At 63.1% G+C, this 50,125-nt stretch carries 49 protein-coding genes; 20 read left to right on the top strand and 29 right to left on the bottom strand.

Features of this window, described 5'->3' with window-relative positions; translation table 11 throughout:
- Window positions 1–152: 152 nt before the first annotated feature.
- From ACK4FZ_RS15995 to ACK4FZ_RS15970, 6 genes are all read right to left on the bottom strand, one after another.
- Complete coding sequence (locus tag ACK4FZ_RS15995; RefSeq protein ID WP_409822551.1) at window positions 153–1,010, bottom strand: pirin family protein; 858 nt, start codon at window positions 1,008–1,010, stop codon at window positions 153–155.
- Window positions 1,011–1,019: 9 nt separating this feature from the next.
- Complete coding sequence (locus ACK4FZ_RS15990) at window positions 1,020–1,871, bottom strand: pirin family protein (protein ID WP_409822549.1); 852 nt, start codon at window positions 1,869–1,871, stop codon at window positions 1,020–1,022.
- 157 nt (window positions 1,872–2,028) lie between these two features.
- Entirely contained in the window at window positions 2,029–3,432 is a 1,404-nt protein-coding gene (locus ACK4FZ_RS15985) for an EAL and HDOD domain-containing protein (protein WP_144373949.1), read from the bottom strand.
- Window positions 3,433–3,470: 38 nt separating this feature from the next.
- A complete protein-coding gene (gene aroC / locus ACK4FZ_RS15980) occupies window positions 3,471–4,571 on the bottom strand; it encodes a chorismate synthase (protein WP_409822545.1) in 1,101 nt (366 codons plus the stop codon).
- Window positions 4,572–4,744: 173 nt separating this feature from the next.
- On the bottom strand, window positions 4,745–5,770 hold the full coding sequence (gene tdh / locus ACK4FZ_RS15975; RefSeq protein ID WP_409822543.1) for an L-threonine 3-dehydrogenase: 1,026 nt from the start codon (window positions 5,768–5,770) through the stop codon (window positions 4,745–4,747).
- A 180-nt stretch (window positions 5,771–5,950) separates the two neighbouring features.
- Entirely contained in the window at window positions 5,951–7,150 is a 1,200-nt protein-coding gene (locus ACK4FZ_RS15970) for a glycine C-acetyltransferase (RefSeq protein WP_409822541.1), read from the bottom strand.
- 172 nt (window positions 7,151–7,322) lie between these two features.
- Between ACK4FZ_RS15970 and ACK4FZ_RS15965 the strand changes: the two genes are divergently transcribed.
- Complete coding sequence (locus ACK4FZ_RS15965) at window positions 7,323–7,511, top strand: hypothetical protein (RefSeq protein WP_409822538.1); 189 nt, start codon at window positions 7,323–7,325, stop codon at window positions 7,509–7,511.
- A gap of 339 nt (window positions 7,512–7,850) precedes the next feature.
- Here the strand turns inward: ACK4FZ_RS15965 and hemB are convergent, their stop codons facing one another.
- From hemB to grpE, 6 genes are all read right to left on the bottom strand, one after another.
- Window positions 7,851–8,852 (bottom strand): porphobilinogen synthase, encoded by a 1,002-nt coding sequence (gene hemB / locus ACK4FZ_RS15960; protein ID WP_144373954.1) that lies wholly within the window; start codon window positions 8,850–8,852, stop codon window positions 7,851–7,853.
- A gap of 112 nt (window positions 8,853–8,964) precedes the next feature.
- Window positions 8,965–9,189 (bottom strand): hypothetical protein, encoded by a 225-nt coding sequence (locus tag ACK4FZ_RS15955; protein WP_144373955.1) that lies wholly within the window; start codon window positions 9,187–9,189, stop codon window positions 8,965–8,967.
- A 67-nt stretch (window positions 9,190–9,256) separates the two neighbouring features.
- Window positions 9,257–10,747 carry an alanine/glycine:cation symporter family protein gene (locus ACK4FZ_RS15950; protein WP_409822534.1) on the bottom strand — a complete coding sequence of 497 codons (1,491 nt, stop codon included), beginning with the start codon at window positions 10,745–10,747 and terminating at the stop codon, window positions 9,257–9,259.
- 262 nt (window positions 10,748–11,009) lie between these two features.
- Window positions 11,010–12,131, bottom strand: coding sequence for a molecular chaperone DnaJ (dnaJ, locus tag ACK4FZ_RS15945; protein ID WP_409822532.1), 1,122 nt, complete (start codon window positions 12,129–12,131; stop codon window positions 11,010–11,012).
- Between the two features lie 96 nt (window positions 12,132–12,227).
- Window positions 12,228–14,138 carry a molecular chaperone DnaK gene (dnaK, locus tag ACK4FZ_RS15940; RefSeq protein ID WP_409822529.1) on the bottom strand — a complete coding sequence of 637 codons (1,911 nt, stop codon included), beginning with the start codon at window positions 14,136–14,138 and terminating at the stop codon, window positions 12,228–12,230.
- 127 nt (window positions 14,139–14,265) lie between these two features.
- Window positions 14,266–14,796, bottom strand: a complete 531-nt coding sequence (gene grpE, locus ACK4FZ_RS15935; RefSeq protein ID WP_144373959.1) for a nucleotide exchange factor GrpE — start codon at window positions 14,794–14,796, stop codon at window positions 14,266–14,268.
- Between the two features lie 418 nt (window positions 14,797–15,214).
- Here grpE and aceA point away from each other — a divergent pair, with 418 nt between their 5' ends.
- The 10 genes from aceA (at window position 15,215) to ACK4FZ_RS15885 (ending at window position 24,995) form a co-directional block, all read left to right on the top strand.
- A complete protein-coding gene (gene aceA / locus ACK4FZ_RS15930; protein WP_409822526.1) occupies window positions 15,215–16,525 on the top strand; it encodes an isocitrate lyase in 1,311 nt (436 codons plus the stop codon).
- Window positions 16,526–16,855: 330 nt separating this feature from the next.
- Window positions 16,856–18,451: a malate synthase A gene (gene aceB, locus ACK4FZ_RS15925; protein WP_409822523.1), complete on the top strand. Its 1,596-nt coding sequence runs from the start codon at window positions 16,856–16,858 to the stop codon at window positions 18,449–18,451.
- Between the two features lie 352 nt (window positions 18,452–18,803).
- Window positions 18,804–19,772 carry an ABC transporter substrate-binding protein gene (locus ACK4FZ_RS15920; protein ID WP_409822520.1) on the top strand — a complete coding sequence of 323 codons (969 nt, stop codon included), beginning with the start codon at window positions 18,804–18,806 and terminating at the stop codon, window positions 19,770–19,772.
- 89 nt (window positions 19,773–19,861) lie between these two features.
- Complete coding sequence (locus ACK4FZ_RS15915; RefSeq protein WP_409822517.1) at window positions 19,862–20,761, top strand: ABC transporter permease; 900 nt, start codon at window positions 19,862–19,864, stop codon at window positions 20,759–20,761.
- Window positions 20,761–21,555, top strand: coding sequence for an ABC transporter ATP-binding protein (locus tag ACK4FZ_RS15910; RefSeq protein WP_409822515.1), 795 nt, complete (start codon window positions 20,761–20,763; stop codon window positions 21,553–21,555). The genes ACK4FZ_RS15915 and ACK4FZ_RS15910 overlap by 1 nt, the downstream gene beginning before the upstream one ends.
- 176 nt (window positions 21,556–21,731) lie before the next feature.
- On the top strand, window positions 21,732–22,424 hold the full coding sequence (locus tag ACK4FZ_RS15905; RefSeq protein WP_409822512.1) for an SIMPL domain-containing protein: 693 nt from the start codon (window positions 21,732–21,734) through the stop codon (window positions 22,422–22,424).
- Between the two features lie 95 nt (window positions 22,425–22,519).
- Window positions 22,520–23,131 (top strand): glutathione S-transferase, encoded by a 612-nt coding sequence (locus tag ACK4FZ_RS15900; RefSeq protein ID WP_409822509.1) that lies wholly within the window; start codon window positions 22,520–22,522, stop codon window positions 23,129–23,131.
- A gap of 303 nt (window positions 23,132–23,434) precedes the next feature.
- Window positions 23,435–24,460, top strand: a complete 1,026-nt coding sequence (trpS, locus tag ACK4FZ_RS15895) for a tryptophan--tRNA ligase (RefSeq protein WP_144373968.1) — start codon at window positions 23,435–23,437, stop codon at window positions 24,458–24,460.
- A 68-nt stretch (window positions 24,461–24,528) separates the two neighbouring features.
- On the top strand, window positions 24,529–24,846 hold the full coding sequence (locus ACK4FZ_RS15890) for a chorismate mutase (protein WP_409822506.1): 318 nt from the start codon (window positions 24,529–24,531) through the stop codon (window positions 24,844–24,846).
- On the top strand, window positions 24,843–24,995 hold the full coding sequence (locus ACK4FZ_RS15885) for a hypothetical protein (RefSeq protein ID WP_409822503.1): 153 nt from the start codon (window positions 24,843–24,845) through the stop codon (window positions 24,993–24,995). Before ACK4FZ_RS15890 ends, ACK4FZ_RS15885 begins: the two co-directional genes overlap by 4 nt.
- 41 nt (window positions 24,996–25,036) lie before the next feature.
- Here the strand turns inward: ACK4FZ_RS15885 and ACK4FZ_RS15880 are convergent, their stop codons facing one another.
- On the bottom strand, window positions 25,037–25,645 hold the full coding sequence (locus ACK4FZ_RS15880) for a LysE/ArgO family amino acid transporter (RefSeq protein WP_409822500.1): 609 nt from the start codon (window positions 25,643–25,645) through the stop codon (window positions 25,037–25,039).
- 119 nt (window positions 25,646–25,764) lie between these two features.
- On the opposite strand from ACK4FZ_RS15880, the gene argP reads away from it, so the two are divergent.
- Both argP and ACK4FZ_RS15870 read left to right on the top strand, forming a co-directional pair.
- Window positions 25,765–26,664 carry an HTH-type transcriptional regulator ArgP gene (argP, locus tag ACK4FZ_RS15875; RefSeq protein ID WP_409822497.1) on the top strand — a complete coding sequence of 300 codons (900 nt, stop codon included), beginning with the start codon at window positions 25,765–25,767 and terminating at the stop codon, window positions 26,662–26,664.
- Between the two features lie 74 nt (window positions 26,665–26,738).
- Window positions 26,739–26,987 carry a hypothetical protein gene (locus tag ACK4FZ_RS15870; RefSeq protein WP_409822494.1) on the top strand — a complete coding sequence of 83 codons (249 nt, stop codon included), beginning with the start codon at window positions 26,739–26,741 and terminating at the stop codon, window positions 26,985–26,987.
- An 87-nt stretch (window positions 26,988–27,074) separates the two neighbouring features.
- Here ACK4FZ_RS15870 and ACK4FZ_RS15865 read toward each other — a convergent pair whose 3' ends face one another.
- The 10 genes from ACK4FZ_RS15865 to ACK4FZ_RS15820 all read right to left on the bottom strand — a co-directional run bounded on the left by ACK4FZ_RS15865 (window position 27,075) and on the right by ACK4FZ_RS15820 (window position 35,914).
- Window positions 27,075–27,452 (bottom strand): hypothetical protein, encoded by a 378-nt coding sequence (locus tag ACK4FZ_RS15865; protein WP_409822491.1) that lies wholly within the window; start codon window positions 27,450–27,452, stop codon window positions 27,075–27,077.
- Between the two features lie 39 nt (window positions 27,453–27,491).
- Complete coding sequence (locus ACK4FZ_RS15860; RefSeq protein WP_409822487.1) at window positions 27,492–28,262, bottom strand: MBL fold metallo-hydrolase; 771 nt, start codon at window positions 28,260–28,262, stop codon at window positions 27,492–27,494.
- 9 nt (window positions 28,263–28,271) lie between these two features.
- Entirely contained in the window at window positions 28,272–29,051 is a 780-nt protein-coding gene (locus ACK4FZ_RS15855) for a TatD family hydrolase (RefSeq protein ID WP_144373114.1), read from the bottom strand.
- 60 nt (window positions 29,052–29,111) lie between these two features.
- A complete protein-coding gene (locus ACK4FZ_RS15850; RefSeq protein WP_144373115.1) occupies window positions 29,112–29,483 on the bottom strand; it encodes a PilZ domain-containing protein in 372 nt (123 codons plus the stop codon).
- A 19-nt stretch (window positions 29,484–29,502) separates the two neighbouring features.
- The gene (gene holB, locus ACK4FZ_RS15845) at window positions 29,503–30,498 is read right to left on the bottom strand and encodes a DNA polymerase III subunit delta' (protein ID WP_409822482.1); all 996 of its coding nucleotides are present in this window, start codon (window positions 30,496–30,498) and stop codon (window positions 29,503–29,505) included.
- On the bottom strand, window positions 30,498–31,121 hold the full coding sequence (gene tmk / locus ACK4FZ_RS15840; protein WP_409822480.1) for a dTMP kinase: 624 nt from the start codon (window positions 31,119–31,121) through the stop codon (window positions 30,498–30,500). Before tmk ends, holB begins: the two co-directional genes overlap by 1 nt.
- Window positions 31,121–32,119 carry an endolytic transglycosylase MltG gene (gene mltG, locus ACK4FZ_RS15835; protein WP_409822477.1) on the bottom strand — a complete coding sequence of 333 codons (999 nt, stop codon included), beginning with the start codon at window positions 32,117–32,119 and terminating at the stop codon, window positions 31,121–31,123. The genes tmk and mltG overlap by 1 nt, the downstream gene beginning before the upstream one ends.
- 61 nt (window positions 32,120–32,180) lie before the next feature.
- Window positions 32,181–32,735, bottom strand: coding sequence for a DUF2946 family protein (locus ACK4FZ_RS15830; protein ID WP_409822474.1), 555 nt, complete (start codon window positions 32,733–32,735; stop codon window positions 32,181–32,183).
- Between the two features lie 9 nt (window positions 32,736–32,744).
- Window positions 32,745–35,222, bottom strand: coding sequence for an ABC transporter permease (locus ACK4FZ_RS15825; RefSeq protein ID WP_409822472.1), 2,478 nt, complete (start codon window positions 35,220–35,222; stop codon window positions 32,745–32,747).
- Entirely contained in the window at window positions 35,219–35,914 is a 696-nt protein-coding gene (locus ACK4FZ_RS15820; RefSeq protein WP_409822470.1) for an ABC transporter ATP-binding protein, read from the bottom strand. Before ACK4FZ_RS15820 ends, ACK4FZ_RS15825 begins: the two co-directional genes overlap by 4 nt.
- On the opposite strand from ACK4FZ_RS15820, the gene ACK4FZ_RS15815 reads away from it, so the two are divergent.
- Window positions 35,913–36,518: an arylesterase gene (locus ACK4FZ_RS15815; protein ID WP_409822467.1), complete on the top strand. Its 606-nt coding sequence runs from the start codon at window positions 35,913–35,915 to the stop codon at window positions 36,516–36,518. The two genes, ACK4FZ_RS15820 and ACK4FZ_RS15815, sit on opposite strands and share 2 nt — an antisense overlap.
- Before the next feature lie 575 nt (window positions 36,519–37,093).
- Here ACK4FZ_RS15815 and ettA read toward each other — a convergent pair.
- From ettA to murJ, 3 genes are all read right to left on the bottom strand, one after another.
- Entirely contained in the window at window positions 37,094–38,761 is a 1,668-nt protein-coding gene (gene ettA / locus ACK4FZ_RS15810) for an energy-dependent translational throttle protein EttA (RefSeq protein ID WP_409822464.1), read from the bottom strand.
- Between the two features lie 150 nt (window positions 38,762–38,911).
- Window positions 38,912–39,754: an NADPH-dependent 7-cyano-7-deazaguanine reductase QueF gene (gene queF / locus ACK4FZ_RS15805; protein ID WP_409822461.1), complete on the bottom strand. Its 843-nt coding sequence runs from the start codon at window positions 39,752–39,754 to the stop codon at window positions 38,912–38,914.
- 78 nt (window positions 39,755–39,832) lie between these two features.
- The gene (gene murJ / locus ACK4FZ_RS15800) at window positions 39,833–41,374 is read right to left on the bottom strand and encodes a murein biosynthesis integral membrane protein MurJ (RefSeq protein ID WP_409822458.1); all 1,542 of its coding nucleotides are present in this window, start codon (window positions 41,372–41,374) and stop codon (window positions 39,833–39,835) included.
- 131 nt (window positions 41,375–41,505) lie between these two features.
- Here murJ and rpsT point away from each other — a divergent pair, with 131 nt between their 5' ends.
- Together rpsT and ACK4FZ_RS15790 are read left to right on the top strand one after the other, a co-directional pair.
- A complete protein-coding gene (rpsT, locus tag ACK4FZ_RS15795; protein WP_144373131.1) occupies window positions 41,506–41,772 on the top strand; it encodes a 30S ribosomal protein S20 in 267 nt (88 codons plus the stop codon).
- A gap of 126 nt (window positions 41,773–41,898) precedes the next feature.
- Window positions 41,899–43,032: a phospholipase A gene (locus ACK4FZ_RS15790; RefSeq protein WP_409822455.1), complete on the top strand. Its 1,134-nt coding sequence runs from the start codon at window positions 41,899–41,901 to the stop codon at window positions 43,030–43,032.
- 74 nt (window positions 43,033–43,106) lie between these two features.
- On the opposite strand, the gene ACK4FZ_RS15785 is transcribed toward ACK4FZ_RS15790, so the two are convergent.
- The 3 genes from ACK4FZ_RS15785 to fabI are packed head-to-tail and all read right to left on the bottom strand — an operon-like array spanning window position 43,107 to window position 46,081.
- The gene (locus tag ACK4FZ_RS15785) at window positions 43,107–44,273 is read right to left on the bottom strand and encodes an acetate/propionate family kinase (protein WP_409822452.1); all 1,167 of its coding nucleotides are present in this window, start codon (window positions 44,271–44,273) and stop codon (window positions 43,107–43,109) included.
- A 14-nt stretch (window positions 44,274–44,287) separates the two neighbouring features.
- Entirely contained in the window at window positions 44,288–45,286 is a 999-nt protein-coding gene (locus ACK4FZ_RS15780; RefSeq protein ID WP_409822450.1) for a bifunctional enoyl-CoA hydratase/phosphate acetyltransferase, read from the bottom strand.
- A gap of 18 nt (window positions 45,287–45,304) precedes the next feature.
- The gene (fabI, locus tag ACK4FZ_RS15775; RefSeq protein ID WP_409822448.1) at window positions 45,305–46,081 is read right to left on the bottom strand and encodes an enoyl-ACP reductase FabI; all 777 of its coding nucleotides are present in this window, start codon (window positions 46,079–46,081) and stop codon (window positions 45,305–45,307) included.
- 162 nt (window positions 46,082–46,243) lie between these two features.
- Here fabI and ACK4FZ_RS15770 point away from each other — a divergent pair, with 162 nt between their 5' ends.
- The 4 genes from ACK4FZ_RS15770 (at window position 46,244) to ACK4FZ_RS15755 (ending at window position 49,950) form a co-directional block, all read left to right on the top strand.
- Window positions 46,244–46,561 carry an FmdB family zinc ribbon protein gene (locus tag ACK4FZ_RS15770; RefSeq protein ID WP_409822447.1) on the top strand — a complete coding sequence of 106 codons (318 nt, stop codon included), beginning with the start codon at window positions 46,244–46,246 and terminating at the stop codon, window positions 46,559–46,561.
- Between the two features lie 6 nt (window positions 46,562–46,567).
- Window positions 46,568–47,221, top strand: coding sequence for a DUF502 domain-containing protein (locus ACK4FZ_RS15765; protein WP_409822445.1), 654 nt, complete (start codon window positions 46,568–46,570; stop codon window positions 47,219–47,221).
- A gap of 83 nt (window positions 47,222–47,304) precedes the next feature.
- A complete protein-coding gene (aspS, locus tag ACK4FZ_RS15760; protein WP_409822443.1) occupies window positions 47,305–49,098 on the top strand; it encodes an aspartate--tRNA ligase in 1,794 nt (597 codons plus the stop codon).
- Between the two features lie 237 nt (window positions 49,099–49,335).
- On the top strand, window positions 49,336–49,950 hold the full coding sequence (locus tag ACK4FZ_RS15755) for a peroxiredoxin (RefSeq protein WP_144373123.1): 615 nt from the start codon (window positions 49,336–49,338) through the stop codon (window positions 49,948–49,950).
- The last annotated feature ends 175 nt before the right edge of the window (window positions 49,951–50,125 follow it).

Below are 50,125 nucleotides of genomic sequence, written 5' to 3'. Positions count from 1 at the left end.
TGAGGAGGCGAACTATACCCACCACGCTCTGGGCCGTCAACACCTCGCCTGCAAAAAAGTGCAAGTAATTGCTTAAGTAGCTGATTTGCAAAGGTGACGAAAAGCAAAAAGGTTGGCCGCAAGCGGCCAACCTTTACCGACACACACCTTACTCAAGGCTGTGGAATGAAATCCGTCTCGCCTGGCACCATCGCAAAACGCCCGGCAGCCCAGTCTTCGCGTGCCTGTTGCAAGCGTTCGCGCTGACTGGCGACGAAGTTCCACTCCATGAAACGGGGCGCGTCCAGCATGGCACCGCCAAACACCACGCCACTGGCGCCTTGCTCGCTGACGATCTCCGACACGCCATCCCCCAGCACCGCCAACTCGCCGGCCTGTATGTTTTCATCGCCGACTCGCACGCTGCCGTCAAACAGGTACAGGCCCCGCTCCGCCGCTTGCGGGAGTTCGAAGCGGGCACCAGCGTGCAACTGCCAGGACAGATACAGCGTGTCGCTGAAGGTACGCACTGGCGATTGCCGGCCGGCCTGATGCCCGATCAGCAACTGGAGGTCGGCACCCGGCAGTTGCCAAGCCGGCAAGCTGGCTGCCGGATAGTGATGAAACGCTGGCGAACAGGCTTCGTCGGCCAACGGCAGCGCCAGCCACATCTGCAAGCCTTCGACAGCAATGCCCTGCTGACGGATATCCGCCGGCACCCGTTCGGAATGGGTAATGCCGCTGCCAGCCACCATCAGGTTGATATCGCCAGGGGTAATGCGCTGCACGGTACCCAGGCTGTCGCGATGCATCATCGCGCCCTGGCGCAGGTAGGTGACCGTCGCCAGACCAATATGAGGATGCTGGCGGACGTCGCCGGCAGTGCCTTCGGCGGTAAAGTGCGCCGGCCCCATATGATCCAGAAACACGAACGGGCCGATGCTGCGGGTACCCATCACCGGCAACAGCCGACGGACAATAAAGCCGATGTCTTTGCTGGCCGGCTGGATGCGGCGGATGATGTCAGACATGCTGCCTCCTCAGGCCAGGCGGCCTTGCTGGTAATCGTCGAATGCCTGTTCCAGTTCCGCCCGGGTATTCATCACGAACGGGCCATACTGGGCAATGCTTTCCTGCAGCGGCTTGCCGGCCAACACCAGCACGCGCGCACCCTCTTCGCTGCGAAGCGTCACGCCGTCACCGGCGGCCGACAGGATGGCCATGTGGCCGGCAGCCAGCACTTGCTGCGTGACCGGCGCCAGCAGGCTGCCCTGATACAAGTACAGGAAGGCATTGTGGCCTGCGGGGATGGCCACATCCAGCGACTGCCCTGCCGGCAAGTGCACGTCCAGGTACAGCGGTTCGGTATCTGGCTGCTGGATACTGCCCGGCTGGCCAGCGTACTCGCCGGCGATAACCTTGACCGTGATGCCATCTGCCAGCTGCAACACCGGGATGTTGGCCGCAGGGATGTCCTGGTAGGCCGCCGGAATCATCTTGCGGGCGGCAGGCAGGTTGATCCACAGCTGAAAGCCGTGCATCAGACCCTCCTCCTGTTCCGGCATTTCGGAGTGGATGACGCCACGACCAGCCGTCATCCACTGCACGCCGCCGGGGCCGAGCAGACCTTCGTTACCCGCGCTGTCGCGATGGCGCATGCGGCCGGCCAACATGTAGGTGACCGTTTCGAAGCCGCGATGCGGGTGCGGCGGAAAACCGGCAATGTAATCGCCCGGATTGTCGGAGCGGAACTCGTCCAGCATCAGGAACGGGTCAAGGCGGCGCTGCAGGTCTTGGGTCAGTACGCGTTTGAGTTTGACGCCGGCACCGTCGGCGGTGTCGACACCACGAACCAGGCGTTCGATGCGGCGGGTGTGGAAGGCGGCGGTCATACGGTTCTCCTGTTGGTTCTTTTGATAGCCACAATATACAAACCTGCCGCCGCCGATAAAAGAATAAAAAACTGTGAACCTTGTTCAGAAAAACCGAGCAGGCGCTGACGTAAAAACACCGCTCCGGGGAGCGGTGTTGGCAAACGGCATGGTCGGTTTAGTCGCCATTCTGGCCCAGGATTTCCTGCGCCCAGATCATGGCGTCCAGGTGCAGGCGGTTCACTTCGCCGGCGTCGAACTTCAACATGCGCGATAGCGTGGCCATCCGTTCGTGGTTGTCCTGTTCTGCCGAAATGGCCAGCGCCAGATACGGGGCAAACAGGCCGTGCTGGTTCAGCAGCGCATCGATCACCGTCGGCGGCAGCTCCAGCGGTGCCAGCGCCTCGTTCAGCTCTACCTGCATCAGCGAATCCAGCAGCGAGAACATGCCGGTCAGGAACAAGTGCTCGCACTCCAGCCGGTGGTTACCGCCCTTCTGTCCCAGCGATTCCATAAAGCGGGCGCGGAATAGCGAGCGCTCCAGCAGCGCCAGTGCGCGGCCGTCTTCGCTTTTGCGCGAGGTAAACAGCAGCATGGTCAGCCACTTGAACAGCGACTCGCGCCCCAGCAGTAGCAGCGACTCCTCGATGGTCATCACCTTGCGCGACAAGCCGTTCATCGGCGAGTTGATGAAGCGCAGCAGCTTGAACAGCAACACCGAGTCCAGCTTGAACTGGGCGTCGATGTCGCGGCTTTCGGCCCCGGCACGCAGCAGGCGCATGATTTCCAGTACCCGCATCTGGCTGGCGTCGGCCTTGGCGCTGGGTGCCGGGCGGAAGTTGGTGAGGAAGCTGCCTTGGTACAGCGCAAAACGCTTGGCTGCACCCGGCGTCTTGACGCACACGTCGAACTCTTCTGCCGAGCCGATATTGCGCGCGTACCAGCGTGCCGCCGGGTATTTGCCAGGCAGCTGATCCATGAACGGGGCCAGCACTTCGTCCGCAGGCGCGGAGAAGTCCATGATCATCATGTCTACCCGCGAGAACAGCTCATCCTGCAACTGCGGCGGCAACACGCTGTGGCCGAACAGGGCTGGCTCCAGTGCAAAGCGGCGGCCTGCTGCGCGATGGGCGTCAATACGGGCAATGGTGTCCATCGATACCGGCTCGTCCATGGCCGGGTTCAGCACGAAAATGACACGTTCGGCCGGGAAGCCTTCCAGCGCCGGATCGGCCAGCGACAGCGTGGACACATGCACCAGCGCACGGCGGAAAGCCAGCAGGCGGAACACGTCCATGTTCACCAGCGTGCTGATCATCAGGCGGTCGTACTGCAGCCACTGGCTAGCGCTGGATTCACGGCGCTTGACGGCGTCGCGCACCATGAATTCATAGGCCACGACGTTCAGCTTCATGTCGTGCAGTGGCTGGTGGGTCACAAAGCCCAGCGTATGCGGCAGCACCGGCGCCGGCTCGGCGGCCACCGGCGCAGGGTTGGCCGCCACCTTCTGGGCGCCAGGCTCGTTGGCCGCCTGCGGGGCGTCATCCTTGCGCGACAGTTTGTCAAACAGGTTCTTGAACATGATCAGGCATCCGTCCGGGGGCGGGGTGTGATTTCAATTTAGCCGATACGGCCGGGAATACGCGGCGTGTCTACGCGCACATCGCCGCACTGGGCGCGGTGACGCAGCGCGTGGTCGATCAGCACCAGCGCCAGCATCGCCTCGGCGATCGGGGTAGCACGAATGCCCACGCACGGGTCATGACGGCCATGGGTTTCCACCATGATCGCCTCCCCGGCCTTGTTGATGCTGCGGCGCGGCTGGGCAATGGACGACGTCGGCTTGATGGCGATGGACACGTCGATGTCCTGACCGGTGGAAATGCCGCCCAGGATGCCGCCGGCGTGGTTGCTGGCAAAGCCTTCCGGCGTCAGCTCGTCACCGTGCACGCTGCCACGCTGGGTGACGCAGCCGAAACCAGCGCCGATTTCCACGGCTTTCACCGCGTTGATGTTCATCATGGCGTAGGCGATGTCGGCGTCCAGGCGGTCGTACACCGGCTCGCCCCAACCTACCGGCACGTTTTCGGCCACCACGCGCAGACGGGCACCCACCGAGTCCAGGCTCTTGCGGATGCTGTCCATATACGTTTCCAGCGCCGGCACGACGCTATCGTCGGCGGCAAAGAACGGGTTGGTATCGACCAGCTCCCAGCTTTTGAACGGAATGGCGACGTCGCCGATCTGGGTCATGTGACCACGGATGACAATACCGAACTGTTCTTTCAACCACTTCTTGGCGATGGCGCCAGCGGCCACGCGCACGGCGGTTTCACGGGCGGAGGAGCGGCCGCCGCCACGCGGGTCGCGGATGCCGTATTTATGCCAGTAGGTGTAGTCGGCGTGGCCGGGGCGGAAAGTGTCGGCGATGTTGCCGTAGTCCTTGCTGCGCTGATCGGTATTGCGGATCAGCAAGGCGATGGGCGTACCAGTGGTCTTGCCTTCGTATACGCCGGACAGGATTTCGACGGCGTCCGGCTCGCGGCGCTGGGTAACGTGGCGGCTGGTGCCGGGTTTGCGGCGGTCCAGTTCCAGCTGGATATCGGCTTCGCTCAAGGCCATGCCGGGAGGGCAGCCATCGACAATGCAGCCGATGCCGGGGCCGTGGCTTTCGCCGAAGGAGGTAACGGTAAACAGCAAACCCATGCTATTGCCAGACATCTTTTTATCCCTGAATGCTTATGGTGATCTCTGGCGATTCTAGCATGGCTGGCAGGGGTTCGAGCGCGCGCCCTGCCGCTGGCGGGCAGAAGGTTGGCCGCACGGCGGGATAAAACAAAACCCGGCCGCAGCCGGGTTGGGATTGACCGTGTGTCATGCACACCGTGCAACGTTTACTGCCAGTCCAGAATCACCTTGCCGCTCTGACCGGACAGCATGGCTGCAAAGCCGGCCTCGAAGTCGTCCACCTTGAAGTGGTGGGTAATGATGGGGGTGATGTCCAGGCCGGACTGGATCAGCGCCACCATCTTGTACCAGGTTTCGAACATTTCGCGGCCGTAGATGCCCTTGATCTCCAGACCCTTGAAGATGACCTGGTTCCAGTCGATGGCGGTATTGGCCGGCGGAATACCCAGCAGCGCTACCTTGCCGCCGTGGTTCATCACGTCCAGCATCTGGCGGAAGGCGTGCGGGTTGCCGGACATTTCCAGGCCCACGTCGAAGCCTTCGGTCATGTGCAGTTCCTGCATCACGGTTTTCAGGTCTTCGCGGCCAACGTTGACGGCGCGGGTGGCGCCCATCTTGCGCGCCAGCTCCAGACGGTAATCGTTGACGTCGGTAATCACCACGTGACGGGCGCCCACGTGCTTGGCGATGGCCACCGCCATGATGCCGATCGGGCCGGCGCCGGTGATCAGTACGTCCTCGCCCACCAGGCTGAAGCTGAGCGCGGTGTGCACGGCGTTACCGAACGGGTCGAAGATGGACGCCAGGTCATCGGAAATATCGTCCGGAATCGGGAAGGCGTTGAAGGCCGGAATCACCAGGTATTCGGCAAACGAGCCTTCACGGTTCACGCCCACGCCGGTGGTGTTGCGGCACAGGTGGCGGCGGCCGGCACGACAGTTACGGCAGTAGCCGCAGGTGATGTGGCCTTCGCCGGAGACGCGCTGGCCAATGGTAAAGCCCTGCACTTCGGAGCCCATGCCGGCCACAACGCCGACGTACTCGTGGCCGACGTGCATCGGCACCGGAATGGTCTTCTGCGCCCAGTCGTCCCAGTTCCAGATATGGATGTCGGTACCGCAAATGGCGGTCTTGGTGATCTTGATCAGCAGATCGTTGTGGCCGACTTCCGGCATCGGAACGTCGGTCATGTTCAGGCCGGGGGCGGCCTGCAGTTTGGCGAGTGCTTTCATGTCAGTATCTCTTCAGGTCGCCACAAGCTCCGGTAAACCCTTGGCCACGAACCCCACGAAAAACACGAATTGCCGCTTTGTCATGCGCTTTGCACGGCATGGAAGGCTTTGTTTGTGTTTGCGGCGGGGGTCGTAGCTAGGCGTTCGCGTCCTTTCGTGGAGTTCGTGGCCAATCAATAATCAAATCACGCCCAGTTCGCGGCCAACCTTGATGAAGGCGGCGACCGTGTGCTTTACCTGCTCCAGCGTGTGGCCGGCGGACATCTGGGTACGGATGCGCGCCTTGCCTTTGGGCACTACCGGGTAGGAGAAGCCGGTCACGAACACGCCTTCTGCCAGCAAGGCGGCGGCCATTTCACCGGCCAGACGGGCGTCGCCCAGCATCACCGGGATGATCGGGTGCTGGCCCGGCACCAGGGTAAAGCCGGCCTCGGTCATGGCCTGGCGGAAGTAGTCGGCGTTGCGCTTCAGGTTGGCGCGCAAGGTGGCGCCTTCTTCGGTTTGCAGGATCTGCAGCACCTTCAGGCTGGCGGCGGTAATGGCCGGGGCCAGCGTGTTGGAGAACAGGTACGGGCGCGAACGCTGGCGCAGCAGGTCGATGATGGCCTGGCGACCAGACACGTAACCGCCAGAAGCGCCGCCCAGCGCCTTGCCCAAAGTACCGGTATAGATATCCACGCGATCGGCTACGCCGCACAGTTCCGGCGTACCGGCACCGGTGTCACCGATAAAGCCTACCGCGTGCGAATCGTCCACCATCACGATGGCGCCGTAGCGGTCGGCCACGTCGCACAGGGTTTTCAGGTCGGCGATGATGCCGTCCATCGAGAACACACCGTCGGTCACGATCAGCTTGAAGCGCGCGCCGGCTGCGTCGGCGGCCTTGAGCTGGGTTTCCAGGTCGGCCATATCGTTGTTTTTGTAGCGGAAGCGCTTGGCCTTGCACAGACGTACGCCGTCGATGATGGAGGCGTGGTTCAGCTCGTCGGAAATCACCGCGTCTTCTTCGCCCAGCAGGGTTTCGAACACGCCGCCGTTGGCGTCGAAACAGCTGGAGTACAGGATGGTGTCGTCGGTGCCCAGAAAGCCGGAAATGGCCGCTTCCAGATCCTTGTGTACTTGCTGGGTGCCACAGATGAAGCGCACCGAGGCGCAACCGTAACCGTAGTCGTCCAGCCCCTGCTTGGCCGCAGCGATCAGGCGCGCGTCGTCGGCCAGGCCCAGGTAGTTGTTGGCGCAGAAGTTCAGCACGTCGCGGCCGCCGCTCAGGGTGATACCGGCGCGTTGCGGGGTGGCAATCACGCGCTCCGGCTTCTCGAAACCGTCGGCGCGGATCTGCGCCAGCGTGGCTTGCAGGTGGGCAAGATAGGTATGGTTCATGGGGGTATCCCTGTGTGTCGCCATTCGGGGTGACAGCCGTGCTGTCATGTGTCTGTCACCATTCTAGACCCGCACATGGCAAATGATCAGGCACAGTGACGCACGATTTTGCGGGGGTGGGTGTTACCCTGCCGTGCGACAATAACGGCCTTTATTCCTTGCCTGCACCACCGTGAAACCGCCTGCCTCGCCCCCGGCCTGCCGTTTGTGCCGCCACCATTACATTACCCACAATGCCCGCTTTCCGTACGGCTGCCGCGCGATGCAGATCAAGAGCAAGCGCAGCCCGGCGCTGGACGTGCGCGAGGCCACCGGCCACCACTGCGTGATGTTCGACGCCAAACCGCCACGGCAGCCATGAGCGTGTCCGCTACGCGGACGATGATTAGACGCCGGTTCCGCCCGGCAGACGGGAAAGGGGGCGGATTGCCGCCCCCTTTTCATTCCCCAGCAACCCGGGGCTGCTCGAAACCCCGTTCAAAATGGCACGCCCCAGGCGCCGCCGAACTCGCCCCTCGCTAACGGCTCGGGGCTCAAACAAATCGGCGTCTTAAAACCTGGGGCGCACCATTTTGACCGGCTCGCGCCAACGGGATGGGGCACTTCACTCACGTCTTGCTACTTAAAAACCAAGCATATTCGCCTAAATGAATGGAACTAGGCCGCAGGCCCGCTTTGATAGGGGGCGAGCTGGCTCGACTCAGCCGCGACGAATGACGCGGGCGGCGTCCAGCGCAAAGTAGGTAAGGATGCCGTCGGCACCGGCGCGTTTGAACGCCAGCAGGCTTTCCATCATGCACTTCTCTTCGTTCAGCCAGCCATTCTGGAAGGCGGCCTTCAGCATGGCGTACTCACCGGACACCTGGTAGGCGTAGGTCGGCACCTTGAAGGTGTCTTTCACGCGGCGGATCACGTCCAGATACGGCATGCCCGGCTTGATCATCACCATGTCGGCGCCCTCTTCCAGGTCCATCGCCACTTCGTACAGCGCTTCGTCCAGGTTGGCCGGGTCCATCTGGTAGGTGTACTTGTCGGCTTGGCCCAGGTTGGCCGCCGAGCCTACCGCGTCGCGGAACGGGCCGTAGAAGGCCGACGCATACTTGGCGCTGTAGGCCAGAATCTTGGTATGAATGAAACCGTCTTCTTCCAGTGCGCTGCGGATGGCACCGATACGGCCGTCCATCATGTCGGACGGGCCCAGTACGTCGGCACCGGCAGCAGCGTGGCACAGCGCCTGCTGTACCAGAATCTCGGTGGTTTCGTCGTTCAGCACGTAGCCGCTGTCGTCCAGCAGGCCGTCCTGACCGTGAATGGTGTACGGGTCCAGCGCCAGGTCGGTCATGATGCCCAGTTGCGGAAAGCGTGCTTTCAGCGCCCGTACCACGGTGGGGACCAGGCCATCCGGGTTGTAGGCTTCTTCGCCGGAGTTGTCCTTGCCGGTTTCGATCACCGGGAAGATGGACAGCATCGGAATGCCCAGTGCCACCGCTTCGGCGGCGGTATCCAGCAGCTTGTCCAGGCTCTGGCGCTTGACGCCGGGCATGGACGCCACCTCTTCCTCGCGGCCTTCCCCTTCCAGCACGAATACCGGGTAGATCAGGTCATTGGTGGTCAGCACGTTTTCGCGCATCAGGCGGCGCGAAAAGTCGTCACGGCGCATGCGGCGCAGGCGGGTAGCGGGAAAGAAGCGATTGGCAAGCATGAGGTTCCTTCGGCAAGTCGATTCAAAACGGCAACAAGATAACAAAGGCAGACCACCATCGATAGCACTGGTTCACAACGGTTTGTTACAGCGCAAGGTTGGCCGCCCGCCGTCAGCGCGGTGCGTCGTCGGCCTGATCGGCGTCGGGCGCGGTTTCGCCGGGCCGGCGATACGGGCTGCCATCCTTGCTGGACGGCGCATAAGTACCGGGGATGACGCCAGGCGGCAGCTTGCCGTCGCCGGTCTTTTTCGACATGCGCGCCAGCGTGGCGATGACAGTGCCGACCGGCGCCACGATGATCAGTACCCAGAACCAGGTTTCGTGCAGCAGATTCATGGAGCTTCCACAATGAAAAACGCCGGGGCAGCCCCGGCGTGTCAAGTTTTTGGTTAGCGCAAGGATATCAGACCTTGTCGTAAACCGGTTGGCCGCCATGCTTGCGCTCGGCTTCCAGATTGTCTTCCGACTGATGGCTGGTCCAGTAGTCGGCGTTCTTGATACCCAGTTTTTCCGGGTGGAACACCGGATCCAGGCCTTGTGCTTTTTGTGCTTCGTAGTCGCGCAGTGCGATAAAGGCCGGCTTTTGCAGCAGCAGGATGGCGGCGATGTTCATCCACGCCATCATGCCCACACCGATATCGCCCAGGCCCCACGCCAGATCGGCGGTCTTCACGGTGCCGTATACCACGGTCGCCATGATGCCGATCTTCAGTACCAGCGTCAGCCACGGGCGATTTACCTTGCGGCTGAGGTAGGCGATGTTGGTTTCGGCGATGTAGTAGTAGGCAATGATGGTGGTAAAGGCGAAGAAGAACAGCGCCACCGCCACAAACACGCTACCAAAACCCGGCATGATGTTTTCCATCGCGGTCTGCACGTAGCCTGGGCCCGCAGCCACACCGGCAATACCGGTAAACATGGCTTGGCCATCCGGGCCTTGTACGTTGTACTGGCCGGTAATCAGCAGCATGAAGGCGGTAGCCGAGCACACAAACAGGGTGTCAACGTACACCGAGAACGCCTGTACCAGACCTTGCTTGGCCGGGTGCGATACGGCAGCGGCAGAAGACGCGTGCGGGCCAGTGCCTTGACCTGCTTCGTTGGAGTACACACCACGCTTCACACCCCACTGGATGGCCAAGCCCAGGATGGCACCGAAACCAGCATCCAAACCGAAGGCGCTCTTGATGATCAGGGCCAGCACGCCAGGCAGCTGGTCGATATGCAGCGCCACGATCACGCAAGCCACAATGATGTAGGCCAGTGCCATGAACGGCACCACGATTTCGGTGAACTTGGCGATACGCTTCACACCACCAAAGATGATAAAGCCCAGCATCAACGCCAGAATGGCGGCGGTCACATTGGGGCTAATGCCCAACGCTTTTTCCAGGCCAGCACCAATGGAGTTGGACTGGGTACCCGGCAGCAGTACGCCGCAGGCGAAGATGGTAGCCACCGCGAACACGATGGCAAACGGCTTCATGCCCAGGCCTTTTTCAATGTAGAACGCCGGGCCACCGCGGTATTGGCCGTTGATCTTTTCCTTGTAGATCTGACCCAGGGTGGACTCCACAAACGCCGAGCTGGCGCCCAGGAAGGCCACCATCCACATCCAGAAAATCGCACCCGGGCCACCGAAGGTGATGGCAGTGGCCACACCAGCGATGTTACCGGTACCCACACGGCCAGCCAACGTCATCGCCAGCGCCTGGAATGGCGAAATACCGCTGCTGTCACCTTTGCCATCAAGCATCAGACGGATCATCTCGCCGAAGTGACGCACTTGCGCAAAACGGCTACGAATAGAAAAGTACAGGCCAACGCCCAGGCAAAGGAAAATCAGGCCTTTGCTCCAGATCCAGCCGTTCAGAAAATCGACTAATTCCTGCATGTTTGCTCCTTTGATATCAGGGTCTGTTCCCATTTGGTGTCGGCAACCTGGTCAGGGTTACCGCCATCGCGCAGGTCATGCGCCTGCTTTGCGAAGCCGCAAACATACTGAAACAATGGCCATTGCGCCAGCGCAATGGATACATTAACCATTATTTGTCAGACAATCGCCCTGCTGCGCACGATGATTGCCACAAAATGCAAAACGCACCGCGGGTTAACCCTCGCGGTGCGTTGTTCGGCACAACTATGTAACAAATGGCTTAGCCGAAGAAGTCTTTCAGCTTGTCGACAAACGACTTGGCGCGCGGTGTGTGGGTGGCCACATCGCCCTGGCTGATGGCTTCAAATTCGCGCAACAGCTCTTTCTGGCGCTCGGTGAGGTTTACCGGCGTTTCGACGACAACGTGGCACATCAGGTCGCCAACGTCGCTGCCACGTACCGATTTCACGCCTTTGCCGCGTACACGGTAAACACGACCGCTCTGCGTTTCGGCGGCAATTTTTACCTTGACCATGCCGTCGAGGGTGGGGATTTCCACCTCGCCGCCCAGCGCGGCCACGGTAAAGCTTATCGGCATTTCGCAGTGCAGGTCTTTGCCATCGCGCTCGAACACGCTGTGCTTCTTGACGTGCACCACCACGAACAAGTCGCCGGATGGGCCGCCGTTCTGCCCCGGTTCGCCTTCGCCAGACAAGCGGATGCGGTCGCCTTCGTCCACACCGGCCGGAATCTTCACGTTCAGCGTCTTGTGGGTCTTCACCTGGCCGGCGCCGTGGCACTTGTGGCACGGGTCGGTAATCTGCTTGCCGCTGCCGTGGCAGGTGGGGCAGGTTTGCTGGATGGAGAAGAAACCCTGGCTCATGCGTACCTGACCGTGACCACCGCAAGTGGTACACGTTTTCGGCTGGGTACCCGGCTTGGCGCCGCTGCCGTGGCACACGTCGCAGGTTTCATGCGACGGAATGCGGATCTGCTTCTCGCAACCGCGCGCCGCCTCTTCCAGCGTGATCTCCATGTTGTAGCGCAGGTCGGAGCCGCGGTACACATTGCTGCGCCCGCCACGGCCACCGCCGCCGCCACCGAAGATGTCGCTGAAGATGTCGCCGAAATCGAAGCCGCCAAAGCCCTGGCCGCCACCGCCCATGCCGGCCTGCGGGTCCACGCCGGCGTGGCCGTACTGGTCGTAAGCGGCACGCTTCTGGCCGTCGGACAGGATCTCGTAGGCTTCTTTCACCTCCTTGAACTTGTCTTCCGCTTCCTTGCTGTCCGGGTTGCGGTCCGGGTGGTACTTCATCGCCAGCTTGCGATAGGCCTTCTTGATGTCGTCATCCGACGCATCGCGATTGACGCCCAGTACCTCGTAGAAATCCTTTTTCGCCATGCTGTATCACCTCGCGCCAACCGTGAAGGTTGGCCGCATATCATGGAAAAGGCACAGTGCCCCGAAGGGCCTGTGCCTTGCCGTTATCGCGGAAGCTTACTTCTTCACTTCTTCGAATTCGGCATCTACCACGTTGCCGTCATCCTTCTTGCCGTCGGCTTGCGCGTCGGCAGTGGCGCCTTCGGCACCCTTGTCGGCGTACATGTGCTCGGCCAGCTTGTGGGAAGCGGTCATCAGCGCTTGCACCTTGGCGTCGATGGCGTCTTTGTCGTCGCCACCAATCACTTCTTCGGCTTCTTTCAGCGCGGCTTCGATCGCGGCTTTCTCGTCGGCGGAGATCTTGTCGCCGTACTCGGTCAGCGATTTCTTCACGCTGTGGATCAGGCCTTCACCCTGGTTACGGGCCTGTACCAGCTCGGCCAGTTTCTTGTCTTCCTCGGCGTTCAGCTCGGCGTCGCGCACCATTTGCTGGATTTCGTCTTCGGACAGGCCGGACGATGCCTGGATGGTGATGTTGGCTTGCTTGCCGGTTGCCTTGTCTTTGGCAGACACGTGCAGAATACCGTTGGCGTCGATGTTGAATTCCACTTCGATCTGCGGAATGCCACGCGGTGCCGGCGGAATATCACCCAGGTTGAACTGACCCAGCGACTTGTTGGCCGCAGCCTTCTCGCGCTCGCCTTGCAGCACGTGGATGGTGACCGCGGTCTGGTTGTCGGCAGCGGTGGAGAACACCTGCGACGCTTTGGTCGGGATGGTGGTGTTCTTCTGGATCAGCTTGGTCATGATACCGCCCATGGTTTCGATACCCAGCGACAGCGGGGTCACGTCCAGCAGCAGTACGTCCTTGCGATCGCCCGACAGCACGGAACCCTGAATGGCAGCGCCCACGGCCACGGCTTCGTCAGGGTTCACGTCTTTACGCGGCTCTTTACCGAAGAAGGCCTTCACGGCTTCCTGTACTTTCGGCATACGGGTCTGACCACCGACCAGGATCACGTCGGTGATGTCAGCCAGCGATACGCCGGCGTCTTTCAGCGCCACTTTGCACGGCTCGATCGAGCGCTGTACCAGGTCTTCCACCAGGCTTTCGAACTTGGCGCGGGTGATTTTCATCGCCAGGTGTTTCGGGCCGGTGGCATCCATGGTGATGTACGGCAGGTTCACTTCGGTCTGGGTCGCGGAAGACAGCTCGATCTTGGCTTTCTCGGCCGCTTCTTTCAGACGCTGCAGTGCCATCACGTCGTTCTTCAGATCAACGCCTTGTTCTTTCTTGAACTCGGTCACGATGTAATCGATAACGCGCTGGTCGAAGTCTTCGCCACCCAGGAAGGTGTCACCGTTGGTGGCCAGCACTTCAAACTGGTGCTCGCCATCTACGTCGGCGATCTCGATGATGGAAATATCGAAGGTACCACCGCCCAGATCGTATACGGCGATCTTGCGGTCACCTTCCTGCTTGGCCAGGCCAAAGGCCAGCGCTGCAGCGGTCGGTTCGTTGATGATGCGTTTTACGTCCAGGCCAGCGATGCGGCCGGCGTCTTTGGTGGCCTGGCGCTGGCTGTCGTTGAAGTAGGCCGGTACGGTAATCACGGCTTCGGTCACTTCTTCGCCCAGGTAGTCTTCGGCGGCCTTCTTCATCTTGCGCAGCACTTCTGCGGAGATTTGCGGCGGTGCCAGTTCCTGATCGCGTACTTTCACCCAGGCGTCGCCGTTCTTGGCACGCACGATTTCGAAAGGCATCAGTTCGATGTCTTTCTGTACTTCCTTGTCTTCGAAACGGTGGCCGATCAGGCGCTTCACCGCGTACAGGGTGTTTTTCGGGTTGGTCACCGCCTGACGTTTGGCCGGGGCACCTACCAGAATCTCGCCATCTTCCATGTAGGCAATGATGGACGGGGTGGTGCGCGCGCCTTCGGCGTTTTCCACCACTTTCGGGTTGCCGCCTTCTACCACGGCCACGCAGGAGTTGGTCGTACCAAGGTCAATACCGATGATTTTGCCCATGACTGCTTATTCCTTTCGTCTAACTTTTGTCTTGTCTGCCGGCCCGTCGGCGACGGCGCCGGCCTGATGTGCTGTCAGATATTGGCTATTGCCACAATTTCAAGAGGGTAGTTAACCACGCCGGCCTTCAGGCTTTCGGCTTGGCCACCACCACCATGGCCGGGCGCAGCACGCGGTCGGCCAGCAGGTAGCCTTTCTGCATCACGCGGACCACGGTATTGGCCTCGGCTTCCGATTCTTCGGTGCTGATGGCCTGGTGTTTGTGCGGGTCAAGCTTGTCGCCCAGCGGGTTGATTTCGGTGATCTGCGCCTTCTCAAAGGCCGACACCAGCTGCTTCAGCGTGAGGTCCACGCCGAACTTGAGCGCGTCAAACTGGCCGGACTGATCCAAAAGTGCCATTTCCAGGCTGTCTTTTACCGACAGCAGTTCGGAGGCGAACTTCTGCGCGGCAAATTTCTGGGCGTTGCTGACATCCTCCGCCGCACGGCGACGAACGTTTTCGGTTTCGGCCCGGGCACGCAGATACTGCTCTTTCAGTTCTGCAACCTCTGCTTCCAGTGCTGCAACGCGGGATTCGGCGGTGTCGGCTGCGGTTTCGGCGGCCTGCTGGCTTTGTTCAAGCACTTCTTCTGCTTGGGGATTCTGATTTTCCTGCATGACGCTTCCCATTGGCTGAAATCAAAAAGACCTTCCCTAAATAGGGGCATGCAGCACTTTTTCAAGAGCCCGCGCCAAGGCTTTTTGATGCGCATTTGTGCACCATTTTTTTCGCAAGTGCACAAAAACAAGCGCTCGCTCCGGTTCGTTTTTGGGCATGATTGTTACCAATTGAAAACAAAGGATTTTTTTTTGCTGCACTGCACACTTCCAGAAAATTTTATGCTTAAATGGTTCCACAACAGCGCAACTGCACGGCCCGCCAGCCCTATATCCGGGGCGGTTTCCGGCAGCAGGCAGCCCCGCTAAAACAGGGGTTGCCGGACGCAGCAAGGCCAGACAAACCGGCCTGCATCAACAGAAACTGGGAGCGCCGGCCAGCCGGCAAAACGAAACTATCAAGTTAAGGATTCACACCATGATGACTCGCGAACAGCAAATCGCCGCTCTGGAAAAAGACTGGGCCGAAAACCCGCGCTGGAAAGGCATCAAACGTGGTTACTCCGCCGCTGACGTCGTTCGTCTGCGCGGCTCGCTGCAGCCGGAATACACCCTGGCCCAGCGTGGCGCCAAGGTGCTGTGGGACAAAGTGAATGGTGGCGCCAAGAAGGGCTACGTGAATGCTTTTGGCGCCATCACCGCCGGTCAAGCCATGCAGCAAGCCAAAGCCGGCTTGGAAGCCGTGTACCTGTCCGGCTGGCAGGTTGCCGCCGACGGCAATACCAGCGAAACCATGTACCCGGACCAGTCGCTGTACGCCTACGACTCGGTACCGACCATGGTTCGCCGCATCAACAACACCTTCAAGCGTGCCGACGAGATCCAGTGGTCGCGTGGCATCAACCCGGGTGACGACGGCTTCATCGATTACTTCCTGCCGATCGTGGCTGACGCTGAAGCCGGTTTCGGTGGCGTACTGAACGCCTTCGAACTGATGAAGAACATGATTGCCGCCGGTGCTGCCGGTGTGCACTTCGAAGACCAGCTGGCCGCAGCCAAGAAATGTGGCCACATGGGCGGCAAGGTACTGGTACCGACCCGCGAAGCCGTTGAGAAACTGATCTCCGCCCGCTTTGCAGCCGACGTAATGGGCGTACCGACCCTGATCCTGGCCCGTACCGACGCTGAAGCGGCCAACCTGATCACCTCCGACTACGACGAGAACGACAAGCCGTTCCTGACCGGCGAACGCACCCAGGAAGGTTTCTTCCGCGTGAAAAACGGTCTGGAACAGTCCATCTCCCGCGGTGTGGCCTACGCGCCGTACGCCGACCTGGTATGGTGCGAAACCGGCACCCCGGACCTGGGCTTTGCCCGCGAATTCGCCCAGGCTGTACACGCTGCCTGCCCGGGCAAGCTGCTGTCGTACAACTGCTCGCCGTCCTTCAACTGGAAGAAAAACCTGGACGACAAGACCATCGCCAAGTTCCAGGACGAACTGTCGGCACTGGGCTACAAGTACCAGTTCATCACCCTGGCTGGTATCCACGTCAACTGGTACAACACCTTCAAGTTCGCGCACGCTTACGCCCGCGGCGAAGGCATGAAGCACTACGTGGAAATGGTACAAGAGCCGGAATTCGCCGCTCGCGAACAGGGCTACACCTTCGTATCGCACCAGCAGGAAGTGGGCACCGGCTACTTCGATGACGTGACCACCGTTATCCAGGGCGGCTCCTCCTCGGTAAAAGCCCTGACCGGCTCCACCGAAGAAGAACAGTTCCACTAAGCGTTTCGACCTTACACGGCGCCTCGACCCCGCCGTCTGCGTCAACCACCCCCGCCATTGGCGGGGGTTTTCTTTTTGCCGCGACATAAAGCAATTAGCGACGCCGTTAGCGCATGCAGTTAAGTCGTAGAACAATGCTTTCTTCGTCACCGAGGCAGAATGCCAAGACAATAGCCTTATCCGGAACAAGCCAGCGGTATTGCAGGCAAAAAAGTAAAAGATGTTATCGGTTTTTACGTATTTTTCCTGACTTTCACTACCAGTAAACTCGCAGACATAACTAAATTGGCCGTAGCCGCTCTGCCGCCGGCCACCCAGACGGAGAGAGACATGGCGTTGCAACTGCCGCAAGGCGTGGAGCTGCTGGCCCCGGTTCGGCCAGCCAACGAGGCATTGTTCAGTTACCCCGCGCTGGCCTTCATCGCCAGCCTGCACCGGGCGTTCGATGCACGCCACCAGCAACTGCTGGCCGCCCGCCAGCAACGCCAGATGCTGCTGGACGCCGGTGAGCTACCGGACTTTCCCGCCGATAGCCGCGCCATCCGCGACGCAGACTGGCAGATTGCGCCGCTACCGCCCGCCCTGCACGACCGCCGTGTGGAAATCACCGGCCCGGTAGAACGCAAGGCCATGATCAATGCCCTGAACTCCGGCGCCAGCTGCTTCATGGCCGACTTCGAAGATGCCACCAGCCCGGGCTGGAGCAATATCGTGGCCGGCCACCAGAACGTGTGCGATGCCTGGGCCGGCACGCTCAGCCACCCCGGCCCGGACGGCCAGCCCTACCGCCTGAACGAACGTACCGCGCTGATGATGCTGCGCCCGCGCGGCTGGCACCTGCAGGAAAAACACCTGCGCATTGATGGCCGTGCCGTCAGCGCCGCCCTGTTCGATTTCGGCCTCAGCTTTTTCCACAACGCCCGCCTGCTGCACGCGCGCGGCCAACCCGTCTGCTACTACCTGCCCAAGCTGGAAAACCACCACGAGGCCGCGCTATGGAACGAGGTATTCGTGCTGGCACAGCAAGCGCTGGATTTACCGGTAGGCACCATCCGCGCCACGGTACTGATCGAGCACATCCTGGCGGCGTTCGAGATGGACGAGATCCTGTACGCGCTGCGCGAGCACTGCGCCGGGCTGAATGCCGGCCGCTGGGACTACCTGTTCAGCTGCATCCGCACCTTTGGCCACAGCCGCGACTTCTGCCTGGCCGACCGCGAACGCATCACCATGACGGTGCCGTTCATGCGCTCGTACGCGCTGCAACTGGTCAAAACCTGCCACCGTCGCGGCGCACCGGCCATTGGCGGCCTGTCGGCGCTGACGCCGATCAAGCATGACCCCGCGGCCAACGATCAGGCCATGGCGGCTATCTACCAGGAAAAACAGCGTGAAGCGCACGACGGCTACGACGGCAGCTGGGTCGCCCACCCGGCGCTGGTGCCGCTGGCGCTGGACGCCTTCCGCAGTGTGCTGGGCGATGCGGCCAACCAACTGGCACGCCAGCGCGACGACGTGCACATCAGCGCCGCCGACCTGCTGAACTTCCAGCCGGAAGGCCCGATTACCGAAGCCGGCCTGCGCAACAACATCAGCGTCGGCATCCAGTACCTGGGGGCGTGGATGAGCGGCCGCGGCTGCGTGCCCATCCACAACCAGCTGGAAGAAGCCGCTACCGCCGAGATCGCCCGCGCCCAGCTGTGGCAGTGGATACGCAGCGCCAAGGGCTACCTGGACGATGGCCGCAAGGTCAGCCTGGGCTTGCTGCGCGACCTGGCCGCCGACGAGATCAACCGCCTGCACGCCGAATACGGCAGCCGCTGGAGCCGGCATTTTGATGATGCCGCCTTGCTGTTCGACCTGCTGGTCAGCAGCGAAGACTTCATCCCCTACCTCACCGTCCCTGGCGACGAATACCTGGACTAAGGCCGGTCGGCAGCATGCTGCGCGGGCGCGATAAGGGCGAAACCAGCCGCTACGGTTTGGCACACGGCACTCTGCGCTGACGGGCACACCTGCGGGCAAACGCTGGCCACGCCTGTCCCATGCAGCAGCAGCTGAAATAGCGACACTACACAATTCGCCAGCATTCACCCTCGTCGGCCAAGCTTGTTGGCTGCTTCTTTTTTGCGCACGCACCACATTGGCACACTTCACCAAATGTATACAATATTTGGAATATTATTGCTCCGCACAATCTGAAACGACAACCACTTTGCAATATGATTGCGCAATTATCGCATTGCACCACAACCTGTCCCGTTCCGGAGCTAGCAAGATGAGCACGATTGCCCGCCGTACCCTCCTGGCTGCAGCACTGGCTGCCAGCCTGCCCCTGTTTGCCCACGCCGCCGAGCAGAAATCGGTTGCCGTTACCGCGATCGTGGACCACCCGGCGCTGGACGCCGCGCGCAAGGGCATCGAGGACGAACTGAAAGCCGCCGGCTTCGAACCGGGCAAGCAGATCAAGTACCAGTACCAGAGCGCGCAAGGTAACCCGGCCACCGCCGCCCAGATCGCCAAGAAATTCGTTGGCGACGCGCCGGACGTCATTGTGGCCATCGCCACCCCGAGCGCCCAAGCTGCCGTGGCCGCTACCCGCAGCATTCCGGTGGTGTTCACCGCTGTCACCGACCCGGTTGCCGCCAAGCTGGTACCGAGCTGGCAGCCGTCCAAAACCAACGTCACCGGCGTCTCCGACAAGCTGGCGCTGGCACCGCAGCTGGACCTGATCGCCAAGATCAAGCCGGGCGCCAAGCGCGTGGGCATGGTGTACAGCCCGGGTGAAGTGAATTCGGTGGTAGTGGTCAAAGAACTGAAAACCGAGCTGGCCAAGCGTGGCATGAGCCTGGTGGAAGCGCCGGCACCGCGTACCGTGGACGTTGCCCCGGCCGCCAAGAACCTGATCGGCAAAGTGGACGTGCTGTACACCAGCACCGATAACAACGTGGTATCTACCTATGAATCGCTGGCCGCCGTCGCCCAGCAAGGCAAGCTGCCGCTGGTAGCGTCCGATACCGACTCGGTGAAGCGTGGCGCCATCGCTGCCCTGGGCCAGAACTACTACGACATCGGCCGCCAGACCGGCAAGCTGGTCGTGCGCATCCTGAAAGGCGAGAAACCGGGCGCCATCGCCCCGCAGGTAGGCGAAAAGCTGTCGCTGACGCTGAACCCGGCGGCCGCCCAGAAACAGGGCGTCACCCTCAGCCCGGTACTGCTGAAAGAAGCCAGCGACACCGTGAAGTAAACCCGTCAGGTTGGCCGCCTACCTTGCGGCCAACCTGTCACCCCACCGCGCAGCCACGAGCTGCGCGTTGCCATTGAAAGACCCGCATCATGACCCTGATCGCCCTGATGGGTGCGCTGGAAATCGGCCTGATCTTCGCCCTGGTGGCGCTGGGCGTGCTGATCTCCTTCCGCATCCTCGACTTTCCCGACCTCACCGCCGACGGCAGCTTTCCGCTGGGCGGCGCCGTGGCCGCCACGCTGATTGCCGGCGGGCAAGACCCGTGGTTGGCCTGTGCCATCGCGGCACTGGCTGGTGCTGCTTCCGGCTGGCTGACCGCGTGGTTGAACGTACGCCTGGGCATCCTGCAGCTGCTGGCGTCCATTCTGGTGATGATCGCGCTGTATTCGATCAACCTGCGCATTATGGGTGCGCCCAATGTACCACTGATCGGCAGCCCCACCATCTTCAGCCCGCTGATCGGTGACAATTTCGACATCGCCTGGCAAGTGCAGCCGGCAGTACTGGCCGCGCTGATCGTAGCCGCCAAGCTGGGGCTGGACGTGTTCTTTGCCTCGCAGGCCGGCCTGGCCATGCGCGCTACCGGCGCCAACGCACGCATGGCGCGGGCGCAGGGCATTGCCACCGAACGCATGGTGCTGGCCGGCATGGCGCTGTCCAACGCGCTGATCGCGGTAGCCGGTGCGCTGTACGTGCAAACCCAAGGCGGCGCGGATGTATCGATGGGCGTGGGCACCATCGTGGTGGGCCTAGCCGCGGTCATCATCGGCGAAACACTGCTGCCGTCGCGCACACTGTGGGTCATCACGCTGGCCACCGTACTGGGCGCCTTGCTGTACCGCCTGCTGATCGCGCTGGCGCTGAACGCCGACTTCATCGGCCTGCAGGCGCAAGACCTCAACCTGATTACCGCACTGCTGGTGGGCTTTGCCCTAGTGCTGCCCAAGCTGAAGGCCAAGCTGGCCCGCAAACCCGGAGGAGCCCGCTGATGCTGCACGCCGATAAGCTGTTCAAAACCTTCAACCCCGGCACGCCGATCGAAAACCCGGTGCTGCGCGGCCTGTCGCTGCAAATCGACAGCGGCCAGTTCGTGACCGTGATCGGCAGTAACGGCGCCGGTAAATCCACCTTCCTGAACGCGCTGGCCGGCGACGTGATCGTCGATAGCGGCAGCCTGCACATCGATGGCAAAGACGTCACCCGTACGCCGGGCTGGCAGCGCGCCGGGCTGGTGGCGCGCGTGTTCCAGGACCCGATGGCCGGCACCTGCGAAAACCTCAGCATCGAAGAAAACATGGCGCTGGCCTACTACCGCGGCCGCAAGCGCGGCTTTGGCCCGGCGCTGAAGCGTGGCCTGCGCGAGCTGTTCCGCGACAAGCTGGCCACGCTGAAGCTGGGTCTGGAAAACCGCCTGCCGGACCGCATGGGCCTGCTATCCGGCGGCCAACGTCAGGCGGTCAGCCTGCTGATGGCCAGCCTGCAACCGTCGCGCATCCTGCTGCTGGACGAGCACACTGCGGCGCTGGACCCGAAAACCGCCGCCTTCGTGCTGGAGCTGACCGACCGCATCGTGCACGAGAACCAGCTCACCGCGCTGATGGTGACGCACTCGATGCGCCAGGCGTTGGACCACGGCCACCGCACCGTGATGCTGCACCAGGGCCGTGTGGTGCTGGACGTAGCCGGCGAGGAACGCGGCCGCATGCAAGTAGCCGACCTGCTGGCGATGTTCGAGAAAACCCGCGGCGAAGCCATCGACGACGACGCCCTGCTGCTGGGCTAAGCCCTGCCCGGCTGCGGCCAACCCTGCGCCCCGTGTGCCTGCCACATGGGGCGTTGCTTTTTGCCCTTCAGGGCAACTTGTCGCCCGCCCGCCATGCCGATAACATTTCGTCACCGAACGACGTTGAACCCCGCAGCACACCAGCAGTCAGACCCCTTTTCGTGAAGGAAACGACCATGCGCACCACCCTGCCCGCCCTTGCCCTGCTGTGCACCCTGCCCCTGGCAGCCGTGGCTGCCGATAACGGCGCTACCGTACTGAACCTGTCGGCCAGCGCCAGCCAGGAACTGGCCAACGACGAGGTCAACGCCAGCCTGTACGTGCAAGACCGCCTGCCGCAAGCCGGCGCGCTGGCCGACCGCATCAACAAGCTGCTGAACCGCGCCCGCCAGGACGCCGAGGGCTTCCGCAAAGTCACCTTCAGCAGCGGCAGCTACAACACCTGGCCGGACTACGACAAGAACGGCAAGATCACCGGCTGGCAGGCGCGCGCCGAGATCAAACTCAAAAGCCAGGACTTTACCGATACCGCCGAGCTGATCGCCAGGCTACAGAAATACATGGCGCTGGAAGGCGTACAGTTTGGCGTGTCCGAGCAGAGCCGCCGCCAGGCCGAAGCGCAGCTGATCCCGCAAGCTATCGCCGCGCTGCAGGCGCAAGCCGCTGCCGCCGGCAAAGCGCTGGGCAAGACCCAGCAACACGTCAGCGAGCTGAGCATCGGCAGCGCCCAGCCCGGTTACCCGATGATGATGCGCGCCAAAGCCAGCATGGCTGCGGCACCGATGGAAGCCGACGTCGCGACGACCAACTTTCAGCCGGGCAATAGCTTGATTCAGCTGAACGTTAACGGTAAGGTGGAAATTCGATAACACTTTGTGCTTTATGCAGATGTATTGTGCTATCGTAGGCAGCGCCGCTTGCGCTATAAATCATTCATTCCACACCACTTTCTGATACCCGACCCATGAAACTGATCGCCTCGCTTACCAGCCCCTACGCCCGCAAGGTGCGCATCGTCCTGGCAGAGAAAAAGATCGACTGTCCGCTGCAGCTGGATATCCCGTGGGAGAGCACATCGACCGTGGCCGATTTCAACCCGCTGGGCAAAGTACCGGTGCTGCTGATGGACGACGGCAGCAGCCTGTACGACTCGCGGGTGATCGTGGAATACCTGGACGCCATCTCGCCGGTGTCGCGCCTGCTGCCGCAAGACCGCCGCCTGCTGGTGGAAACCCGCCGCTTCGAAGCGCTGGCCGACGGCATCTGCGATGCGGCGGCCAACATCGTGGTGGAACGCCGCCGCCCGACGGTGCAGCAAAGCCAGGAATGGGTAGACCGCCAGCAAGGCAAGATCGACCGTGGCCTGGCCGCGCTGTCGGCCATGCTGGGCGAGCGCCACTGGTGCAACGGCGAAGGCTACAGCCTGGCCGACATTGCCACCGGCTGCATGCTGGGCTATCTGGACTTCCGCTTTGCCGACCTGCCGTGGCGAGACCTGTACCCCAACCTGGAAAGGCTGTACGACAAGCTGTCGGCCCAGGCCAGCTTTGCCGATACCGTGCCGCCGGCCGCCTGAAGACACCGCTTGCCTACCGGACGCCGCGCTGTTGCGCGGCGTTTTGCCATCTGGTGATGCAATGCACCACACGGCGGCAAACAGCGCTTGACGCCAGCCTGAGCGCCGTGTTTTTATAAACCCCATGAATACCAAACCCGCATCCGCATTCGTGTTTTTTTCCTGGTGGCGCCTCTAACGGCGGCACCGCGGTTGCGTACGTAAAGCAAACCCGGGAGCAGCTGACAAGGCGCCCGGGTTTATCACTTCCAGCAGTACCCTCCCCAGCGCCTACTCAGCCTCCCCGATATCACGGAGATCGGCATGAGCTTACTGGACACAGTTTCCCCGCAAGACATCATCCTTACCGGTGACCGCACCACCGGCCCGCTGCATCTTGGCCACTATGTGGGCTCGCTGCGCAACCGCGTCATCCTGCAAGAGCGCTGCCCGCAGTTCCTGCTGCTGGCCGACGCCCAGGCGCTGACCGACAATATGGGCAACTACCTGAAGGTGCGTGAAAACGTACTGGAAGTGGCGCTGGACTACCTGGCTGTGGGCATCGACCCGGCCAAGAGCACCATCTTCATCCAGAGCCTGGTGCCGGAGCTGACCGAGCTGGCGTCGTACTACCTGAACCTGGTGACCGTGTCGCGGCTGGAACGCAACCCCACCATCAAGGACGAGATCAAGCTGCGCGGTTACGAGCGCGATATCCCGGCCGGCTTCCTCACCTACCCCGCCGCCCAGGCCGCCGACATCACCGCCTTCAAGGCCACCATCGTGCCGGTGGGCGCCGACCAGATCCCGATGATCGAGCAGACCAACGAGATCGTGCGCCGCTTTAACGGTAGCGTGGCCGAGCCGGTGCTGGTAGAAGCCCGCGCCGTGGTGCCGGACGCCGGCGCCCGCCTGCCGGGCGTGGACGGCAAGGCCAAGATGTCCAAATCGCTAGGCAATGCGCTGACACTGGGCGCCAGCGCCGACGACATCAGCCAGGCGGTGAAAATGATGTACACCGACCCCAACCACCTGCGCGTGGCCGACCCCGGCCAGGTAGACGGCAATGTGGTGTTCACCTACCTCGACGTATTCCACCCCGACGCCAACCGCGTGGCCGAGCTGAAAGCGCATTACCAGCGCGGCGGCCTGGGCGACGCCGTGATCAAGCGCGAGCTGGAAGACATCCTGCAAGCGCTGCTGGCCCCCATCCGCGCCCGCCGCCAAGCCTACGCGCAAGACCCCGGCGCCGTGCTGGCCATGCTGAAAGAAGGCACGCTGAAAGCCCGCGCCGTCGCCGCGCAAACGCTGGCCGAGGTCAAGGCCGCCATGGGCTTGAACTACTACTGAGCCACCCATGCGGCTAACCACAGGGTTGGCCGCCGCCACCACCACACTACCGCCACAAGGAGCAGAAAATGGAATGGGTTTACCAATGCCGCAACCTGGAAGAAGTACGCACCCAGATCGATAGCCTGGACCGCGCCATCGTCAGCATGATCGCCCACCGCGGCCTCTACGTGCAGCAAGCCGCCGCCTTCAAGCACAACGACGCCGACGTGGAAGACGGCAAGCGCGTCGACCAGGTGATGCGCCGTGTCACCCGCCTGGCCGGCGAGCTGGGCGCCGACGCCGCCCTCACCGCCAAGATCTACCGCACCATGATCGCCCACTTCATCGAAAGCGAACGCGAAGAACGGCTGCGCCTGGTCGGCACGGCGGAGGCACGCGCATGAACGACGACGGCTCCGGTTTTTCCACGGTGCGGTGGCCCACCACCGCACCAAAACAAAAAAGGCGACACCCACACGGTGCCGCCTTTTTTCATGGTCACTACCAGGGCCTGTTAACACTGCCCGGCTTTTCGCGCATTGCCACCGCCTGACCAGCGCCGCCGCATCAAAAATAGCGTTAACAGGCCCTGGCTCATGACAGCGCCAGCGCGCCGGCCAGCGTCCACATCACCGTGCCCACCACGCCATCCAGCACCCGCCACGACAGCGGCCGCGCAAACAGCGGCGCCAGCAACCGCGCGCCGTAACCCAGCGCGGTAAACCACAGCACCGACGCCGTGCACGCCCCCAGCGCAAACCACAGCTTGCCGTCGCCCGCCTCCTGCCCGCCGATACTGCCCAGCAGCACCACGGTATCCAGGTACACGTGCGGGTTCAGCAGCGTCAGCGCCAGCACCGTGGCCAATGCTACCTTCAATGGCATGGTTTGCGCCCCAGCGGCAATCTGCAGGCTGTCGTTGGCCAGCACCGCGCGCCACGCCCGCAGCCCGTACCAGAACAAAAACGCCGCCCCGCCCCAGCGCGCCGCCTCCAGCAGCAGCGGGCTGTGCTGGATCAGGCTGCCCATGCCGGCCACGCCAGCCACAATCAGCACCGCGTCGCACAGCATGCACACCAGCACCGTGGGGCCGATGTGCTGGCGCAACAGGCCCATTTTCAATACGTGCGCGTTTTGCGAACCGATGGCCATGATCAGGCTGGCGCCCAGGCCCAGGCCCTTGAAGTAGCTGGCTGTCAGCATGGTGCTCTCCGTGGTGTCAGGTTGGCCGCCAGTATCGGGCAGCCCCGCCAGCCAGAACAGCAAGATTAAATTATCTTGGCTATCATTAATCTGGCTTCACTTACACCGCCAGAACCGCGATGAAACTCGACCCCAAACACTGCGAGGCCTTTCTGGCCGCGCTGGACAGCGGCAGCTTCGAGCAAGCCGCACACGACCTGCACCTGACGCCATCGGCCATCTCGCAGCGCATCCGCGCACTGGAAGAAGTGCTGGGCAAGCCGCTGCTGGTTCGCAGCCGCCCCTGCCGCGCCACCCGCGAAGGCCAGCTGCTGCGCCAGCACCTGCAACGCGCCGCGCTGCTGGAAGCCGACCTGGCCGCCACCTTTGCCGGCGACGACAGCGCCATGCTCAGCGTATCGCTGGCGGTAAACGCCGATAGCGTGGCCAGCTGGTTTCTGCCGGCGCTGACGCCATTCCTGATCCGCGAGCGCGTGCTGCTGGACGTGATCGTGGACGATCAAGACCACACCTATACCTTGCTGCAAGCCGGCATGGCGCTGGGCTGCATTTCCACCGAGCCGCAAGCCATGCGCGGCTGCAGCGCCAGCCCGCTGGGGGTGATGCGCTATCAGGCACTGGCCAGTGCCGACTACCACGCCCGCTGGTTTGCTGGCGGCGTCAGCCGCGACGCACTGCGCCGGGCGCCGGTGATGATCTACAACCACAAAGACCGGCTGCAGGCCGACTGGCTGCTGCAGCACTTCGGCCTGCCGGACGACAGCTACCCCTGCCACTTTCTGCCCGCGTCCGACCCCTATCTGCAGGCGGTCAAGCTGGGGCTTGGCTGGGGCATGCTGCCCGACGTACAGTTGGCCGCAAGCGGCCTGGCCGGCACCCTGTTGCCGCTACAGCCCGACAAACCGGTAGACGTGGCGCTGTACTGGCACCACTGGCAGGTGCAGTCGCCCCGGCTGGCGCGCCTGAGCGACGTATTGGTGGACGCTGCGCGGGCGGTGTTGCGGCCAAGCGCGGCGTGAATGCGGCCAACCCCGCTCGCGCCACAGCCTGCCCGGCTGCTACCATCGCCCTATACCGACCCGAAAGCCCCACCATGCCCCAGCTACGCCACCTCGCCCTCGCCGCCACCCTGGCTGCCCTCGCCCTGCCCGTTTACGCCGTGCAGCCACCGGCCTACCTGTCGGTACCCGACTTCAAGCAATGCCTGAGCGAACAAAACGAAGGCAGCTATAGCAGCTGGTGCCAGCCAGCCAAGAAACCGAAGGCCTGCCCGCGCGTTAGCTGGCGACAGCTGCGCGCCCTGCAAGGCAACGACGCAGTGCCGGCTTGCCGGGCCAAATAGTTAGCCGCCACCACACGCACCTGCGGCAACGAACAAGCCGCCCGTTTTTGCGGGCGGCTTTTTGTGTGTTGAACGCGGTGTAAGCGCTTACTGCTGCAGCGGGCCGACTTGTGCCGGGGCGCTGGCCTGGTCGGCCGGTTTCGGCAGCAGGCGCTCCATCAGCTGGCCGGTGTTGTGCTGCGGCATCGGCATCAGGTGCAGGCTGGCCCAGCCCAGGCCCAGCAGCAGCGCGGTCATGGCGCCGCCTTTGACGATAAAACCGTAGGCCCAGCCCACCATTTGGCGATTTTTCAGCGCAAACAGCAGCGACAGCGGCGGGATGAAGAAGGTGAGGCTGCCCCACACGATGCGGCCGTTGTTGAGGGCGGCCATGGTGACACCCAGGCAGCCCAGGTAGAACACAGCCACGCTGCCGGCAAAGATCAGGCCGACAACGGCAATAAACAGGGTAATCAGGGTTTCCATTTTTGCTTTCGGTTCGGGTTAAGGTTGGCAGCGGCGGGTCTAGCCGGCCACCTGCAGGCCATCCCACGCCACGTTGACGCCGGGCGGGCACTGCGCTTGCAGCGCATGGTATGCCAGCTGGTGCGTCATGTGGATGAGCCAGGTCTGTTTTGCGGCCAACCTTTGCGCCCAGTCAAGCGCGGCGGCCACGTGCAGGTGCGACGGGTAGGGTTCCGGCCGCAGGCAGTCCAGAAACAGCGTCTCCAGGCCTTGCAGCAGCGGCAGGCTGCTGTCGGGGATGGTGGACAGGTCGGTCAGCCACGCGGTGTTGCCGATGCGCCAGCCCAGGCACGGCCAGCTGGGGCCGTGCTGCAGCGGAATCGGCGTAACGGTAACACCGGCCAGCTCAAACGGCCCGCGCACTAACTCGGTGTTCAGCACCGGCTTGTCCCACACCGGCGACGGCGGCGCCAGCGCGTAATCGAAGCGGCTGCGGATGTTGTCCAGCGTGAAGTCATTGCCGTACAGCGTGATCGGCCCTTTTTTCACGTAGCAGAAGGCGCGCAGGTCGTCGATGCCGTTCAGGTGGTCGGCGTGCGGGTGGGTGTACAGCACCGCATCGACGCGGGTAATGCCTTCGCGCAGCGCCTGCTGGCGCAGGTCCGGCCCGGTGTCGATCAGCACGCCGGTGTCGCCGATGCGCACGTAGGCGCTGCAGCGGGTGCGGGTGTTGCGCGGGTCGGTAGACGTACACGTGGGGCAGCTGCAGCCGATGGCGGGGGCGCCGCCGCTGGAGCCACAGCCCAGCACTGTCCACGTCAGCTGCGTCATGCGGCCCCCTTATGCGCCGGTGCGCTGCGCCTTGGCAAACAGGCGGAAGTAATTATCGGTGGTGGCCTCGGCCACCTGCTCGAAGCGCAGGCCGCGCAGCTCGGCAATGTGCTCGGCCACGTGCTTCACGTAAGCCGGCTCGTTGGTCTTGCCGCGGTACGGCACCGGCGCCAGGTAGGGCGAGTCGGTTTCCACCAGCAGGCGGTCCAGCGGCACCTTTTGCGCCACCTCTTTCACGATGGCGGCGTTCTTGAAGGTGACGATGCCGGACAGCGAGATGTAAAAGCCCAGGTCCAGCGCGGCGCGGGCGATGTCCCAGTTCTCGGTGAAGCAGTGCATCACGCCTCCCACGCTGTCGGCGCCGTGTTCGCGCATCAGGCGTACGGTGTCGTCGGCCGAGCTGCGGGTGTGCACCACCAGTGGCAGGCCCACGCGGCGCGCGGCGCGGATGTGGGTGGCAAAGCGCGCGTGCTGCCAGGCCAGGTCGCCCTCGCACCAGTGATAGTCGAGGCCGGTTTCGCCGATGCCTACTACCTTGGGGTGGGCAGCGTGCGCCACCAGCTCGTCTTCGCTGAATTCTTCGGCATCCGGGTCATCCGGGTGGATGCCGACGGTGGCAAACAGGTTGGCATGCGCTTCGGCCAGGCCGATCACTTCCGGGTACTTGGGGCGGCTGACGCCGATGACCATGGCGTGGCTCACGCCGTTGGCGGCCATATTGGCCAGCACCTCGGGCATGCGCGCCGCCAGGTCGGGGAAATTGATGTGGCAGTGTGAATCGACCAGCATGGTGTTCCAATCTTGTGGCCGCCCGCGTTGGCCGCACAGCGCGGCGCAGGCGGCCCGGTGTTACATGGTGTGGGTGGGGCGGGTGGAATTCAGCGCGCCACCGAGCAGGGTTTCGATGCGATCGCGCGCCTGCTTGCCGGCGTCGCCGGTGGCAAACTCGATGCCCACGCCCTGGTTACGGTTGTTGTTGGCGCCCGCCGGCGTAATCCACGCTACCTTGCCCTGCACCGCCACTTTTTGCGGGTCGTCCAGCAGCGTCAGCAGCAGGAACACCTCGTCGCCCAGGCTGTAATCGCGGGCGGTGGGCACAAAGATGCCGCCGTTGCGCAGAAACGGCATGTAGGCGGCGTACAGGGCGCTGCGTTCCTTGATCGACAGCGACAGCACGCCCGGGCGGGCGGCATCGTTCTTGTTGGTGGCGGCGTTATCCATGGCGGGTTCCGTGTCGGGTTCAGGCCGGTTTGTTGCTGAAGGCGCGGATATAGTGCATCAGCAGCGCTTCCAGTTGCAGGCGCGTTACCAGCGTGTGCTGGCCAAAGGGTACCAGCGCGTTCAGTTCGCGCTGGCACGCCATCAGTTTGTGTACGTCCAGCCGCGGCAGCAGGCGCTGCTGCGCGTCGTGCATGGCTGGATAATAGCGAAGGCTGCCGGCCAGCTTCAAACTGGCCAGGTCGTGCAGCCACTTGCCCAGCCACTGCAGCGGCAGCGCCAGCGGCAATTTGTGGCGATCCAGCTTTTCCACGGCGGCCAGCAGGCTGGCCAGCGCCGGCTGCGTCAGCGCCTGTACGAAGTCGCGGCGCAGCGTGGCCAGCTCGTCGTCGTGTTCAAAGATGGGCATGCCACCGTGAAAGGCCAGCTCGGCCTCGGCCTGCGCTACGCCGCGCTGCTGCAGCCAGGCCAGGGCCACGTCAGGCTGCGGCGCGGTGAGCGGAAACTGGCGGCAGCGGCTCTTGATGGTGGGCAGCAAGCGTTGCGGCGCGTCGCTCACCAGCAGGAACACCACTTCCGGCGGCGGCTCCTCCAGCACTTTCAGCAAGGCGTTGGCCGCAGCCGGGTTCAGGCTTTCGGCCGGTTCCACCACCACCACGCGGCGACCGCCGCGGTGCGAGCTCAAATGGGCAAACTCGATCACGGCGCGCACGCCGTCGATCTTGATCACCGGCAGTTTGCGCTTGCCGGCCTTGGTTTCGTCGTCTTCGTCGTCGCTGGCGGGCACCAGCAGGCGGTAGTCGGGGTGGTTGCCAGCGGCAAACCAGTGGCAGGCCTGGCACTGGCCGCAGGCACGGTGGTCGGCGCCTGGCGCTTCGCACAGCAGCGCCTGCGCCACCTGGTGGGCAAACTCGCTCTTGCCGATGCCGGCCGGGCCGGTAAACAGCCAGGCGTTGGGCAGGCGGCTGAAGGCGGTGGCCAGGCGTTGCCAGTCGTCGTGCTGCCACGGGTAGCGCATCAGGCCTCCTGCAGCCGCGCCAGCGCGGCGGCGATATCGTGCTGGATGGCGTCGATGTCGCCACGGGCGTCGATCACCACGAAGCGGCCCGGGTTGGCCTGTGCCCGCGCCAGGTACATCTGGCGCACGCGCTGGTGAAAGTCTTCACGCTCGCGCTCGAAGCGGTCCGGCAGGCGGCTTTGCGACAGGCGCGCTTGCGACACTTCCAGCGGCACGTCCAGCAGGATGGTGAGGTCAGGCTGCAGGCCTTGCTGCACCCAGTGTTCCAGGATGGCAATGCGCTCGGCCGGCACGCCGCGACCGCCGCCCTGGTAGGCGAAGGTGGCGTCGGTAAAGCGGTCGCTCACTACCCAGCGGCCGGCAGCCAGGCTGGGGCGGATCAGCGACGACACCAGCTCCTGGCGGCTGGCGAACATCAGCAGGGTTTCGGTATCCAGCGTGGCCTCGGTGTCGATGTCCAGCAGGATCTCGCGCAGCTTTTCGCCCAGCGGCGTGCCGCCCGGCTCGCGGGTGAACACGGTGTCGATGCCGGCCTGTTCCAGGTAGCGGCGGATGAAGGCCAGGTGGGTGCTCTTGCCGGCACCATCCAGCCCTTCCAGCGTGATGAAGCGCGCCTTGGACATTACTTGCCTTTCTTCAGGATGTACTCGCGGACGGCGGCATTGTGCTCGTCCAGCGTCTCGGAAAACTTGGATTCACCCGAACCGTCACCCTTGGCCACGAAGTACAGCGCGCGGCTCTGGGCAGGGTTGGCCGCGGCGTCCAGTGCCGCACGGCCCGGCAGGGCGATGGGCGTCGGCGTCAGGCCGGCGCGGGTATAGGTGTTGTACGGGGTATCGCGGCGCAGGTCGGCCTTGCTGATATTGCCGTTGTAGCGTGCCCCCATGCCGTAGATGACGGACGGGTCGGTTTGCAGCCGCATGCCAATGCGCAAGCGGTTGACGAATACGCTGGCCACCATCGGGCGGTCTTGCTCATGGCCGGTTTCCTTTTCGATCAGGCTGGCCGTGATCAGCAGCTCGTAGGGCGAGGTGTACGGCAAGTCTGCCGCGCGGGCTTCCCATACCGTTTGCAGCTGCTGCTGCATGCTCTGGTAGGCACGGCGGTACACGTCGAGGTCGCTGCTGCCTGGGGTATAAAAATAGGTGCTGGGGAAGAACAGGCCTTCGGCGCTGTCGCCGGGTACGCCCAGTTCGGCCAGCAGGCGGGCATCGCTCCAGCCGGCAGTATCCTGGCGCAGGTCGTCTTCCTTGCGCAGTGCGGCGCGGAACTGGGCAAAACGCCAGCCTTCGATGATGGTCACGCTGGACTGGTCCGGGTGGCCGTCGGCAAAGCGGTTCAGGTACTGCCACATCGCAGTGGCGCCACCAAACTGGTACAGGCCGGGCTTGAGCTTGCGATCCACGCCCATCACGCGCGACAGCGCCACCATCACGTAGCGGTTACGCACCGCGCCGTCGTCTTCCAGCGTACGTGCCAGCTGGGTCATGGTGCGGTTGAGGCCAACAGTGACGGTGTAGGGCTGGCGATCGGGGGTAACGGGCACCACGATCACCCAAGCCAGCCACAGCGCAAACAGTGCGGCCAACAGGGAAAATAGCCTAAGGGCGGGTCGTATCATCGGTAGAAAAAAAGCGATCAGTTGGCATCTGCCAAAACCGGCAGATCATACCATGCAGCCATCAGGGCTGTGGCGCCCGTACCAGATGGTAGGCGGCTTCCAGTTCGGCAAAAGCGCTGCGCCGCAACGGGATGCAGCCCTCGGGCAACGTCAGCTGCAGTGTCTGCGTGCCCAGCTCCCAGGCCTGCCAGTCGGCGTCGGCCGGCTGGCGGCCGTCGGGGCGGCAGATCAGCTCGCACAGCGCCAGCAGGTCGCGGTCGTCCACGATGGCCAGCTCGCCGCCCAGCTCCACGAACAGGCGGCCTTCTTCGTCCAGCCACGCCAAGCGCGCCACGTCGGCCGCCATGTCCGGCATCAGCGCCCAAGCCTCGCCGTGGCGACGCGCTACATACGGCGCCGCTTCCAGTGCCACGAACACCTTTTGCGGCCCGTTCTGCACGTAGTAGCGGCCCTCGCCGTCGCGGGCGTAGTTGCGGCGGAAGAAATCCACCATCGCCGGCTGTTTCAGCAAACTGTCGCGCAGCCACCATTGCCCGCGGGCATCCAGCCGCAGCCAGCCGTACACGGCCGGCACATTCGGCCATTTGTCCATGGCCGCCAGTACCTGTGCATCCATATCGCTTTCCTAGTTTGCGCGCAGCACTTCGCTGGGCGGTGTGTGCGTCACACGGCGGAGCAGCGGCCACGCCGCCAGCGCCACCACGCTGCCGCCGGCCAGCATGCCCAGCGGCAACAGCCACAGGTTCAGCGCCAACGGCAGGTTGAACAGCTGCACTGCCACCAGCGCGCCCAATGCCATAGCGCCGCCGCCGGCCATCAGCCCGGCCACGCCCCCCAGCCACGCCAGCTCGGCCAGCAGCACGCTGCGTACCTGACGGCGCGAAGCGCCCAGCGCCCGCAGCAGCGCTACATCGTACAGGCGCTCGTCGCGGGTGGCCGCCATCGCCGCCCACAGCACTAACACCCCTGCGGCCAACGTTAGTCCGAACATCGCCTCGATGGCCAAGGCCAGACGATCGATAACGGCACGCACTTCACGCACGATGGTGCTGATATCCACCACTGTCACATTGGGCAGCGCCGCTACCAGCCGGTTATTGAAGCCGGCGTCCGGCGCGCGGTAGCTGGCGATGTAGCTGGCGGCCTGATCGCCCATCCAGCCGGCGGGCGCAATCACGAAGAAGTTGGGCTGGAAGCTGTCCCACGCCACCTTGCGCAAGCTGGTAACGGGCGCCTGCCAGGTGGTGCCAGCGATGTCGAACGTCAGCGTATCGCCCTGCTTCAGGCGCAAGGTTTGGGCCAGACCTTCTTCCACCGAGAATTGCGGCGTTTTGCTGCCAAGCGGCCACCACTGCCCGGCCACGATCTGGTTGCGCGGGTTGGCCGCGTCGCGCCACGACAGGTTGAATTCGCGCTCCACCAGCCGCTGTGCGCGTTCGTCCTCGTAGTCGGCGGCTTTGACCGGCTTGCCGTTGACCGCCAGCAGCCGCGCACGTGTCATCGGCAGCGCCTCGGGTGCGCTGCGGCCAACCTTGGCAAAAGCTTGGGCCAGCTCGGCGCGCTGCGGCGCCTGCAGGTTGATCAAGAAGCTATCCGGCGCGTCCGGCGGCAGCGAGCGCTGCCAGGCGCCGATCAGGTCATCGCGCACCACGGTCAGTGTCAGCAAGGCCAGCAGGCTGACCGACAGCGCCGCGATCTGGATCACCGCCAACCACGGCCGGCGCGCCAGGTTGGCCGCACCATGGCGCCAGCCCACTGCGCCCGACAGCGGCACGCGACGCAGCAGCAGCACAATGCCCCACGCCAGCAAGCCCACGGCGGCCAGGAAACCGCCCAGGCCAGACAGCAACCACAACGCCAGCGGGCCGTCGCCGATCTGCCAGGCGGAAAGACCCAGCAAAGCCACCAACGCCAGCAGCGGCGCCAGCAGCGAACGGCTGCCCGCCGGCACGTCAGCGCGCAACACGGCCATCGCCGGCACGCGGCGCAGCGCCAGTAGCGGTGGCAAGGCAAAGCCGGCCAGCAGGATCAACGCCGACAACGGCCCAGTCAGCCACGCCAGCCAGCCAGGCGGCGGCAAGCCGTCGCCCAGCCATTGCCTGGCCAGATACACCAGCAGCGCCTGCACAGCGTAACCGGCCAGCGCGCCCAGCACGCCGGCCAGCAGGCCCAGCCACAGGAACAGGCTGCCCCACACCGTGGCCACCTCGGGCGCGGTTTGCCCCAATGCACGCAGCACCGCCACGCTCTGCCAGTGCCGCGCCAGGTAGCGGCGCACCGCCAGCGCGACCGCCGCTGCCGACAGCGTCACCGACAGAATGGCCGTCAAGCCGAGAAAGCGCCGCGCCCGCTCCAGCGCGCTGCGCACTTCGGGGCGGGCTTCTTCGATGTCTTCCAGCCGTGTGCCCGGCTTCAGCTGCGGCGCCAGCCAATCACGGTATGCCTTGACCTGAGGCGCATCACCGGCCAACAGCAGGCGGTAGCGGATGCGGCTGCCGTCCTGCACCAGGCCGGTGGCGGCCAGGTCGGCGTGGTTCAACAGTACGCGGGGGATGAAATTGAACACGTCCACGGCGCCGTCCGGCTCGCGCAGCACTTCGGCGGCCAACACAAAGCTGCGGCTGCCCAGGCGCACGCTGTCACCCAGCTGCAGGCCCATCTTTTGCAGCAGGCGCGCATCGGCCCACAGCTCGCCCGGCGCCGGGCTGTACACGCCCTGCTTGACGCCCTGACGGGTACGGATCTGTACTTCGCCGCGCAGCGGGTAGCCGCTGGCGACCGCTTTCAGGTTGGCCAGCACCGCTTGCTCGCGGGCAAATACCATCGACGGGAAGGTCACCGTGGGCACCTGGCGCAAGCCCTGCGCCTGCGCCTGTTGCTGCCAGGCCGCTTCCGGCGGTTTACGGCTATTGATGACCAAGTCCGCCGCCAGCAGCTGGCTGGCCTGCCTGGTCAACGCGCTGTCGATGCGGTCGGCAAAGAACGCCACGCTGCTCATCGCCGCCACCGCTACCAGCAAGGCCAACGCCAGCACGGTGAGCTCGCCGGATTTCAGCTCGCGCCGCAGCAGGCGCCAGCCCATCAGCCATGCCAGCCCTTTCATACGTCGCTCCGTGCCAGTACGCCGGCGGTAAGGCGGTACACGGCAGCACAACGCGCCGCCAACGAGCTGTCATGCGTTACCAGTACCAGCGCGGTGCCGGCTTCGGCATTCAGTTCGAACAGCAGCTCGATGATCTGCTGTCCGGTGGCCGGGTCCAAGTTGCCGGTGGGTTCGTCGGCAAACAGCAGCGCCGGGCGCAGCACAAAGGCACGCGCCAGCGCCACGCGTTGCTGCTCGCCGCCCGACAGATGGCGCGGGTAGTGGTCCAGCCGGTGGCCCAGGCCCACGCGCTGCAGCATGGCGGCGGCAGTTGTACGGGCGTCGGCGCGGCCAGCCAGCTCCAGCGGCAGCATCACGTTTTCCAGCGCGGTAAACTGCGGCATCAGCTGGAAGTTCTGGAACACAAAGCCCACCTGCTCGCGGCGCAGCAGCGCGCGGCCGTCTTCGTCCAGGCCGGATAGCGGCTGGCCCGCCAGCCAGACTTCGCCGGAACTTGCTGCATCCAGCCCTGCCAGAATGGCCAGTAACGTCGACTTGCCGCTGCCGCTGGCACCGACGATGGCCACGCTCTCGCCGGCGGCCACCGCCAGGCTGGCGTCTTTGAGAATGGCCAGTTGCTGGCCGTGATAGTTCACTTGCCGGGTAACGGCCTGGGCGCGCAGAATCGCGCTGTTTACCGAAGAGGATGTCATGTTGATGATCAAGCGCTGTCTGTTGTTGGCCTGCCTGTTGGTGGCACCGCTGGCCCAGGCCGGCAAGATTGTGGTGTTTGGCGACAGCCTGTCTGCCGCCTACGGGCTCAACCCTGCACAAGGCTGGGTGAGCTTGTTGCAAAAGCAACTGGGGCCAAAACATCAGGTAATCAATGCCAGCCTGAGCGGGGAAACCACCGCGGGCGGCCTGGCGCGGCTGCCTGCCGTACTGCAGCAACACAAACCGGACGTGCTGGTACTGGAGCTGGGCGGCAACGACGGCCTGCGCGGCCTGCCGCTACCCGCCATGCAGGATAACCTGAACCAGATGGTGCGTTTGGCACAATCGCAAAAAGCCCGCGTTCTATTGGTGGGCATGGCATTGCCACCGAACTATGGCCCGGAGTACGGCAACAAGTTCCAGGCCGTGTTTCGCGATGTCGCCAGTGCGCGCAAAACACCACTGGTACCCTTACTGGTCAAGGGGTTCGAGCGCGACCTGAGCAAGTTCCAGCCTGATGGTATCCACCCGGCAGCCAGCGCCCAGGCACAAATGATGAACAACGTGCTACCGGCGCTACTGCCCTTGCTGCCAAAATCCTGACCCGTGCCGCAGTAACAGCAAAGCCGACGCCATCCGCCTGCAGAAGCAAAAACCCCGCCAATGCGGTAATGCCAGTCAGTTAATGCTGACTGGCGTTTTTTGACTAGGGGTTTGCTGCGCTCAGGAGTGCTTTTGCGTCCGCTATGCGGACGATGATTAGATGCCGGTTCCGCCCGGCAGACGGGAAAGGGGGCGGATTGCCGCCCCCTTTTCATTCCCCCGCAACCCGGGGCTGCTCGAAACCCCGTTCAAAATGGCACGCCCCAGGCGCCGCCGAACTCGCCCCTCTCTAACGGCTCGGGGCTCAAACAAATCGGCGTCTTAAAACCTGGGGCACACCATTTTGACCGGCTCGCGCCAACGGGATGGGGCGCTTCACTCACGCCCTACCGATTGATGGCCAAGTACATTCGCCTAACTGACTGGCATTACGCCAATGCGTTTTTTTTGTTTCACATGACAAGCACAGCCCGGCGACTACACGCACGTATTTGTACCTGCAGTGACTGCTTACAAAACAGCCCGCAATTGCGGGCTGTTTTGTTGTCCGGGCCAAGGTTGGCCGCAAACAAGGCTTAGCGGGTAACCGGCTTGTAACGGATGCGCTTGGGCTTGGCACCTTCTTCGCCCAGGCGTTTCTTCTTGTCGGCTTCGTATTCCTGGTAGTTGCCGTCAAAGAAAGTCCACTGCGATTCGCCTTCCGCTGCCAGGATGTGGGTGGCGATACGGTCCAGGAACCAGCGGTCGTGGCTGATTACGAACACGGTGCCGGCGTATTCCAGCAGTGCGTCTTCCAGCGCACGCAGGGTTTCCACGTCCAGGTCGTTGGACGGTTCATCCAGCAGCAGCACGTTGCCGCCCTTCAGCAGGGTTTTGGCCAGGTGCAGGCGGCCGCGTTCGCCACCGGACAGCATGCCCACTTTCTTCTGCTGGTCGGCGCCCTTGAAGTTGAAGCGGCCCAGGTAGGCGCGGCTGGACATTTCGAACTTGCCGACGGTAATCAGGTCGGCGCCGCCGGACACGTCCTCGAACACGGTCTTGTCGCCGTCCAGGCCTTCGCGGCTCTGTTCGACAAAGGCCATCTGTACGGTCTGGCCGATCTTCACGCTGCCGCTGTCCGGTTGTTCCTTGCCGGCAATCATTTTGAATAGGGTGGACTTACCGGCACCGTTGGGGCCGATAATGCCGACGATGGCGCCCGGCGGGGCCTTGAAGCTGAGGTTGTCGATCAGCAGGCGGTCGCCAAAGCCCTTGGACACGTTCTCGAATTCGATCACTTCGTTACCCAGACGCTCGGCCACCGGAATGAAGATCTCCTGGGTCTCGTTGCGCTTCTGGTTTTCAAAGCTGGACAGTTCCTCGAAGCGGGCGATACGCGCCTTCGACTTGGCCTGGCGGCCTTTCGGGTTCTGGCGCACCCATTCCAGTTCCTGCTTCATGGCCTTCATGCGCGCGGCTTCGGACTTGGCTTCCTGCTGCAGGCGGGCTTCTTTCTGTTCCAGCCAGCCGGAGTAGTTGCCCTTCCACGGAATGCCTTCGCCGCGGTCCAGCTCCAGAATCCATTCGGCAGCGTTATCCAGGAAGTAGCGGTCGTGGGTGACAGCCACCACGGTACCCGGGAAGCGCACCAGGAACTGTTCCAGCCACTCAACCGATTCGGCGTCCAGGTGGTTGGTGGGTTCGTCCAGCAGCAGCATGTCGGGCTTGGACAGCAGCAGCTTGCACAGCGCCACGCGGCGTTTTTCACCACCGGACAGCGGGCCGATCTTGGCGTCCCACGGCGGCAGGCGCAGCGCGTCGGCGGCCAGCTCCAGCTGCAGCTCGATATTGTCACCGGCGCCGGCGGAGATGATGGCTTCCAGACGGGCCTGTTCTTCGGCCAGGGCGTCAAAGTCGGCGTCCGGCTCGGCGTAGGCGGCGTACACCTCTTCCAGGCGCTTTTGCGCGTTCATCACTTCGCCCATGCCGCTTTCCACTTCTTCGCGCACGGTTTTTTCCGGGTCCAGCTGCGGTTCCTGCGGCAGGTAGCCGATGTTCAGGTTCGGCTGCCACTGCACCTCGCCGTCGTATTCTTTTTCGACGCCGGCCATGATCTTCAGCACGGTGGATTTACCGGCGCCGTTCAGACCCAGCAGGCCGATCTTGGCGCCGGGGAAGAAGGACAGCGAGATGTCCTTGATGATCTGGCGCTTGGGGGGGACGATCTTGCTCACGCGGAGCATGGACATCACGTATTGAGCCATGGTTTACCTAAGTTCTATAGGGGAAGAGACATTTGCCACGAACCCCACGAAAAGCACGAACAGGCCAGAAAATCTGTCTGCTCGGGCGGGTGGGGTCGTGGCTAAAACCAACCTGATGATTCTAGCAAAATCCGCCTGCGGCCAACCTTGTTACTGGCGTGCGGTGCGGACGTTGGCCGGCGGTACGGCAGCCGGGTCGTTGCTGCGCCACGGGTTGATGTCCAGGCCGCCGCGGCGGGTGTAGCGCGCATATACGGTCAGGCGCTGCGGCGCACAGGCCTGCAGTACGTCGGTGAAGATGCGCTCCACGCACTGTTCGTGGAATTCGTTGTGCTGACGGAAGCCGATCAGGTAGCGCAGCAGCGCTTCGCGGTCGATGCGCGGGCCGGTGTAGCTGATCTGCACGCTGCCCCAGTCCGGCTGGCCGGTTACCAGGCAGTTGGACTTCAGCAGTTGCGAGCACAGCGTTTCGCTGACCACGTTGGCCGCGTCGGCGTGCAGCAGTTGCGGGCAGGGCGCGTAGTTGTCTACCTCGATATCCAGCTCGTCGATGCTGCTGCCGGCCAGCTCCACAATCTGTTCGCGGCCAAAATCGGCCGGCGACAGCAGGCTGACTTCGACTTTGCCGCCTGCAGCGTTGCTCAGGTCCATGCTCAGCTGCGCTTGTACCTGGTCCCAGCTGGCGATGCGGGTCTGGTTATAGCTGTTCAGATACAGCTTGAACGATTTGGACTCGATCAGGTTGGGGCTGTCGGCCGGAATGCGGAAGGTGGCAATCGCCACTTGCGGTTTGCCGCGTGCGTTCAGCCACGACAGCTCAAAGCCGGTCCACAGGTCCACGCCGTGAAACGGCAGCGCGTTGGCCGCCACGCCGATCTCGTCGCGTTTTTGCTGGCGGGCAATCGGGAACAGCAGGCTGTTGTCGTACTGGTCCTGGTAGTCCACCTTCTTGCCCAGCGGGGAAAACTCGGGGGTGTAGGTCGGGGTCATCATTATTCCTCGTGCCGCGGCGTGCCCGCAGGGGCCGCCGCCAGCTTTATTGTAGGCAGGCTGCCGCAGCCTGCCGGGTATTCAGACGGTGCGACGCATGAACTGGCGCGGGCGCAGGCCCAGCGCCAGCAGCGTGGCAAAGTAGGCGCCGGCGCCAGCAACTACCAATAGCAGCAGCCACAGCGCGCGTTGCCAGCTATGGCCGTGCCAGTCGATCGGCAGCACGTTCAGCAGCAGTAGCAAGGTGGCGGCCATGGCCGCGACACCACCGGCCAGCCGCAGCATGAAGCCCGTCCAGCCGGCGGATGGCTGGTAGATGCCATGCTTGCGCAGCTGGTAGTACAACAGCGCGGCGTTCAGGCAGGCGCCCAGGCCGATCGACAGCGACAGGCCGGCGTGCTTCAGCGGGCCGATAAAGGTGAGGTTCATCAGCTGGGTGGCGGCCAGCGTCACCAGCGCAATCTTCACCGGCGTCTTGATGTTCTGCCGCGCATAAAAGCCCGGCGCCAGCACTTTCACCAGGATCAAGCCCAGCAGGCCGACGGCGTAGGCCATCAGCGCTTGCTGCGTCATGGCGGCGTCGTGGGCGGTGAACTTGCCGTACATGAACAGCGTGGCAATCAGCGGTTGCGACAGTACCGCCAGGCCGACGGTGGACGGCACCGCCAGCAACAGCGACAGTCGCATGCCCCAGTCCAGCAACTGGCTGAATTCGCCCTGGCTTTCCGGGCCGCGCGCCGCCTGTTTGGACAGCGACGGCAGCAGGATGGTGCCCAGCGCCACGCCCAGCACGCCGGTGGGGAATTCCATCAGCCGGTCGGCGTAGTACATCCACGACACGCTGCCGGACACCAGAAACGACGCAAATATGGTGTTGATCACCAGCGAGATCTGCGCGATGGACACGCCGAAAATGGCCGGCCCCATCTGGCGGATGACGCGCCAGACCGCGGCGTCGCGCAGGTTCAGGCGTGGCATCGGCAACATGTCCAGCTTCTTCAGGTGCGGCAGCTGGTACAGCAGCTGGGCAATGCCGCCGATAAACACCGCCCACGCCAGCGTCAGTACCGGCGGGTCGAAGTAGGGCGTCAGCAGCAGCGAGCACAGGATGAACGACACGTTCAGCAGCGTGGGCGTGAACGCCGGTACCGAAAAGCGGTTCCAGGTATTGAGCACGCTGCTGGCCAGCGACGACAGCGAAATGAACAAGATATAAGGAAAGGTGATGCGCAGCAGCTCGCTGGTCAGCGCCACCTTGTCCGGGTTGCTGGCAAAGCCGGGGGCGGTGAGCCAGATAATCCACGGTGCGGCCAGCATGCCCAGCGCCGTGACCGCCATCAGCACCACCGTCAGCGTGCCGGTGATGTGCGACAGGAAGGCGCGGGTTTCCGCTTCGCCGCGTTGCTCCTTGTATTCGGCCAGTACCGGTACGAAGGCCTGCGAAAAGGCGCCTTCGGCAAAGATGCGGCGCAGCAGGTTGGGCAGTTTGAAGGCCACAAAGAAGGCGTCGGTGGCGAGGCCGGCGCCGAATACGCGGGCAATGATGGCGTCGCGGACAAAGCCCAGCACGCGCGAAACCAGGGTCATGCTGCTGACTTTTGCCAGCGCTTTTAGGAGGTTCATGCTTGGGTAAAATCAGACACTATGAAGAAGGTTTAAGCCCGCCAGTTTACGCGGGTGGGTTTGTTGTTGCAAAACCTCATGTTAGGGCTTAGAATCGCCGGTTTCAGATTCCGCTCATCAGGAGACACCACATGGCTAACAGCGCACAAGCTCGCAAGCGTGCACGCCAGGCTCTCAAGCAGCGCGCGCAAAACGCTAGCCTGCGTACTGCATTCCGCACTGCAGTAAAGAAAGTTATCAAAGCCGTTGAAGCTGGCGACAAAGCCGCTGCTCAGGCTCAATTCCAGGCTTCCACCAAAGTCATCGACCGTATCGCTGACAAAGGCGTGTTCCACAAGAACAAGGCTGCTCGTCACAAGAGCCGTCTGTCCGCCCAAGTTAAGGCCATGGCCGCCTAATTTGCCCTTAACGGCAAAAGAATACGCAAAGGCTCCGCAATCGCGGGGCCTTTTGTGTTTTTACGACCGGGCACTTTGCGGCAGCCGGCCAGTCTGTCACTGCCGGTGTTTCTATCGATGACGACAATGCGAAAACTTCTTCCCCTGTTGCTGTCGCCGCTGGCCTGGGCCGATGGCAACCTGCAGGTCGGCTTGCAGCAGTGCGCCCAGCTGGGCGATGGCGCTGCCAGACTGGCGTGTTACGACGCGCTGGCCGCCCAGCCGCTGCCGGCGCCGTCTGTCACCAGCCAAGCCGTGCAGGCTGCGGCCAACCCTGCGCCGGTGGCGGCTATCGAGCCGGTGGCCAATGGTGTGTCGTTGCCGGCTAGCGGGGCTGCCGCCAGCTTGCCCGAGCTGGGTGGCCAGCGTGCTGCATCCGCAGTGCCGGTGATTACCAGCAGCAAGCACAGCACCTTGGCCAGCCAGTGGGACCTGGACGAAGACAACAAGCTGGGCACCTTTGTACTGCGCGCCCACAAGCCCACCTACATCCTGCCGGTGTGGTACCAGGCTTCGCCCAATGTGCGGCCCGATTCGCCAACGCAGGAAGCGGTGACGTTGTTCGGCAAGAAAATGAACAATGTCGAGGTGAAGTACCAGATCTCGTTCAAGAGCAAGATGTGGGAAAACGTGCTGGGTTCGCCGGCCGACTTGTGGTTCGGCTACAGCCAACAGTCGCACTGGCAGATGTACAACAAGCAGCAATCGTCGCCGTTCCGCGAAACCGATTACGAGCCGGAAGTGGTGCTGACCACGCCGTTGCCGGCTAACTGGCAATGGGGTGATTGGCGCCTGCGCATGGCCGGGGTGGGCATCCTGCACCAGTCCAATGGCCAGACCGACCCGCTGTCGCGCAGTTGGAACCGCCTGTACGGCATGCTGGGGGCAGAAAACGGCAACCTGTCGCTGACGGCGCGCTGGTGGTACCGGTTGCCGGAAAAAGCCAGCGAAGACGATAACCCCGACTTGCAAACCTTTACCGGGCGCGGCGACCTGCAGGCGGTGTACCGCTGGAACGGCCATACCTTCGGCGGAACCGTGCGCTACAACCCCAGCAGCCACAAAGGCGCTGCACAGCTGGACTGGACCTTCCCGGTGGCCGGCCGCTTGCGCGGTTATGTACAGGCTTACGATGGCTACGGCGAGTCGCTGCTGGATTACAACCACCGCTCGCGCGGTATCGGCTTTGGCCTGATGCTGACCGACTGGCTCAGCAACTGATTGCCGGTCGCGTCAAAGAAAACGCCCCTGCGGCCAACGGCTGACAGGGGCGTGCTGTTTTATCGTGCAGGGCGTTACAGTTCGATATCGCCGCACAGCAGGCCGGCGGCCTCGCGCGCCATTTCGCCTTCTTCGTCGGTGGCCATCACGTAGGCGTGCAGGCGGCTGCTAGCGGCGGTAATGCGGTAAGACTGCGCCAGGTTGGCCGCCAGGTCGGCCTCGAAGCCCAGCCAGGCCAGTTGCTTGAGGATGCGGCTGCGGATTTCCGGCGAGCGCTCGCCAATGCCGGCGGTAAACACGATGGCGTCCAGCCCCTTCATGGCGGTGGCCAGCGACGCCACTTCACGCGCGGCACGGTAACAGAACAGCTCCACCGCCTCGCGTGCCTCGTCGCTGCGTGCCTGTAGCAGCTCGCGCATGTCGCTGGACAGCCCGCCGGACACGCCCAGCAGCCCGCATTGCTTGTACAGCTCCTGCCGCACCGCGGTCACGTCCATGCCCTCGTGTTCCATCCAGTACAACACCACTTCCGGGTCCAGCGTGCCGGGGCGGGTAGACATCATCAGCCCGTCCAGCGCCGAAAAGCCCATGCTGGAAGCCACGCTGTGGCCAGCCTGGATGGCGCAGGCGCTGGCGCCGCTACCCAGGTGCAGGACCACCACCTTGCTGTCGCCCAGGCCCAGCTCGGGCAGCCGGCGGGCGATGGACGCGTACGACAGCCCGTGGAAGCCGTAACGGCGCAGGCCTTTGTCGTGCCAGTGGCGGGCAATGCCGAAGCGGGTGGCCACCACCGGCTGGCTGCAGTGGAAGGCGGTGTCGAAGCAGGCGATCTGCGTCAGGTGCGGGTCCAGCTTGGCAAAGGCGTGCATCACCGACAGGCTGACCGGCTGGTGCAGTGGCGCCAGCGGAATCAGCGCCGACAGCGCATCCACCACCTCTGGCGTCATCACCACTGGGCTGCGGTAGTGCTGGCCGCCGTGCACCACGCGGTGTACCACCGCCTGCGGTAGCAGATCGTGGTCGGCCAGCGTGTTCAGCACCGCGGCCACGTTTTCGTCACGCCCGGCGCTGTCCAGTGGCAGCTGGAAGCGCTTGCCGCCTTTGTCCAGTTCCAGCACCGCGTTGTCGCGGCCAAAGTGATCCACCATGCCGCGCGCCAGCAGCGTCTTGCCGTCGCTGCCGTAGGCGCGGAATTTCAGGGTGGCCGAGCCTGCATTGATGGCAATCAGTGCTTTGCCCATGCTGTCTCCTTGCATTATCTGCTGCCCGCCTGCTGGCGCCGGCTGGCGGCGTAAAGGTTGGCCACGGCTGCCGAGGCCAAGCGGCCGGCAGCGTCGTCAGCGCGGCTGGTCAGCACGATGGGCACCCGGGCACCCATCACGATACCGGCGCTGGCGGCGGCAGCCAGATAGGTAAGCTGCTTGGCCAGCATGTTGCCGGATTCCAGATCCGGCACCAGCAGGATGTCCGGTTCGCCAGCCACGTCCGATTCGATACCCTTAGTATCGGCTGCGGCGTGCGAAATGGCATTGTCGAATGCCAGCGGCCCGTCCAGCAGCGCACCCTTGATCTGCCCGCGGTCGGCCATCTTGCACAAGGCGGCCGCGTCCAGCGTAGAGCGGATCTTCGGATTGATGGTTTCCACCGCCGACAAAATGGCCACTTTGGGGCGAGCCAGGCCCAGTGCGTGGCACAGGTCGATGGCGTTCTGGCAGATGTCGCGCTTGGTGGCCAGGTCGGGTTCGATGTTGACGGCAGCGTCGGTAATGAACAGGTAGCGCGGGTAGCTTTCCACCTTCATCACGAACACATGGCTGATGCGGCGGTCGGTGCGGATGCCCTTGGCGCGGTCCAGCACCGCGCTCATGAATTCGTCGGTGTGCAGGCTGCCCTTCATCAGGCTGTCGGCAAAGCCTTCGCGTACCAGCTCCACCGCACGCTCTGCGGCGGCGTGGCTGTGTTCCACGTCGATGGTTTCATAACGGCCCAGATCGATGTCCAGGCTGGCGGCCAGCTTGGTCAGCTTGGCGCGAGGGGCAATCAGGATCGGGGTGGCGATGCCTTGTTCGGCGGCCTCTACCGCGCCTTGCAGGGCTTCCGGGCTGCAGGGGTGGGCCACGGCCATCGGGCGCGGGCCGTTGCTACGGGCTTGTTCGATAATGTCGGTAAATGCGTGATCGTCGCGGGTCATGGCTGCTGCTCCTGTACGGTGCCGCCAGGAAATGCCCCGTGCCGGTGGGCGGCTTGCCGGCACGGGCTGGGCTGGCCGTACTCAGGCCATGATATTGAAGCCGCCATCCACGTAGGTCACTTCGCCGGTCAGCGCGCGGGCGGCGTCGGAGGCGAGGAAGGCAGCGGTATGGCCGATGTCCTCAATGCTGACCAGGCGGTTCTGCGGCGCACGCTCGATGGCATCGTCGATCAGCTTGTCGAAGTGGGCAATGCCGCTGGCGGCGCGGGTTTTCAGCGGGCCGGGGGAGATGGTGTGCACGCGGATGCCCTTGCTGCCCAGCTCGTGGGCCATGTAGCGGGTGGTGCTTTCCAGCGCCGCTTTGACCGGCCCCATGATGTTGTAGTTTTCTACTACCTTGTCGGCGCCGTAGTAGCTCATGGTTAGCAGGGCGCCGCCGTTCACCATCAGCGGCTCGGCCAGGCGCGCCATCTCGATGAACGAGTAGCACGACACGCGCATCGCTTGCAGGAAGCCGTCTTTGGAGCAGTCGGTCACGCGGCCGTGCAGGTCGTCCATCGGGCAGAACGCGATGGAGTGCACCACGAAGTCCAGGCTGCCCCATTGTTCGCGGATGGCTTCGAATACAGCTTCCAGCTGGCCGTCCTGCTGCACGTCCAGCGGCAGGATCAGCGGCGCATCCAGCCCTTCGGCCAGCGGGCGCACGAATTTTTCGGCCTTGTCGTTGAGGTAGGTGATGGCAATGTCGGCGCCCAGGTCGTGCATGACCTTGGCGCAACCGTAGGCAATGCTGTGCTCGTTGGCTACGCCAACAATCAGGCCGCGTTTGCCGGCCAGCGGCAGGTGGGATGTGCTCATGACTGCTCCTGTATCAGATAAGGAAAGGTGGTGGCCTGCCCATGTTGCAGTGCATGCATTGCACTGCCGTGAATCCGATTTTTGTATTGGCGTATCAGTCGGATATAATCACCCGTTTGTGCGGGTTCGGGCTTGCCGTGGTGTGCGTCTGGCCCCATTATCATGAGCCTGTTTATTGCGGTGCGATTTGATGCACTGCAATATTTGCCCGATTATGTCATTGCGATTGTGGTTGGAGTGGTAAACATGCCGATTTATGAATACCGTTGTGAAGCGTGTGGTGCGCAAAAGGAACATCTGCAGAAAATGAGCGATGATCCCATCGCCCAATGCCCGGCCTGTGGCAGCGAGCAGTACAGCAAACAGCTGTCTGCCGCCGGCTTTCAGCTGAAAGGCAATGGCTGGTACGTCACCGACTTCAAAAACGGCAGTGGCCCGGCCTGTGGCAGCGGCGGCTGTGGTAACGGCGGTTGCGCCTGAGGCCCTATGAAACAAATAAAGTTGACCCTGCGTGGCTATCTGGCTACCGGCTTGCTGATCTGGCTGCCAGTAGCCATCACGCTGTGGGTGCTGAACCTGATCATCAGCACGCTGGACCAAACCATCAACCTGCTGCCCCATGCCTGGCGCCCGGAGAGCCTGTTTGGCTTTGACATCCCCGGCCTGGGGGTGGTGCTGGCGTTTGCCATCCTGCTGGCCACCGGTTTCATGGCGGCCAACGTGCTGGGCCAGAAGCTGCTGGACCTGTGGAACCTGATACTGACCCGTACTCCGGTGGTCAGCACCATCTACAACAGCGTAAAGCAGGTGTCCGACACCCTGCTGTCTGACTCCGGCCAGGCCTTCCGCAAGGCGCTGCTAGTACGCTTTCCACACCAGGACGCATGGACCGTAGCGTTCCAGACCGGCACACCTGGCGGTCAGCTCAAAACACAGCTGGGCGACGAAGAGCACGTCAGCGTCTACGTGCCGACCACGCCGAACCCGACATCCGGCTACTTCATCATCGTGCCCAAAAGCGCTACTCGCGAGCTGGACATGAGCGTGGACGAAGCCCTGAAGTACGTGATTTCCATGGGGGTGGTGGCACCGCCTGCCCCTGCTGACGTGCGCAAGCAAGTGGGCGACGAACGAAATTGACAGGGTTGGCCGCACGCGGCCAACCCGGTTTTGCGTCTACCTGTCAGGAAATCTCTCTACGAATTCAACACAAAGGCATTGCAATGCGTACCGATTATTGCGGACTTATCGACAAGAAATACCTCGGCCAGACCGTTACCGTCAAAGGCTGGGCTCACCGTCGTCGTGACCACGGCGGCGTGATCTTCATTGACCTGCGCGACCGTGAAGGTCTGGTGCAGGTAGTGATCGATCCGGACACCCCGGAAGCGTTCCAGACCGCCGATAGCGCCCGTAACGAATACGTGCTGTCCATCACCGGTATCGTGCGCGAGCGCCCGGCCGGCACCGCCAACAGCAAGATGATCTCCGGCGAGATCGAAATCCTGGCCAAGGACATCGAGATCCTGAACACCGCGGCTACCCCGCCGTTCCAGATCGACGACGAAAACCTGTCCGAGAACGTGCGCCTGACCAACCGTGTCATCGACCTGCGTCGCCCGGCCATGCAGAAAAACCTGCGCCTGCGTTACCGCGTGGCGATGGGCGTGCGTAACCACCTGGACAAGCAGGGCTTTATCGACATCGAAACCCCGATGCTGACCCGCTCCACCCCGGAAGGCGCCCGCGACTACCTGGTACCGTCCCGCGTGCATCCGGGCGAGTTCTTCGCGCTGCCGCAGTCGCCGCAGCTGTTCAAGCAGCTGCTGATGGTGGCCGGCTTCGACCGCTACTACCAGATCACCAAGTGCTTCCGTGACGAAGACCTGCGTGCCGACCGCCAGCCGGAATTCACCCAGATCGATATCGAGACCTCGTTCCTGAACGAGGACCAGATCATGGATATCACCGAAAACATGGCGCAGGAAATCTTCCGCGACGTGATGAACGTGGAGCTGGGCAAGTTCCCGCGCATGACCTACGGCGACGCCATGTTCTACTACGGCTCCGACAAGCCGGACCTGCGCGTCAGCCTGAAATTCACCGAACTGACCGACGTGATGAAGTCGGAAGAGTTCAAGGTTTTCCGCGGTGCTGCCGACATGGCCAATGGCCGCGTGGTGGCCCTGCGCGTACCGAACGGTGCCACCCTGTCGCGTAAAGAGATCGACGACTACACCCAGTTTGTCGGCATCTACGGCGCCAAGGGCCTGGCCTACATCAAGGTTAACGACGTCACCAAGCTGAACGAAGAGGGCCTGCAGTCCCCGATCGTGAAGTTCCTGTCCGCTGCCGGCCTGCAAGCCATCATCGAGCGTACCGGTGCCCAGAACGGCGACATCATCTTCTTTGGCGCTGATAAAGCCAAAGTGGTGAACGAAGCCATCGGCGCGCTGCGTATCAAGATCGGTCACGAGCGTGGCGAGAAAGACGGCTACTTCGTGCGCGAATGGCGCCCGCTGTGGGTGGTGGACTTCCCGATGTTCGAACACGACGAAGAAGCCGACCGCTGGACCGCTTGCCACCATCCGTTCACCAGCCCGAAACCGGGCCATGAAGACCTGATGGACACCGACCCGGGCGCTTGCCTGGCCCGTGCCTACGACATGGTGCTGAACGGTTGGGAAATCGGTGGTGGTTCGGTGCGTATCCACCGCGCCGATGTACAGGAAAAAGTGTTCGCCGCGCTGAAGATCAGCCCGGAAGAGCAGCAGAACAAGTTCGGCTTCCTGCTGGACAACCTGAAGTTCGGTGCCCCGCCGCACGGTGGCCTGGCCTTCGGTCTGGACCGTCTGGTAACCCTGATGGCCGGTGCCGAGTCCATCCGCGACGTCATCGCCTTCCCGAAAACCCAGCGTGCGCAGTGTCTGCTGACCAACGCCCCGAACGCGGTAGACGAGAAGCAGCTGCGCGAACTGAACCTGCGCCTGCGCCAGAAGGCCGAGCCGACCGCCTAAGGTTGGCCGCACGTGGCATAGGCAACACAACGGGCCCCGTCGGGGCCCGTTTTTTATGTGTCTGGCGCTTGATAAAGCAACATCTCGCCGTCATCTGGCAGCGGTAGGCTGGATGATTGCCAACCGCTATCGCCCGGATTGGCATTTTCAATTTGAGCGTGGCTGGCGGCTGCTTTATAACCGCCGCAGCAGCCGGATCAACCGGACCAAATCACTGTTTTTCCCAAGGAGACTTTCATGGCCGTACTCGTAGGCAAACAAGCCCCGTTCTTTGCTGGTGAAAAAACCTTCTCCGCCGTGCTGGGCGATGGTCAGATCGTTGACAACTACTCCTTCCAGGAAGCCACTGCCGGCAAATACGCCGTGGTGTTCTTCTACCCGCTGGACTTCACCTTCGTGTGCCCGTCCGAACTGATCGCTTTCGATCACCGCCTGGCCGAGTTCAAGGCCCGCAACGTGGAAGTGATCGGCGTGTCCATCGACAGCCAGTTCACCCACGCCGCATGGCGCAACACCCCGGTAGAAAAAGGCGGTATCGGCCAAGTGGGCTACACCCTGGTGGCCGACATCCAGCACGAACTGTGCAAAGCCTTCGACGTAGAAGCCGACGGCGGCGTGGCCTTCCGTGGCTCCTTCCTGATCGACAAAGCCGGTGTGGTACAGCACCAGGTCGTGAACAACTTGCCGCTGGGCCGCAACGTGGACGAGATGATCCGCATGGTTGACGCCCTGCAGTTCACCGAAGAGCACGGCGAAGTGTGCCCGGCTGGCTGGAACAAAGGCAAAAAAGGCATGACCGCCAGCGCCGAAGGCGTAGCGGCTTACCTGGCTGAAAACGCCAAAGACCTGTAATCCCGCCCCGCCAGCCGTCAGGTTGGCCGCAGGATGTCAAAAGCCCCGCGCAAGCGTAATGCCAGTCAGTTAACGCTGACTGGCATTTTTCGTTGGATATTTGTGTGCCCTGTTCTTCACCACTCGCGGGCAATGTCGGTCTGGTCTGCGGGGTGGTAGGACAAACAGACTCGAC

The organism is Vogesella sp. (assembly GCF_046297735.1).
GTDB classification, from domain to species: Bacteria; Pseudomonadota; Gammaproteobacteria; order Burkholderiales; family Chromobacteriaceae; genus Vogesella; species Vogesella urethralis.
Note: the sequence above shows the minus strand (reverse complement) of the source record. Positions and strands in the feature narration are given on the sequence as shown.

Bases quoted from the DNA above. Each gene is read 5' to 3' on its own strand.
- ACK4FZ_RS15995 (WP_409822551.1), bottom strand. From the start codon at position 1,010: ATGTCTGACATCATCCGCCGCATCCAGCCGGCCAGCAAAGACATCGGC.
- ACK4FZ_RS15990 (WP_409822549.1), bottom strand. From the start codon at position 1,871: ATGACCGCCGCCTTCCACACCCGCCGCATCGAACGCCTGGTTCGTGGT.
- ACK4FZ_RS15985 (WP_144373949.1), bottom strand. From the start codon at position 3,432: ATGTTCAAGAACCTGTTTGACAAACTGTCGCGCAAGGATGACGCCCCG.
- aroC (WP_409822545.1), bottom strand. From the start codon at position 4,571: ATGTCTGGCAATAGCATGGGTTTGCTGTTTACCGTTACCTCCTTCGGC.
- tdh (WP_409822543.1), bottom strand. From the start codon at position 5,770: ATGAAAGCACTCGCCAAACTGCAGGCCGCCCCCGGCCTGAACATGACC.
- ACK4FZ_RS15970 (WP_409822541.1), bottom strand. From the start codon at position 7,150: ATGAACCATACCTATCTTGCCCACCTGCAAGCCACGCTGGCGCAGATC.
- hemB (WP_144373954.1), bottom strand. From the start codon at position 8,852: ATGCTTGCCAATCGCTTCTTTCCCGCTACCCGCCTGCGCCGCATGCGC.
- ACK4FZ_RS15955 (WP_144373955.1), bottom strand. From the start codon at position 9,189: ATGAATCTGCTGCACGAAACCTGGTTCTGGGTACTGATCATCGTGGCG.
- ACK4FZ_RS15950 (WP_409822534.1), bottom strand. From the start codon at position 10,747: ATGCAGGAATTAGTCGATTTTCTGAACGGCTGGATCTGGAGCAAAGGC.
- dnaJ (WP_409822532.1), bottom strand. From the start codon at position 12,131: ATGGCGAAAAAGGATTTCTACGAGGTACTGGGCGTCAATCGCGATGCG.
- dnaK (WP_409822529.1), bottom strand. From the start codon at position 14,138: ATGGGCAAAATCATCGGTATTGACCTTGGTACGACCAACTCCTGCGTG.
- grpE (WP_144373959.1), bottom strand. From the start codon at position 14,796: ATGCAGGAAAATCAGAATCCCCAAGCAGAAGAAGTGCTTGAACAAAGC.
- aceA (WP_409822526.1), top strand. From the start codon at position 15,215: ATGATGACTCGCGAACAGCAAATCGCCGCTCTGGAAAAAGACTGGGCC.
- aceB (WP_409822523.1), top strand. From the start codon at position 16,856: ATGGCGTTGCAACTGCCGCAAGGCGTGGAGCTGCTGGCCCCGGTTCGG.
- ACK4FZ_RS15920 (WP_409822520.1), top strand. From the start codon at position 18,804: ATGAGCACGATTGCCCGCCGTACCCTCCTGGCTGCAGCACTGGCTGCC.
- ACK4FZ_RS15915 (WP_409822517.1), top strand. From the start codon at position 19,862: ATGACCCTGATCGCCCTGATGGGTGCGCTGGAAATCGGCCTGATCTTC.
- ACK4FZ_RS15910 (WP_409822515.1), top strand. From the start codon at position 20,761: ATGCTGCACGCCGATAAGCTGTTCAAAACCTTCAACCCCGGCACGCCG.
- ACK4FZ_RS15905 (WP_409822512.1), top strand. From the start codon at position 21,732: ATGCGCACCACCCTGCCCGCCCTTGCCCTGCTGTGCACCCTGCCCCTG.
- ACK4FZ_RS15900 (WP_409822509.1), top strand. From the start codon at position 22,520: ATGAAACTGATCGCCTCGCTTACCAGCCCCTACGCCCGCAAGGTGCGC.
- trpS (WP_144373968.1), top strand. From the start codon at position 23,435: ATGAGCTTACTGGACACAGTTTCCCCGCAAGACATCATCCTTACCGGT.
- ACK4FZ_RS15890 (WP_409822506.1), top strand. From the start codon at position 24,529: ATGGAATGGGTTTACCAATGCCGCAACCTGGAAGAAGTACGCACCCAG.
- ACK4FZ_RS15885 (WP_409822503.1), top strand. From the start codon at position 24,843: ATGAACGACGACGGCTCCGGTTTTTCCACGGTGCGGTGGCCCACCACC.
- ACK4FZ_RS15880 (WP_409822500.1), bottom strand. From the start codon at position 25,645: ATGCTGACAGCCAGCTACTTCAAGGGCCTGGGCCTGGGCGCCAGCCTG.
- argP (WP_409822497.1), top strand. From the start codon at position 25,765: ATGAAACTCGACCCCAAACACTGCGAGGCCTTTCTGGCCGCGCTGGAC.
- ACK4FZ_RS15870 (WP_409822494.1), top strand. From the start codon at position 26,739: ATGCCCCAGCTACGCCACCTCGCCCTCGCCGCCACCCTGGCTGCCCTC.
- ACK4FZ_RS15865 (WP_409822491.1), bottom strand. From the start codon at position 27,452: ATGGAAACCCTGATTACCCTGTTTATTGCCGTTGTCGGCCTGATCTTT.
- ACK4FZ_RS15860 (WP_409822487.1), bottom strand. From the start codon at position 28,262: ATGACGCAGCTGACGTGGACAGTGCTGGGCTGTGGCTCCAGCGGCGGC.
- ACK4FZ_RS15855 (WP_144373114.1), bottom strand. From the start codon at position 29,051: ATGCTGGTCGATTCACACTGCCACATCAATTTCCCCGACCTGGCGGCG.
- ACK4FZ_RS15850 (WP_144373115.1), bottom strand. From the start codon at position 29,483: ATGGATAACGCCGCCACCAACAAGAACGATGCCGCCCGCCCGGGCGTG.
- holB (WP_409822482.1), bottom strand. From the start codon at position 30,498: ATGCGCTACCCGTGGCAGCACGACGACTGGCAACGCCTGGCCACCGCC.
- tmk (WP_409822480.1), bottom strand. From the start codon at position 31,121: ATGTCCAAGGCGCGCTTCATCACGCTGGAAGGGCTGGATGGTGCCGGC.
- mltG (WP_409822477.1), bottom strand. From the start codon at position 32,119: ATGATACGACCCGCCCTTAGGCTATTTTCCCTGTTGGCCGCACTGTTT.
- ACK4FZ_RS15830 (WP_409822474.1), bottom strand. From the start codon at position 32,735: ATGGATGCACAGGTACTGGCGGCCATGGACAAATGGCCGAATGTGCCG.
- ACK4FZ_RS15825 (WP_409822472.1), bottom strand. From the start codon at position 35,222: ATGAAAGGGCTGGCATGGCTGATGGGCTGGCGCCTGCTGCGGCGCGAG.
- ACK4FZ_RS15815 (WP_409822467.1), top strand. From the start codon at position 35,913: ATGTTGATGATCAAGCGCTGTCTGTTGTTGGCCTGCCTGTTGGTGGCA.
- ACK4FZ_RS15820 (WP_409822470.1), bottom strand. From the start codon at position 35,914: ATGACATCCTCTTCGGTAAACAGCGCGATTCTGCGCGCCCAGGCCGTT.
- ettA (WP_409822464.1), bottom strand. From the start codon at position 38,761: ATGGCTCAATACGTGATGTCCATGCTCCGCGTGAGCAAGATCGTCCCC.
- queF (WP_409822461.1), bottom strand. From the start codon at position 39,754: ATGATGACCCCGACCTACACCCCCGAGTTTTCCCCGCTGGGCAAGAAG.
- murJ (WP_409822458.1), bottom strand. From the start codon at position 41,374: ATGAACCTCCTAAAAGCGCTGGCAAAAGTCAGCAGCATGACCCTGGTT.
- rpsT (WP_144373131.1), top strand. From the start codon at position 41,506: ATGGCTAACAGCGCACAAGCTCGCAAGCGTGCACGCCAGGCTCTCAAG.
- ACK4FZ_RS15790 (WP_409822455.1), top strand. From the start codon at position 41,899: ATGCGAAAACTTCTTCCCCTGTTGCTGTCGCCGCTGGCCTGGGCCGAT.
- ACK4FZ_RS15785 (WP_409822452.1), bottom strand. From the start codon at position 44,273: ATGGGCAAAGCACTGATTGCCATCAATGCAGGCTCGGCCACCCTGAAA.
- fabI (WP_409822448.1), bottom strand. From the start codon at position 46,081: ATGAGCACATCCCACCTGCCGCTGGCCGGCAAACGCGGCCTGATTGTT.
- ACK4FZ_RS15770 (WP_409822447.1), top strand. From the start codon at position 46,244: ATGAGCCTGTTTATTGCGGTGCGATTTGATGCACTGCAATATTTGCCC.
- ACK4FZ_RS15765 (WP_409822445.1), top strand. From the start codon at position 46,568: ATGAAACAAATAAAGTTGACCCTGCGTGGCTATCTGGCTACCGGCTTG.
- aspS (WP_409822443.1), top strand. From the start codon at position 47,305: ATGCGTACCGATTATTGCGGACTTATCGACAAGAAATACCTCGGCCAG.
- ACK4FZ_RS15755 (WP_144373123.1), top strand. From the start codon at position 49,336: ATGGCCGTACTCGTAGGCAAACAAGCCCCGTTCTTTGCTGGTGAAAAA.